The sequence below is a fragment of the Prevotella sp. genome, assembly GCF_036570325.1.
Lineage (GTDB): Bacteria > Bacteroidota > Bacteroidia > Bacteroidales > Bacteroidaceae > Prevotella.
In genome coordinates this window covers 1-42,157 of record NZ_DATCYK010000129.1, presented here as the reverse complement: position 1 = coordinate 42,157, position 42,157 = coordinate 1, and the positions used below count along the sequence as shown (strand labels likewise).

Annotated in this window: 28 protein-coding genes and 1 tRNA gene; 10 read left to right on the top strand and 19 right to left on the bottom strand. The window is 50.0% G+C overall.

All coding sequences use genetic code 11. The features are described 5' to 3' along the window. Nucleotides 1-119 precede the first annotated feature (119 nt). Genes VIR50_RS11740 through VIR50_RS11720 form a run of 5 tightly spaced genes read left to right on the top strand, consistent with a single transcriptional unit; the run spans nt 120 to nt 5,408 of the window. Nucleotides 120-1,172, top strand: a complete 1,053-nt coding sequence (locus VIR50_RS11740; protein WP_331935299.1) for a cyclically-permuted mutarotase family protein — start codon at nt 120-122, stop codon at nt 1,170-1,172. 31 nt (nt 1,173-1,203) lie between these two features. Further along, entirely contained in the window at nt 1,204-2,442 is a 1,239-nt protein-coding gene (locus VIR50_RS11735; RefSeq protein WP_331935298.1) for an MFS transporter, read from the top strand. A 34-nt stretch (nt 2,443-2,476) separates the two neighbouring features. Then, nucleotides 2,477-3,394: a dihydrodipicolinate synthase family protein gene (locus VIR50_RS11730; protein ID WP_331935297.1), complete on the top strand. Its 918-nt coding sequence runs from the start codon at nt 2,477-2,479 to the stop codon at nt 3,392-3,394. Between the two features lie 12 nt (nt 3,395-3,406). Then, complete coding sequence (locus tag VIR50_RS11725) at nt 3,407-4,594, top strand: AGE family epimerase/isomerase (protein ID WP_331935296.1); 1,188 nt, start codon at nt 3,407-3,409, stop codon at nt 4,592-4,594. A gap of 37 nt (nt 4,595-4,631) precedes the next feature. Continuing rightward, a complete protein-coding gene (locus tag VIR50_RS11720) occupies nt 4,632-5,408 on the top strand; it encodes a creatininase family protein (protein ID WP_331935295.1) in 777 nt (258 codons plus the stop codon). A gap of 566 nt (nt 5,409-5,974) precedes the next feature. Here VIR50_RS11720 and VIR50_RS11715 read toward each other — a convergent pair. The 10 genes from VIR50_RS11715 to VIR50_RS11670 all read right to left on the bottom strand — a co-directional run bounded on the left by VIR50_RS11715 (nt 5,975) and on the right by VIR50_RS11670 (nt 24,914). Beyond that, nucleotides 5,975-6,763 (bottom strand): hypothetical protein, encoded by a 789-nt coding sequence (locus VIR50_RS11715; RefSeq protein WP_331935294.1) that lies wholly within the window; start codon nt 6,761-6,763, stop codon nt 5,975-5,977. A gap of 35 nt (nt 6,764-6,798) precedes the next feature. Then, the gene (locus VIR50_RS11710; RefSeq protein ID WP_331935293.1) at nt 6,799-8,337 is read right to left on the bottom strand and encodes a RagB/SusD family nutrient uptake outer membrane protein; all 1,539 of its coding nucleotides are present in this window, start codon (nt 8,335-8,337) and stop codon (nt 6,799-6,801) included. A 23-nt stretch (nt 8,338-8,360) separates the two neighbouring features. After that, nucleotides 8,361-11,519 (bottom strand): SusC/RagA family TonB-linked outer membrane protein, encoded by a 3,159-nt coding sequence (locus VIR50_RS11705; RefSeq protein WP_331935292.1) that lies wholly within the window; start codon nt 11,517-11,519, stop codon nt 8,361-8,363. 653 nt (nt 11,520-12,172) lie between these two features. Beyond that, nucleotides 12,173-13,438: a DUF4302 domain-containing protein gene (locus VIR50_RS11700; RefSeq protein WP_331935291.1), complete on the bottom strand. Its 1,266-nt coding sequence runs from the start codon at nt 13,436-13,438 to the stop codon at nt 12,173-12,175. A 10-nt stretch (nt 13,439-13,448) separates the two neighbouring features. Further along, on the bottom strand, nt 13,449-14,378 hold the full coding sequence (locus VIR50_RS11695) for a zinc-binding metallopeptidase (protein WP_331935290.1): 930 nt from the start codon (nt 14,376-14,378) through the stop codon (nt 13,449-13,451). 17 nt (nt 14,379-14,395) lie between these two features. Next, nucleotides 14,396-15,949, bottom strand: a complete 1,554-nt coding sequence (locus tag VIR50_RS11690) for a RagB/SusD family nutrient uptake outer membrane protein (RefSeq protein WP_331935289.1) — start codon at nt 15,947-15,949, stop codon at nt 14,396-14,398. 24 nt (nt 15,950-15,973) lie between these two features. Further along, complete coding sequence (locus tag VIR50_RS11685) at nt 15,974-19,285, bottom strand: SusC/RagA family TonB-linked outer membrane protein (protein ID WP_331935288.1); 3,312 nt, start codon at nt 19,283-19,285, stop codon at nt 15,974-15,976. A 797-nt stretch (nt 19,286-20,082) separates the two neighbouring features. Further along, the gene (locus VIR50_RS11680) at nt 20,083-23,307 is read right to left on the bottom strand and encodes a S41 family peptidase (protein ID WP_331935300.1); all 3,225 of its coding nucleotides are present in this window, start codon (nt 23,305-23,307) and stop codon (nt 20,083-20,085) included. A gap of 45 nt (nt 23,308-23,352) precedes the next feature. After that, the gene (locus VIR50_RS11675) at nt 23,353-24,267 is read right to left on the bottom strand and encodes a helix-turn-helix transcriptional regulator (RefSeq protein ID WP_331935287.1); all 915 of its coding nucleotides are present in this window, start codon (nt 24,265-24,267) and stop codon (nt 23,353-23,355) included. Nucleotides 24,268-24,275: 8 nt separating this feature from the next. Beyond that, nucleotides 24,276-24,914: a ribonuclease HII gene (locus VIR50_RS11670; protein WP_331935286.1), complete on the bottom strand. Its 639-nt coding sequence runs from the start codon at nt 24,912-24,914 to the stop codon at nt 24,276-24,278. Between the two features lie 136 nt (nt 24,915-25,050). Here VIR50_RS11670 and VIR50_RS11665 point away from each other — a divergent pair, with 136 nt between their 5' ends. After that, complete coding sequence (locus tag VIR50_RS11665; protein WP_331935285.1) at nt 25,051-25,338, top strand: ATP-binding protein; 288 nt, start codon at nt 25,051-25,053, stop codon at nt 25,336-25,338. Here the strand turns inward: VIR50_RS11665 and VIR50_RS11660 are convergent. The 8 genes from VIR50_RS11660 to VIR50_RS11625 form a co-directional block, all read right to left on the bottom strand. Continuing rightward, nucleotides 25,335-26,573: an aminotransferase class V-fold PLP-dependent enzyme gene (locus VIR50_RS11660; RefSeq protein WP_331935284.1), complete on the bottom strand. Its 1,239-nt coding sequence runs from the start codon at nt 26,571-26,573 to the stop codon at nt 25,335-25,337. The two genes, VIR50_RS11665 and VIR50_RS11660, sit on opposite strands and share 4 nt — an antisense overlap. A gap of 21 nt (nt 26,574-26,594) precedes the next feature. Beyond that, nucleotides 26,595-27,938 (bottom strand): Fe-S cluster assembly protein SufD, encoded by a 1,344-nt coding sequence (gene sufD / locus VIR50_RS11655; protein WP_331935283.1) that lies wholly within the window; start codon nt 27,936-27,938, stop codon nt 26,595-26,597. A gap of 14 nt (nt 27,939-27,952) precedes the next feature. Continuing rightward, nucleotides 27,953-28,717 (bottom strand): Fe-S cluster assembly ATPase SufC, encoded by a 765-nt coding sequence (gene sufC / locus VIR50_RS11650; protein WP_331935282.1) that lies wholly within the window; start codon nt 28,715-28,717, stop codon nt 27,953-27,955. 13 nt (nt 28,718-28,730) lie between these two features. Continuing rightward, on the bottom strand, nt 28,731-30,179 hold the full coding sequence (sufB, locus tag VIR50_RS11645) for a Fe-S cluster assembly protein SufB (RefSeq protein WP_331935281.1): 1,449 nt from the start codon (nt 30,177-30,179) through the stop codon (nt 28,731-28,733). 229 nt (nt 30,180-30,408) lie between these two features. After that, the gene (gene infB / locus VIR50_RS11640; RefSeq protein WP_331935280.1) at nt 30,409-33,270 is read right to left on the bottom strand and encodes a translation initiation factor IF-2; all 2,862 of its coding nucleotides are present in this window, start codon (nt 33,268-33,270) and stop codon (nt 30,409-30,411) included. Between the two features lie 36 nt (nt 33,271-33,306). Next, on the bottom strand, nt 33,307-34,572 hold the full coding sequence (nusA, locus tag VIR50_RS11635) for a transcription termination factor NusA (RefSeq protein ID WP_331935279.1): 1,266 nt from the start codon (nt 34,570-34,572) through the stop codon (nt 33,307-33,309). 3 nt (nt 34,573-34,575) lie between these two features. Further along, a complete protein-coding gene (gene rimP / locus VIR50_RS11630; RefSeq protein ID WP_331935278.1) occupies nt 34,576-35,043 on the bottom strand; it encodes a ribosome assembly cofactor RimP in 468 nt (155 codons plus the stop codon). Nucleotides 35,044-35,462: 419 nt separating this feature from the next. Then, nucleotides 35,463-35,536: transfer RNA gene (locus tag VIR50_RS11625), tRNA-Asn, on the bottom strand. A 200-nt stretch (nt 35,537-35,736) separates the two neighbouring features. On the opposite strand from VIR50_RS11625, the gene VIR50_RS11620 reads away from it, so the two are divergent. The 4 genes from VIR50_RS11620 (at nt 35,737) to VIR50_RS11605 (ending at nt 41,544) form a co-directional block, all read left to right on the top strand. Continuing rightward, nucleotides 35,737-37,413, top strand: a complete 1,677-nt coding sequence (locus VIR50_RS11620; protein WP_331935277.1) for a S41 family peptidase — start codon at nt 35,737-35,739, stop codon at nt 37,411-37,413. A gap of 357 nt (nt 37,414-37,770) precedes the next feature. Continuing rightward, nucleotides 37,771-38,304: an RNA polymerase sigma factor gene (locus VIR50_RS11615; RefSeq protein WP_331935276.1), complete on the top strand. Its 534-nt coding sequence runs from the start codon at nt 37,771-37,773 to the stop codon at nt 38,302-38,304. Beyond that, complete coding sequence (locus VIR50_RS11610) at nt 38,297-38,953, top strand: DUF4974 domain-containing protein (RefSeq protein WP_331935275.1); 657 nt, start codon at nt 38,297-38,299, stop codon at nt 38,951-38,953. Before VIR50_RS11615 ends, VIR50_RS11610 begins: the two co-directional genes overlap by 8 nt. Nucleotides 38,954-38,961: 8 nt before the next feature. Next, the gene (locus tag VIR50_RS11605; RefSeq protein WP_331935274.1) at nt 38,962-41,544 is read left to right on the top strand and encodes an outer membrane beta-barrel protein; all 2,583 of its coding nucleotides are present in this window, start codon (nt 38,962-38,964) and stop codon (nt 41,542-41,544) included. A 1-nt stretch (nt 41,545) separates the two neighbouring features. Here the strand turns inward: VIR50_RS11605 and VIR50_RS11600 are convergent, their stop codons facing one another. Next, nucleotides 41,546-41,914 carry a winged helix-turn-helix transcriptional regulator gene (locus VIR50_RS11600; protein ID WP_331935273.1) on the bottom strand — a complete coding sequence of 123 codons (369 nt, stop codon included), beginning with the start codon at nt 41,912-41,914 and terminating at the stop codon, nt 41,546-41,548. Between the last annotated feature and the right edge of the window lie 243 nt (nt 41,915-42,157).

Here is a 42,157-nt window from a genome sequence, read left to right as displayed (position 1 = left end):
GGATGGCAACCTTTCAGCCGAGCCAACCTCGTAAACGGGGCCAACCTGCCCTGCAGCACCTTTAAACAACACATCAACTTATGAGGACTTTAACGAAAATAATACTTATATATATAATCATGAATGCTATTACGAATAGTTTAGAAGCCCATGCACAAGGCCCCGTGCTTACCTGCATGGAGCGAGTTTACGGCTTCCCGACCAACGAACCGGGTATCGACAAGGGTGTGTCCGCATGCTTTGCGGGCACTGCCAACGGCTTTCTGCTGATGGCGGGAGGCTGCAATTTCCCCGAAACTCCTGCTGCCGAAGGTGGTAAGAAGCGCTATTACAAAGGTATATACGCGGCTTCTTTGGCCGACAATACCGACTTACAATGGAAGCAGATAGGCTCCCTGCCCCACGAATGTGCCTACGGCGTCTCCATACAATTAGACAACGGACTGCTCTGTGTGGGCGGAAACAACCATGACAGCAGCCTTACTGACGCGTTCATCCTATCGGTCAACGACGGCAAGGCGGTCCTCCAACAACTTCCGTCCCTGCCTTTCGCCATGGATAACTTCACGGGTTGCCGCCGTGGAAACGAGATCATAGTGACCAATGGTAAAGATATTTGCACCCTGAACCTATGCCATCCCGAGGAAGGATGGTCACTCATACCCATCGCCGGCGGCACTGTATTGGGTCAACCGGTATGCGGCAGCGCCCAAGGCAGCTTCTACCTATGGGGTGGATGCACCGCCAAGAAGCCCGAACAGCCTACCACTTTACACATCGATGGCGACCGTTTTACCGACCTCACCGTAGGTTCCACGCCCGTAGAGTCGCCCTTCGACTATGATGGAAACGCCATTTACCTCGGTGGAGCCACAGCCATCAACCTCTCGGCCGATACCATCGTGGCCATCGGAGGTGTCAACAAGGACATTTTCCTCGACGCTGTGAACAACCCGAAGCCCGGCTATATGACCCATCCTATCGAATGGTATCGGTTTAATCCCTACATAAGCGTGTTTACCGAAGGCCGTTGGCACATCGCCGGAAAGAGCCAAGTAACGGCTCGGGCGGGCGCCGCGCTGGCTGTATTCGGCAACTATATATACATTATCGGGGGCGAATTGAAACCCGGCATACGCACCCCCGAGATTTATCGCATGACCATCAAATAACCCCATAACGACCAATCAGCAATTAAACCGTATGAAACTGAAAGAAAAAAACATATATCCTTGGATAGTAGTAGGCCTGCTTTGGGTCGTAGCTTTGCTCAATTATATGGACCGCCAAATGCTTTCCACCATGCAGGAAGCCATGAAGGCCGACATCAGCGAACTCAATCAGGCCGAGGCTTTCGGCGCTCTGATGGCCGTGTTCCTATGGGTTTACGGTATCGTTTCGCCCTTTGCCGGCGCCGTAGCCGACCGCATGAGCCGCAAATGGCTCGTGGTGGGCAGCTTGTTTGTGTGGTCTACCGTTACACTCTTGATGGGTTTCGCCACCAACTTCCATCAATTATACATCCTTCGCGGCATTATGGGTATCAGCGAGGCCCTCTATATACCCTCTGCCCTATCGCTTTTGGCCGATTGGCACCAAGATAAATCACGCTCATTGGCCATCGGTATCCACATGACGGGTATCTACGTGGGCCAAGCCATTGGTGGTTTTGGCGCCGTGGTGGCAGCCATGTTCTCATGGAACGAAACCTTCCACTGGTTCGGGGTTATCGGAATAGCCTATGCCCTCGTACTGGTGGTGCTGTTATATGAGAATCCCAAGCACGCCACAGCAGCCTCCTCGCCCACCGACGACCAAAAACGAGGTTCTATTTTCCAAGGTTTCGCGGCGATATTGGCCAACTGGGCCTTTTGGATTATACTGTTTTACTTCGCCGTACCCAGCCTTCCGGGATGGGCAATGAAGAACTGGTCGCCCACGCTTTTCGCCGAAAACCTGAGCATTCCCATGAGTAGCGCAGGCCCACTTTCGACCATTACCATCGCCGCTTCGTCATTTATCGGCGTCATCGTTGGCGGTTTGCTCTCCGACAAGTGGGTACGCATTAACTTGCGAGGCCGTATCTATACCAGCGCCATAGGCTTGGGACTCACCATTCCGTCACTCATCTTGCTGAGCTATGGCCACAGCATGACGGCCGTTGTGGGCGCCGGACTTCTTTTCGGCGTAGGTTACGGCATGTTCGACGCCAACAATATGCCCATACTTTGCCAGTTTATATCGCCTAAATACCGTGCCACGGCCTATGGTATCATGAATATGACCGGCGTATTTGCCGGCGCCGCCGTTACGCAAGTGTTTGGTAAATGGGCCGACGGAGGAAGTCTGGGCATGGGCTTCGCCCTCTTGGGTGGAATCGTAGCCGTGGCCTTGGTGCTCCAATTGGCCTTCCTGCGCCCCAAAACAGATAACATGGAATAAGAAACTTAACGAAAACTATAAAATAAAAACACTTATGGAAAAAATTATCGGACTTATTGACGCTCCGTTTACTCCCTTTTATGACAACGGAGAAATCAATCTCGAACCCATCGAGGCCTATGCCGCCATGCTGCAGAAGAATGGCCTCAAAGGCGTATTCATCAACGGATCATCGGGCGAAGGCTACATGCTTACCACCGAAGAGCGCAAGGCTTTGGCCGAGAAATGGGTCAGCGTGGCCCCCGAAGGCTTCAAAGTCATCGTCCATGTAGGTAGCTGCTGCCTCCACGACAGCGTGGAATTGGCCCGCCATGCCGAGCAAATCGGCGCTTGGGGCATAGGTGCCATGGCGCCACCGTTCCCCCGTATCGGCCGCATAGAGGAACTCGTGAAGTATTGCGAGCAAATAGCCGCAGCCGCACCGTCGCTTCCTTTCTACTATTATCATATCCCGGCGTTCAACGGAGCCTTCCTTCCGATGACCGAATTGCTTAAGGCCGTGGACGGCCGCATACCTAACTTTGCCGGTATAAAGTACACTTTCGAGAGCTTATATGAGTACAATCAGTGCCGACTTTACAAGAACGGCAAGTACGATATGCTCCATGGACAAGATGAAACCATCCTTCCGTCGCTGGCACAAGGCGGAGCCAAGGGCGGCATAGGTGGCACTACGAACTACAACGGTCGTGAACTGACGGCTATTATAGCAGCGTGGGAGCGTGGCGACTTGGAAGCCGCACGCGAACATCAGAACTTCGCGCAGGAAGTTATCAACGTTATCTGCCATTACCGTGGCAATATCGTGGGTGGAAAACGTATCATGAAGCTCATAGGTTTCGACCTCGGACCCAACCGTGTGCCCTTCCAAAACATGACCGATGAGGAAGAACAACGCATGAAAGCTGAGTTAGAAGCCATTGATTTCTTCAATCGTTGCAACCAATTCTAAACCTAACAGCACATGGACATTAAGCAATATCTTCACGACTGGGCCGCTTCTTACAAGAACGACCTTACCAATAACATTATGCCTTTCTGGTTACAGCATGGCTGGGACAGAGAGAATGGAGGCGTGTACACATGTCTTGACCGCGACGGATCGCTCATGGATACCACCAAATCAGTGTGGTTCCAAGGGCGCTTCGCCTTTGTGTGTGCCTTTGCCTATAACAATATAGAGCGCAATGAGCAATGGTTGGAGGCGGCGAAGTCTACCATCGACTTCTTCGAGAAGCACTGCTTCGACGCCGATGGGCACATGTATTTCTCCGTAACGGCCGACGGCCACCCCCTGAGAAAGCGCCGCTACGTATTCAGCGAAACCTTTGCCGCCATCGCCTTATCGGAATATGCCTTGGCCACGGGCGACATGAGCTACGCCAAACGGGCCATGCAAATATTCGAGGATACCCAGCGTTTCCTCGCCACACCGGGCTTCCTCGCTCCTAAGTTTGAGCCCGAGGTAGAGCTGCAAAGCCACTCTATCATCATGATTCTCATCAATGTGGGCAGCCGTTTGCGGGCTGTCATCGACGACCCGAAGCTCACCTGTCAGATCGATGACTCCATAGAGAAGCTCCGCAAGTACTTTATGCACCCCGAATTCAAGGCCCTTCTCGAAACCGTTGGCCCCAAAGGAGAGTTCATAGATACCAACATGGCCCGTGTCATCAACCCCGGCCACTGCATCGAAACGAGCTGGTTCCTCATGGAAGAGGCCCAAAACCGAGGATGGGACAAGCAGCTCCTCGAGACCGCCCTCACCATTTTCGACTGGTCATGGGACTGGGGTTGGGACAAGCAATATGGCGGAATCATTAACTTCCGCGACTGTCGCAACCTGCCATCGCAGGACTATTCGCAGGACATGAAGTTCTGGTGGCCGCAGTGCGAAACCATCATTGCCTCGCTCTATGCCTACTTGGGCACCGGCGACGTAGAATACCTATACCGTCATAGGCAGATAAGCGAGTGGACCTACACCCACTTCCCCGACGCTTGTCATGGCGAATGGTATGGCTATCTCCATCGTGACGGAACGGTGGCACAGCCCGCCAAAGGCAATATCTTCAAGGGTCCGTTCCATATTCCGCGCATGATGATAAAGTCGTACACCCTTTGCAACGACATTCTCAAGACTTTAGAATAAAGCCTTAACCCTAAAATCATAAAAAGAAAGCAGTAATATGAAACAAAGAGAACTCGACCTTTCCATAGCCACCTATGGCGCCGTGAAGGACCACCGCTACGATGTGGTCCTCCTGCCATGGGGAGCTACGGAGCCCCATAACCTGCATCTACCCTATCTTACCGACTGTATCTTGTCGCACGACATAGCCGTAGACGCGGCTCAAAAGGCCCTCGCGCTCCATAATACCCGCTGTATGGTCATGCCACCGGTAACGATGGGGTCGCAGAATCCGGGCCAACGTGAGCTCAATTTCTGCGTTCACGCCCGCTACGAAACCCAGCGTGCCATCCTCACCGACATCGTTTCGTCGCTCCATCACCAAGGATTTCGACGCCTTGTCATCATCAATGGCCACGGAGGAAACAACTTTAAGAACATGATTCGTGACCTCAGCGTAGACTATCCCGACTTTTTCATCGTTTGCGGAGAGTGGTTCAAGATGGCGCCGGCAGGCGATTTCTTCGATAATCCGGGCGATCATGCCGACGAGATAGAAACCTCTGCCATGATGTACTACCACCCCGAATGGGTCAATCTTGAGGAAGCGGGCCCCGGCATAGGCCATAATTTCACGATAAGCGCGCTGCGCCAAGGCCGTGTTTGGCTGCCCCGCCATTGGAATCTCGTATCGCCCGACGACACGGGCATAGGCAATCCGGCCCTCTCCACGGCCGAAAAGGGGCGCCGCTTTGCCGAGGCCGTCACCACGGCTTATGCCGAGTTCCTCCACCAACTGGCCCAAATCAATCGGCCGGAGGACCTATACGACTGATCTTTTTCATATAGATAAAACATGTATATATGATGTTTTCATGGTAACAGATAAAAAGAACGAAGATGAGGGAGCCTGCTGTGAAGCGGGCTCCCTTTTTAAATCTCGCCTCAAAAACTTAAATATTGTCAGCCAACATCAGACTAGTCAGACTAGTCGGACTAGTCGGACAGACTACAAAAACTAAAGTATCACTCAATAACCTCCGACCGGTCTTACCAGTCCGACTGGTCTTACCGGTCCTAAAAACCATCCCCCCGCCTTATCGCTGTCAGAAAACGGCTTTGCCAAAGCTGCCCTTTTACCGCACGAAAGCAGGCCTTTTAAGCGCTCAAAGCAGCCTTTTCATCGGCTCATAAGCCTGCTTTCATTATCTACTTATATACTCGTCACTTACAACCTTATAACCAACAACTCGTTAACTCGTCAACCAACAACTCGTCAACTCTAAACAAAAAAAGGAAGCCGGCTTCACAGCGGACTTCCCAAAATTAGAGAGAGAATTTGCGATTGGCCCCCGATGGGGCCAATCTATTAAATATTTCGTTTTATCGTCTCAGTCAGGTTTAAGGCAGAGTGATGACCTCATCTATCACGCCAAAGGAGTGACCGACACTTGCCAAGACATGTTCCAAGGAGAGGGTGAGGGTCTTTCCCTCGAGCGTTCCCTTACCGCTGACCGTCACGTCGCCATAAGTGCTGCTATAGTTCCAGCCGGCTTGCTTCTCCACAACAAAGGTGGTACCCGTTTTATCGGTAGCCTTCGCGATGATACTGAAGCCCTTGCCGAAGATGTCCTCAAACTTATAAACCTTCCATCCCTCGGAAGTAGCGGCCTCGTAGGCCTTCACCTTACCGATGGCACCATCGTTGAAGCCCGATTGATTGGTTACGGCGCCGAGGTCCTTCCAATCGAAATCGCAGGTAACCGATACGGTTACTTCCTTCACGGGCTTGCCTATGACAGTGTCGGCAGTGGCCACATCGGCGTCGCTCAATAAGAGTTTTACCGTGTAGGTCTTACCTTTCTCCATCCTGTCGGCCTTGAGTACGATAGAGGTCATCGACTTTCCGTCCTCATAAACGGCCGTGCCTTGGTTGGCGTCGGTAAACACTCTGTCGCTCATTTCCTTGAGCGTATAGTGTGCCGTGTAGGCTCCGGCAGCGCCAAAGCGGCTCAGTCCTACCACGATGTCGGTCGAAGCGGTGCTTACCGTTTGGCTGATGGCCTCCTGCATAAACGAGATGTTCGTGCCCGTAGGCTCATAAACGGTGCCTACATTATCCTTATCACACGACGTGAACAGCGCCATTGCCGCCATCATCACGCCCAATATGTAGTTATTTCTTTTCATTGTGATCGAATTTTAGTGCGTAAAATCAATGATGATTAGTCCATGGGATTTTGATCCTTCTCGGCATCCAATGCCTTGTTTCCATCAAATTCCGACTGCGGAATGGTCATAAGGAACAGATTACTGTCGGGGTTATCAATGCCCTTAACAATGCCTGCGCCGGGGTGGCCCTGCTCTGTTGTGCGGTAAACGCCCTGATGTAAGCGGCGCAAATCGTACAAGCGACCAAATTCTCCCCACAGTTCTATACGACGTTGGTTAACGATTTCCTCACGAAGTGAGCCCGTTGCAATCTTCGGATTGGTGGTTTCGGCCATTTTATTGCCCGTTTTGGTGCAGGTATAGTCGGCGTCACGGGTCTTCATATAGGCAATCAGCGTCGTTTGAGCGCCCTTATCGTCACCCAACATACACTGTGCCTCGGCCTTGATAAGGTGCATTTCCTCTATACGCATGAGCACATAGTCGCCTCCGAAAGTAGCAATGTTAGAGCATTTGAACTTCGTTTGCTGGTAACCATTGTCCTTATTCTCCTTCTCTTTTGGGTCCCACCATCCGCGACGGGCGTCATTTGCTCCCATCATAGCGTAGAGGTCCTTGTTGATTTGTATGCGAGCCGTGGCGCCATACTTACCCAACGCGGGGTCCATAAAGGTGTAGAAGCTGGCATATTGCTGCGTTTGATCGGGCACAATCTTGAGTCCCCACAGTACGTTTTTAGCCTCGGCGTTGTTCAAGCCACTGAAGTTGCTCACTCCGGTAACCTCAAGTCCCTCCTTGTTTGCCTCACTAATGGCGTTCTCGGCGTAGGTTTGAGCGTCTTTCCACTTCTCTTCGGCGAGGGCCACGCGGGCTGCCCAACCGTAAACTTCGGCCAATCCGAGGTGCGACTTGCTGTCACGGGTGGCCTTGGCCTTCTTCATTCGGTCTATGGCGGCAGCCAAGTCAGTGTCAATCTGCTTGTAAACCTCGGCGTTGGTAGCCCGGGGCTTACCCTTGGTTTCCTTTGTCGTAGGCTCCGTATAGATGGGTACGCAGGCCGCTTTATCGTTACCTACGAGGCGGGGAGCGTAGTATTGTGCCAAATAAAAGTAGCCCATGGCACGCAAAGCGTAAGCCTGACCAACGATATAGTTGCGTTCTGCCTCGTCACCTTGCATCGTTGCTTCCGACGCTATCAGGTAGTTTACGTTGGAAATGATGGTGTAAAAGTAGTTCCATGTACCGTAAGGACGACCTGCGTTGTGCGTATAGTCGCTCTTTACGTTGAACTGATAGTCGTACCAAAACCAGCCGCTACCCGACTTTTGTTGAATCATGTCCTCGCCCATGAGGTCGGCTACGTGGTTGAAAGACATGATACCGGTTTCCTCATGTTCCCATCCCGATGTATAACCGGTGGTATAGAGGAAGCGATAAACGCCGTTCAAAGAAGCTATAGCCTTAGAAGTGCTTGCCATCAAGGAGCCGGTATCCACCGAAGTAGTGGGCGAAGTTTCCAACAGGTCTTCGGAACAAGCGCTCATACCCAGCGCCAGTAAGCCTACAAAAGCGTATTTATATAATGATTTCATTGTCATATCCTTTCTTTAATTCGTTAGAAATTAACTTCCAAACCCAAAGTCCAAGTCTTGTTGGCAGCGTAAACATAGCTGGTACCACCGCTGAAATTATACTGCGGATCCATGCCGTCCATGTGTGTCCACAGCGCTACGTTGTCGGCAGAACAGAACACTCGCACGCCGTTAAGGCCGATGCGGCTGGTCAGGGTCTTAGGCAATGTATAGGTAAGGGTGATGTTCTTCACGCCGAAATAAGACGCGTTGACCAAGTAACGGTCGAGAATAATCGACTCGGGGTTGATCTGTGCGCGTGGTATATCGGTGAGATCGCCGGGCGCGCTCCATCTGCGGAGGCTGTTCTTATGTACCGCCTTGTCGAGATAAAGCAAGTTCATGGCGTTATAATACACATTATCGAGCACCTTACCGCCGATAGAATAGGTGGTAAGAATAGACAAATCAAAGTTCTTATAGGTAAGGTTGGTACCTATACTTCCGTAGAGATCGGGCATACGTGAGCCCATTTCGTAGCGGCTGTTCGTGGCCTTTGTACGGTTAGAAGTGATGTACTCCTTCGTTATGTTGCCATTTTCGTCCTTGTCGTAAGCCCAGAAGAGGGGTGCTCCGGTGGCCGGGTCAACGCCCGCGCTCTTGCTGATATAGAAGGTATAGATAGGCAATCCTTCCTTTATAATATAGCTACCGGTGAGCAATTCCTTAGATTCGTTGGTGAGCTTGGTCACCTTATTGCTGATGGTAGAGCCAATCCAAGTGATCGACCAGTTGAAATCCTTGGTGCGGATGGGCGTGCCCGTGAGTTCTATTTCCACACCGGTATTGCGCATGTTGCCCACGTTGGCGTCGTAACCACTAAATCCTGTGGAGACAGCCATGGGGTAAGAGAGCAGCATATCGGTGGTTTTACGATAGTAATACTCAACTGCGGCTTTCACACGGCCGTCGAAGAACGAGCCTTCGGCACCGATATTGAAGTTTCCATTCTTCTCCCATGTAATGCCGGCGTTCTCCAATGTGCTGAGCAAAGCACCCGTGGCGTTGGCATTGGGGTAAGAGGTTGACGACAAACCCTGCCACAAGTAGTAGCGCGGATCGCCCTCATCGTCGAGGATATTGTCGTTTCCTTGCTCTCCGTAGCTTGCTTTGACAGAGAGATTGTCTATCCATTTCACGTCTTTAAGGAAGTTCTCGTGCGACAATCTCCAGTTTCCACCCACTGACCAGAACGTTCCGGTGCGGTTATTGCGCTTGAAGCGTGAGGAAGAGTCGCGACGGAGAGAGGCCGAGAGATAGTACTTATCATCGTAATCGTAGTTGAAACGGCTCAGGTAAGAGTCGATACGATAGTCGTATGAGTAAGAGTCGCCATCCTTGAGGGTGGCACCCGGGCCCAGCTCCATCAAGCCACTCATCAGTCCGGAGCGGCGTGCCAAGAGGTATTTGTAGTTATATGCGTAGAACTCATGGCCCACAAGGAAGTCAAGACTGTGCTTACCGAAAGCACGGTTCCATGTAAGCAACTGGTTGAAGGTGTAGCTCTGGGTACGTCCCTCGTACTTGCTGAGCAATCCACCGGCCGTTGCCTGATTGCCATGTTCGTTGTTCATGTAGTCCGTATTGTTACGGTTGTTGTAGTCGAAACCGAAGTTCAAGGCAAACTTTACGCCCTTGAGCCATCCGAAACTGTCCTTGTCGCTACCAAAGACAAGGCCGCTACGCATGCCGGCAACGTCACGCAAGGCCTCGGTTTTGTCGAGCATAAGCATTCCCAGTGAGCTAAAATCGGCGAGAGAGCCCGGTCGTGCGTCGCCGTTAGCGTAGGGCTCACCCCAGTCATATTGAGCTACGCCATCCTTGTAGATGGTCTGTCCCTTGGCGTCTTTCTGATAAACGGGGAACAAGGGGTTGATAAATTGGGCGGTACTCCACACGTTTGAGGAGGTAGTTCCGGTGTAGTTGCTGAAGTTGGATATGGAATGACCCACGTTCAGGCCCACGTTGGCGCTGAACCAGTCGTTTACCTTTGACTCCACATTCACACGGGCGGTATAGCGTTGGAAGTTAGTTGTCTTCAAAGTACCGTCCTCATTGACGTAACCCAACGACATCATGTACTTCGTTCTGTCAGTTCCGCCATTGAGAGAAAGCTGATGTTCGTGGCGGAAAGCGTTCTTGTGCTCCACCGCGTCCATCCAGTTCTCGTCCCAAGCGGCCACGGCGTCGCTTCTCACTTGCTCGGTAGCGGGGTCGATAAGGGTATCCCAAGTATAGTTCTTAAAGGGGTTGTAGGTTTCGCCACCCAAGGTTTCGCCCAGCTTGGCACGGCCTTCGGCCTTGGCGTCTTCCCATGATTGGCCCTTGGAATAGGCTCCGTTGCGCAGCGCCTCATAGACATAGGCCACGTATTCTTTCTGATTGAGGTTCTGATAACGCTTCATGGCACGGTTCGACCAACCAAAGGTAGAGCGCCATGTCACTTGTGTCTTACCCTCGACACCACGCTTCGTGGTAATCATAACCACACCGTTGGCACCACGGGCACCATAAAGGGCACCGGCACTGGCGTCCTTCAATACGGTCATCGACTCGATGTCGGCAGGATTGATGTTACTCAAATTGCCGTCGAAAGGTATTCCGTCGACAACGATAAGCGGACTGTTAGAGGCGTTAATAGAGCCATAACCACGGATGTGGATGGAGGGTGACGAGCCCGGCTGGCCTGAACCCGAGGTCATCTGCACACCGCTGGCGTTACCCTCGAGGGCCTTTGTGGCCGAAGTTACGGGGCGCAGCTCAAGTTTTTTACTGTCGATGTTCTGGGCAGAACCCGTGAACGATGACTTCTTTGACGTACCGTAAGCCACAACCATTACTTCGTCGAGCACCTGATTGTCGGGTTCCAACACCACTTTCATGTTGCTCTTGGCTGTCAACACCACCGTTTTCATACCGATGTATGAGAACTGGAGGCGTGCACCGGCGGGAGCTGAAAGCGCAAAATGACCGTCGACATCAGTCACGGAGCCCGTGCTTGTGCCAACAATCTTGATGGCTGCGCCAATGATAGGGTCGCCATTCTCCGCGGATGTTACGGTACCACTAACTTGAGTTTGGGCCAATGCCATTCCTAAACTTAGGAATAAGCATGCCAGAAACATACTAAGTCTTTTTTCCATAAATCTCTCTCGTTAAATAATTAATATATAATGTTGATTCTATTCTCCCATGACGTGTATAAAAATACAACCACTATGTTACATCATTTTCACACAATCGTTTTGCAAAAATAACAAACCTAAATCAAATTTCCAATTATTTTATCATTTTTCTTTCAAATTAATACAAAATAAAAGCAAAAGAGTTAATTCGTGATTAATTAATTTATATTTATGCACTTTTAAGCTATAAAGTTGCAAAAGCAGCATTTTGGTCAGACCGGCGAGTGTTTTTGGTCGGACTAGTCGGACTGGTCAGACTGGTCAGACCGGTCAGACCGGTCGGAAGACCGCCTCAAAGCTGGCCTTTGAGGCGGTGAAAGGCCAGCTTTGAGCTGATAAAAGCAGCCCTTTGGCAAGGCCAAAAAGGGCTTTTGGCAAAACAAAAGTTGACGAGTTATCAGTTAACGAGTTAACAAGTTAATAGTAATAAAGCCGGCTATTCTGATAACTCGTCAACTTGCAACCAACAACTTGTCTACTCGTCAACTCGTTAACTTGTCTACTTATCCCTCCAAAGCACAATAGATAGCGGCCCGACATGTTGTGTCGGGCCGCTATCTATTTAGTTAGCAATGAGCCATCACCTAAGGATAGCCATGCCAATTAGCGCTTTAACCAAAAGGAGTGGGCTGTGGTCCCTTGTTGAAAACTATCTTCACGGTGGGATCAGCGACCGAAGTAAGGGTTATTTCAGTAGGCCGTTTGGGGTCGTTGGCTGTCACCTTGAAGGTTCCGGGATTACCCTTGGGAATGAAAGTATCGATTACGTAGTTCCAAAGCAGGTTCTCGTAGAAGTAGTCTCCATTGCCATTCGCGTCGCCCTTGACCTTTTCTTTAAACGTGATCGTCTCACCATCGACGATCTCATAGCCAATGCCTATCAAGCCCCAATACCTGCCCAATTGGAGCACGAGGCCGAAGTTACTGCCTACCTCGGGGTCGGTACCCAAGTAACAAGCGTTCACCGGGAAATTATTTTGGCCGTTGATGGCGGCTATTTGCTTCCACAATCTCATTTTACCAGCCGAGCTTTTCTCTACGTTTGGCGTCCACATACCACCTACAAACAGCTCGAGCAGCGGTGGGAAGAAGGGTGACAACTTCACCGTTTTATCGTTAGGATCAAGCCAATTTTCGTCCGCCGAGTAAGTAAAGCCCGTCACTAACTTGCCCTCAATGGTGACCGTGTCTTTCAGGTCGATACCCGTGGGCGTGTAGAGAACCGGATAACCCATGGTATTTCCTTCCTTATCGGTAACGCTCAGCACACGGTTGGCAAGCGTACAATCGAGCACTTCCTCGCCAAGGGTCAACTTAAAAAAGTCCGCGTCCATGGCTTCCATCGTCTTATTGACAGCCTCCAGATAGTCGGCCCACTTGGTTTCGGCCGGCATGGGGGTCATGACGATGCGACTGCCATGCTTCTTTCCCTCGAGCACCACGCTGTCGGCAGCGGCGCTAAGCACACGAAACTCGAAGTCGCCCTCGAAGCCTCGGCCCGCGATACCTACCTCGGCAATGGGATCAGAGAACATGTGCATGGCCTTGTTGTACTCATCAAAGCTCAACAAAGCACCCTGACTCTGAATAATTTGATAATGAGTGCCGTTGGCGGCGACGCCCTTGTCGTTGGCCACGTCTACCGTGTTGTCGGCCTTGAACTTGCAAAGCATGTTGTAACCACCGTATTGCTCATTGGCCACATACTGCATACGCCAGCCGTTGGGGGCCGCCACAAGTATGTCCTTATAGGACTTGAGGGCGTCGGCAACACGCTCCGAAGAAGACTTTTCAAAGATGTCGTCAACCTCGTTCTTGCACGACGAGAGGACCATCATCGCTGTCAGGAGCAACAGCAAGCTATATATCTTTTTCATAAATCTATCCTTATTTTAATGTTTTTAAATCGAGTGAGGCTGCCTCGGCTGAGCGACGGAGCACTATCTCACGCAGTTTGTCGATGTCAACGCCCCAACTGTTTTGGAAATAATTGCGAAGAATGTCGAGCTTCTGTAGGATAGCGTCGCGACCGTAGGTGTCCTCTCCGTCCACGCCGGCTTCCAAAATCTGTTGCCACATGGCGTCGGTGCTGGTGACATAGGTCGAATATATCTCGGCAAAGTCTTCATTATACTCGCTGCTGGCGTAGCCTGTGACGAAGCCTTGCTTGGCCGCATCGGGGTCGTCGAGGTTCACCCAACCCGTGGAAGTGAACTTACCGGCCGATACCTGACGGAATTCCGTGGAGTAATCTATCAACTGTGTGAGGATGTGACAGAACTCATGGTGCATTACATGGAAGTAACGTTTGTTGAGATCGATGGGCTCCTGCCACGTATTACGGTAGGGATTCTTGGTCTCAATGTAGATATTGTCGAGGTCGAGCGCGTTCACTTGGAACAGCGTTACTTGTATTCCACCCTCGGCCGTACCCAAAACCACGCTGCCTTGTGAGGGGTTGTACTCGCCCGAACCTATCATCTGGAACACCCGGAAGCAATGGCTCTTGAGAAACTTCTCGCCCATCAGCTCGTTGTAAGCGTCGAGCCAAACGTGCTTAATGAGGATGGCCAAGGCCTTGGAGTTGGTCAGGTCGGCCGGAATCACGTTGTAAGTGCGGTTCGACAGATTATCGTTGTAGCGATAATTAAACTCTATATTGTAAGGCTCGATGTAGTTTTTCATCAGCCAATTGTCAAACTCCGACCGCTGGGGCGCCTTGGTATCAAAGATAGAAGTGGAGCTTACGTCGTCATTTCCACAAGCGGTGGCCATTGACATTACCACAACGAGGAGCAATAATTTAATGTATTTCATATTGATTCCTTTCTTTTTTATTTGTTACGGGGGTTAGGCTGCAAACCGGCTGTCGTGACATCCTCCGGCAATTGGAGGGCACCGCGCAGGTCACCGGCCTTGAACTCCAACGTAGGTTCACCGTCGAGCATGTGGCATATCTCGAGACCATAACGCTTAACGTCTTGGAATCGCAGGCCCTGCATCCATGTCTCGATACGGCGCAGTTGCAGAATGGCGTGGATAAGGTTGGTCATCGTGCCCTTGGCTACCGTGAATCCTTGCGGATGGAGGGGCTTCTTAATGCCTCGGTCACTATCGCTCTTGAGCAATGCGGGTACCTCCGGCAATTCATCCATAAAGCTATTGATGATGGCTTCGGTCATTACGGGGCGTTTTCGAGTCTTTTTTGAGTCGAGGAAAGGACTTGCGTGTGAGTCGAGGAAATAGTTAATATCCCTCAACGCAGCGGCGAAATTACCCTTCAAAGCCTCAGCCTCGGCCCTTACGAGCAGGGTCTCGTCGGCTGTGAACACGGCGTCCACGATACGGAACCAACCCGTTCCGGCCACCTTATCCTTGTATTCTACCTGATAATCTATCTTGGGATAGCGTACCCACTCGTTGCTTCCGAATAGGCGTTGACCCTCATAGGTAATGCCCCAAGGCATATCTGCGCCGAAAGTTTCTGCATTCAAGATGACTGAATTATGGCCATAACGCTGCAGAGAAGGGTGCATCGACATCGCGCCATGTATGGAAACCGCCGTCATAAGCATAAGGTTGGCGTTCTCACCGGCATTGATGTAGCGGGCCTTAACGTCGTCGGCATTACTATACTCCATGTAAGTTCCCACTTTACGGAGCATGGCCGATGGGTCCTCTCCTATGGCCTCGGTAGCGTACTTGATAGCTTTGTCGTAGTTATGGTAGTACAAATTGAAGCGCGCGGCAAAGGCATAAGCGGCCCGACGATTGAAATGATACTTCGGAGTCTTAAGATGTGAGTCGGAAACGTTGGGCAACGCGGCCTCAATATCGGCGTTGATATTGGCATAAAGCTCCGAAAGCGTACCGCGCTCGTTGACAGATACGCCGCTCACTTTAGGATATGGCAAGCCCAAATAGGTCTTGGCCTTCGTAGAATCGTAAGCCATGCAGAAGGCATTTGACAGCCTGAACATTGAGAAAGCACGACAAAGAAGCGCTTCGGCCTCCAAATCTTTCGTGTCCTTATCGGTAACCTTCGGCAAATCGGTAAGCACTTGGTTGGCCACTCCTATGGCCGCATAGGTATCATTCCATATATCACGGGGGTCATCGCTCTCCAATGTGGTAACATCTTTCCAACGATATGCCATGTCTTGGTTCTGTTCGGCAGAATAGCCACGACCGTTATCCGTCACGTTATCGGAGCTCAATTCCATCAAAAAGTCAGGAGAAACGTCCGGATAAGCCTTAACCAACAGCAAAGCGGCCTTCTCATGGGTGTTCACCTCCGCACGATCATCGGGCAGTTTATCCAAATAATCGTTGCAGGAAGACAGCGCCAGCGCGCCAAAGGCTAACAGCAAAATATTTAATTTCTTCATATTGATATGTCTTCAATTAATGTTTTAAAGTCCTATTCTCAAAGTCATGGTAAACTGACGAGCCATTGGCACGGCCACACCACCGGTGTTGAAGAACTCGGGATCTTGTCCGTTGAGTTTCTTATCGGAGTAAATGAGGAAAAGGTTGGTGGCCTGCAACTTCAGGTTCATGTTGCTCAAAGAGAGCGCGCTCACCCATTTGCGGGGGAAATCATAGGCCAATGATATTTCCTTCATGCGGATAAAGTCGCCTTTGGCCACACGGTCGGTCGAGAGGTTATAGGCATTGTAAGCGTTGTCTATCTGTAAATCGTTCTGCAAGGTACGCAAGTCGGCGATGGCAGGAATGCTTGTCCGAAGCTCATCTCCCGACACTGACCAACGGTTCTTGAAGTCTTTGGGCATGGCGGTGAGGTCATTGTAGTGACCGTCGAAGGCCGGGTCAAGACGTACTTTGTTACCAAAGGCGTAAGTGGCGAATATGTTCAGGTGCCATCCTTTGTAGCTGAAGGTGTTGCCGAGTGAGCCGGTGACGGTGGGATCGGTAGGACCTTCGTAAATCAAATAATCGAGTGTACGCGATTGGAAGTTAATTTCGCTGGTAACGAGTTTGCCCGCTTCATTGATGCTCATGGGGATACCATCCTGATTCAAGCCCTTGAAGTCCATGGAATAGAGGGCACGATAGGGGTCGCCTTCACGTGTAAAGCCGGTTCCACTGATCATTCCGAAGATGTCCATACGGTTATCCAACTTAGTAACCTTGGTCTTCACGTGAGAGAAGATGAAGTCGGTGTTCCACTGGAAGTCTTTTGTCATGATGTTCTTACTTGAGATACCAAACTCCTCACCGGTAGATTTCATACTGGCGATATTGGCAAACTCCACAATCTGACCTTTGGTACCATTGGTCGTACGTGGGCCTATGAGGTCGTAGTTATTACGTGTGTACCAGTCGAAAGTCAGGTTAATACGGTTATCGAGGAAGCCTAAGTCCAAACCGAGGTTGAGCTCATGCTTCTTCTCATAGGTAAGGTCGGGGTTGGCAAAGTCACGGATGCGGAGCGCAGCCTCTTTGTCTGAGGCGAACGGACGCCAAATGTTGGTGCTCTCGATGATTACCTGCGAATTGGTCACGGCGGGCTTGTCACCGGTCAATGAGTAAGAAGCACGCAACGTAGCGTGGGTAAGCACGTTCTTGAAAGCGCTGTTGAACCACGGCTCCTCATGCGCGTTCCACGCTCCGGAGACGTTCCATGTAGGCAGCCAACGGGCACTGCGGGCCTTACCTAAGCGGTTGCTACCCTCGTAACGACCCGTAACGTTGGCCGAGTAACGGCCCTTCCATGAGTAGTTAGCGGTGCCGAAGAACGACACGTCACGGTTATACGTGTTGGAAAGGTTGTAATATTCGCCATTCTCTTCTACCAACTGCTTGAAGAAATGATAGTCATAAGAACCGAGCAAGCCCATGTCGTACTGCACGCCAACGGCGTTGTAGAACGTGCGGAAGCGGTCGGTGTTATTGATTTCCATACCTCCGTAGAAGTTCACGATGTGGTCTTCGTTGTACACATCGTTATAACTGGCGGTGGCACGGAAGTCCCAACTGTTCATCTTATACTTGGTCTCACGCTGGAAACCTCCCTTCTCAAGCACGGAGAACTTCTGCGAGTTGAGCTGATCGGGGTCTTGGTAGAGCCATGGGTTGGCGTCGCGGATGGTGGCGTCGCTCATTGAGCGGTAGGCCATAGCGAAGTTAGACTTGTCACGTATCTGATGATTCTGCACGGTGTTGGAGAACTTATAGGCGCCCAACACAGCCAGTTCAACCTTGGTAATGGGCTTATACTTCAGTTCGGCCTGCACTCTGAGATCGAGAACGTCGAAGTCCATGTAGTTGTTAGCCAGCTCATGATGAATGTTAAAGGGCGCGTAGTTCTTGGTATAGAACACGTTGGGGTCGAGCGCACGTGACGAGTTGATGGCATAGGAGTAAGGGTTGATGTCGAAATCGCGGGTTACTTCGCCCGAAACGGCGTCGCTCTTCTGGCTCGTTGTGCCCGGTGCACGCTGCTTGCGATAAGAAGTATTACCGATAAGGTTGAGCGTTACCTTCTTACTTATGTTGTAGTTGGCGTTGACGCTGTAGGTATAGCGCTGCACTTTGCTCTGCTCGCTCCATCCGGGGTCGTTCATGAAAGAGAACGAAGTGTAGTATTGGGCCTTCTCGGTACCGCTCTGCATACTGATAGAGTGGTTCATGGAAATAGCGTTGCTGAAGAGTTCGCCAAACCAGTCCGTATTTCTCATTTCGGCCTCACGCAGGTATGCGTTCATGGCCTCGGGCGTATTGGCCAATCCAAACTTGCCCGTGGCGGGGTTAAAGGTATTCATCAACTGATACATACGGCCATACACACCGCTGCCCGAGGCACGGAGGGTGCGTCCGAAGCTGATAAGACCGGCGCCATACATTTCTTTATAGATTCCCATTTGCTCTTGCGAGTTCATGATATTGAACTGGCTGTAGCTTGGTTTGAGGCGCATGGTAAATTCACCGGTGTAGCTGATGCGTGACGAACCGGCCTTTCCCTTCTTCGTCGTTACGACAATCACACCACCCATGGCCCGCGCTCCATAGATAGAGGTGGCCGAACCGTCCTTCAATATCTGGAAACTCTCGATGTCATCGGAGTTAAGTCCGGCGATGGCTGATGAGATAAGGGTTGACGCGTCGCCCGAGGAAAGCTCGTCGGCGCTCACTTCCGTCACGTCTTCCATGATGACTCCGTCGACCACCCACAGCGGTTTGGAGCTACCATAGATAGACGTCGCGCCACGAACACGAATCTTGGGCGCCGTACCAAAGGTACCGCTGACGTTCTGAACTGACACACCGGCCACACGACCTTCGAGCGCACGGCTCACGTCGGGCACACCGTCGAGCTTCGATTTGGCTGCGTCGAGCTTCGAGGCCGCACCTGAGAAGAGGCGCTTGTCCATCTTCTGCATACCCGTAACGACCACTTCGTTGAGCGTTTGGTTATCGGGACGCAACACGATACGCATTTTACCCGCCTTGGCAACGACCTCCTGCGTCTTCATACCAATGTATGAAACGACAAGGCGTGCATTGCTCTGAACTGAAAACTGGAATTCTCCGTCCATGTTCGTGATGGTTCCAACTGACGAACCTTTCACTTTGACAGAGGCTCCGATAACGGGTTCATTGTCTTCGGCTGAGACTACAACACCCGTGACTTGCATTTGGGCCATGGCCATTCCAAAACTTAGGAAGAGACAAGCCAAAAACAGCGACAGTCTTTTTTTCATAGGAAATTCTCTCTTGTAGTTAAATTTATAATATATAAAGTAAAATATCTTTCTCTCACTGAAGCTATCAAGCCATCGTCCGCCCACGCGGAGGTAAAGATTTTGACCTACAAAAACAGTTGAAGCAGCCAAACGATTAACTTTTTCTGATTTGTTTATACAGCCAAATATTGTATTTCGAGTTGCAAATGTAATGCTTTAAAACTAAATATCCAACAAAATATTAAAGAAAAATAAGAAATTATAGAAAATAAAGGCTAAAATATAACAAAACATAAGTTTACTTCTCATTTAGTCGTTATTTAAGCCTTAATGGGTCGAGGGGCGGGCATTATGCCGGCATTGTTAATCGTTAACCAAATGAAAACTTAGCAAACAAATCAATTTTTGTAAAAAATAAGGAGTGAATATTAACACTTTTTCAGGACGCCAATTAGAAAACAAGAAGGCCGAAACGGCCGACAACCCACCCTACATCAAATCAACAACCACCTCTCGACGACCCTTTCATCCTCCCAACTCCCCACCCCTACAACACAACAGTGGCCCTTTGACCCGCTCATCGCAATATACTTGCGGGGTCAAAGAGCCACTACCACGTCATAAAAAGCCCCCTTTCACAAGGTCAAAGCACTGCTTTCAGCGCGCCACAACGGGACTTTAATGGGCCTAATTAAATCTAAGCGAATGATTATCAAGTAAATACAAAACCATTGATAAAATCGCACAAGTCCATGCCAAAGCGCTTTTGGCTGCGAAAAACGCAAGGAAACGAGGGGTTCATGTAAAGATTTTTCCTACTTCATCATTTCCTCCACGGCCCGCTCGAGCTGGCGGTCGCGACCCGAAAGATAGTCCTCGGGCGTGTTATATACCTCGATGTCGGGGTGCAACGTGTTGTTCTCGCCATACATGCCCTGCATATCCATGCAGCCAACCTGCGGTATGCCGAAGACCATTTGGCTGTCGAGAAGCGTTTCCCACCAAACGGCGGTCATCGTACCGGCCACGGGGGCGCCGATAAGTTTGCCCAAACCCAAGGCTTTATACACGAAAGGGAACCCGTGACCGTTAGAATAATCGTCCTCGCAAATGAGCACACAACTGGGCTTTACCCACTTATTCCAAGGGTCCCAACCTATGAATCGGCCCCGGGGCATGAAGCTCTGATACTGCTTGCCGCCGAGAAGGGTACAAAGATCGTCGTGGAGCCAGCCACCGCCATTATGGCGCTCGTCCACGATAACGGCCTTCTTTTGGCGGTTGCTGTCGGACAGCAGTTCGCTGAAGACGGTGCGGAAGCTCTCCGAGTTCATCTCTTTCACATGCACATAAGCCAACTGACCACCCGACAACTTGTCGACCATGGCCCTATTGCGCTCCACCCATCGGCGGTAAAGAAGGTCATCCTGACGGCCCTTGGTGATGGGTCGGATGATGACGTCACGGTCCTTGCCCCCGCTCTTGAGGCTGATACGGACCGGTTTGCCGGCCTTTCCGTCGAGCATGTGGTTGTAGTCCCGACCGGCCAAAATCCTTTCGCCGTCGATAGCCGTGATGATGTCGCCACGCTTGACCTTCGTATCGCGCACGGCGAAGGGGCCCCGTCGGATGACCTCACTTATCTTCAGGCCGTCGCCGGTGTAGCTTTCGTCGAAGAAAAGGCCCAAGGCCGCCGTGCGAAGCGACGCTCCCGAGGGGTAGAAACGGGCGCCGGTATGCGACGCGTTGAGCTCGCCCAACAGCTCGGAGAGCATTTCGCCAAAGTCGTAACGGTTATTTATATAAGGTAGGAAGCGCTCGTAGGTTTGCTTGTAGCCGTCCCAATCTACGCCGTGGAGCTTGCTATCGTAGAACTTATCCTTTACTTGTTGCCACACGTGGTTGAACAAATAGGCCCGCTCGGCGTAGGGACGGTAATTAAACCGGGCCTCGAAGCCCACGGAGGAAACGGCTTTGGAGCCCACGTCAAACTTGTTAATGGTGCCGTTGAAGAGGTAAATGCTCTTGAAATCCTTATCGGCTATCAGTCCGCCACGGCCTATGTTCTTGGCCACAATCTCGGTTTTGCCCTCACGAAGACTGTGTTTCCACAAGTCGCCACGGCCCTCGAAGCTCGTGAGATAGTAGAAAGCGTCGCCCTCTTTGTTGAGAAGACAATCGCCCAAGTGCGAGGAGTTCACCGTAAGCCGCACAACGCGGTCGCGACAGTTGTCGAGGTCGAGCTGCAAAGGCTCGGTCTTTTCAGGCTTCACGGCGTTGGGGTTCTTTTTCTTTTCCTTGGCGTTCTTGGCCTCTTCCTTAGCTTTCTTCTCGCTCTCTTTCTTCTCCGCGTCGCTCGTTTCTTTCCATCGGGCATACTCTTCCTTGCTCATGCGGAAGCGCTCGTAGGCATCAAGGTCGAAGAACATGATGTAAGCGTCGGACTCGGCGCCCCATGAGCCGTGGCTGCGGTAGCCTGCCCGGTCGCTCTCAAACACCATGGCCTTGCCCCCGAGCACCCATTTGGCGTTGCCATCGTTGTAACCGCTGTTGGTAAGATTGCGAATTTCGCCCTTTCCATCGGCACTCACGAGGGCCACATCGCTGTTATTCCAGCCACCGGTACCGATATATGAGGCCAGTAACCATCGAGAATCGGGGCTCCAACTGAACCATTGGTCGCCGTCGCTGTAGCTAAACATGAACTTACCTTCCATGAGGGTACGCAGTTGATGGGTCTTTACGTCGACCGCCCGCAGCGTAGTTCGGTCCTCAAGGTAGGCCACGCTCTTGCCGTCGGGGCTGTAAACGGGTTGGAAACTGGTCTTATCAGACTTCACGAGCTGCTCTTCCACTATCTCAGAAGCATAGGTAAAGAGGTCGTCTTTCTTATTCTTGATGGTTGATTGGTAAATTTGCCAAAGGCCATTGCGCTCCGCCGCATAAACCAAACCGCGCCCGTCGGGGGCAAAATCCACGCTGCGCTCCTGCTCGGGCGTGTCGGTTATCTGGCGGGTGGTGGCATATTCCACGGACGTAACGTAAACATCGCCCCGCAAAACGAAAGCTATCTCCTTGCCGTTGGGCGAAAGGGCTATCTCCGTAGCGCCGCTGCGAAGGGTTTGCCGTTGCAGGTCGACATCGTTGCGGTCGGCCACAATACTCACCGAAACACGCTGGGGCTGCTGTCCCTCACGCAGGGTATAAAGCTCACCATCGTAGCCAAAACTCAAGATTCCATCGGTAGAACGGGTTAAAAAGCGCACGGGATTGCCCTTGAAATGGGTGAGCTGTTGCTTGGCCGTGCCCGAGAGATTATTTCGATACACGTTAAACGTGCCGTCTTCCTCGCTTAAATAATAATAGGTATCGCCCTCTCCCCACACCGGATTGCGATTTTCACCGATGAAATGGCTTAATTTCGTGTATTTACCAGCACGCTTCAGCCATATAGACCGGCAGATAGGCGAGGTATGATGCTTGCGCCATGGGTCTTCGTAACCTTTCAAGTCATGGTACAATATGTCACCCATCGGGCCGACACTAAGGCCCGGCATGGAGATTTCGGAGAAGACCGTGGGACGACATCCCTCACGAGTCTCGACTTGAAACACCCGACTGAACGTATTATCGGGGAAGATAATGCTCGTAGGTGACAGCATACCCGTGGCTTCAAAAAGCACATGGTCGTTGTCGAGGAAGGCCAACGGCGTTTCCTTTCCGCTGTCGGTGGTCAGTCGAAGGGGCGCTCCGCCCGTTTTATTGATAAGAAACACGTCGATACTTCCTTCACGGGCCGATGAAAAGGCGAGTTTTTCGCCATTCGGACTCCATACGGGATAGGAATCGTAGGCGGCGTTCGAGGTAAGCTGAAGGGCTTGACCACCGGTTACGGGCACCGTATAGAGGTCGCCTTTGTAGGAAAAAGCAATGGTCTTTCCGTCGGGTGAGATGGCCGAATGGCGCATCCAAAGCGGTCGCGATTGGGCCGCGGCACCCAAGGAAAGCAGACTGACAAGAACGGTAAGCCCCATACGCATGGATAGATGGAGCCTTGAGAGAAAACTGTTTTTGGTTGACATAAGCTATAGTGTTGATTGGTTTTTAGCCGGGAAATGGCCAAAGTTGGCCTCAATCTTACGACGTACATAGGCTTTCAGTCCGTCGTCGCCAAGAATTTCTATATCATCGTAAAGGCCGATGACAAATCGTCCTATGCCCACATAGCTGGCCAAATTGGCCTCAAAGAGCCATCGGGAATCGTCATAAGGGGTGAAATATTCCGATGAAATGGGGTATTCTTCGAGCATAAGGTTATGAGAGAGCTGTTTCATCAGCAGCTTCACGGGCAGCCGTTCGGTGCCACTGAACATAAACATATCGATGAAAACATCGGTATGAAGGTCGGTATAAATCCACGGAGTATCGTAAACGACTACCTCGCCGATACGGGCCAGCTTGAAAGTTTTACACATGTGGGTCTTCAACTCATAGCAACGAATATCCAAATTCTCATTGAGCAGTTGGTAAGGCTCCACCATTCTGTCGGTCACGGTATTGCTGTGGGGTGACGAGTAGTCCTTGAGGCATACCACCTTTTGCTGCTTGATAGCCTCCATCAGCGTGTGGAGAATCTCTATGTTGTGGGCTTGGAAGCGGGTATCGGTAAACTGTCGCAGGTGATAGAAGCGCTCCAACTTGCGCTTTACGGTCGAAACAATTGGATTTTTCTCATCGGCGCCATCGAGCAAGCGGTGTAAGAAGGTGGCCTCTACTTCACTAAAGTTGACCGAACGCGACAAAGCGAGGAAGAAAGGTGAGCCGGGATCGAGGCGATAACACTGGTTTTCATTGATGACAGTGAAGCCCATGTCACGGAATTTCTGCAAATAATTGTAGAGTTGGCGCCGCGTTGTGCCGATGTGGGCACAGAGATTCTCGGCCGTGTAGTCGAAACCATCGACCATCAAAAGGATGAGTTGGAGTTCTTTCGACATCATATCGCAGGCTATTCGTTAAAGTTCAATTCGAGTTCTCCGGTGCCCAAGAGGTTGTAACTACGCCGATGAAATGGGGAAATTCCGTGTATTCTGATAGCCTCTCGGTGTTTTCGGGTGGGGTATCCCTTATTGCTTTGCCAATCATAATAAGGGTATTCGAGGGCCAAGGCGTCCATATAATCATCACGGTAGGTCTTGGCCAAAATGCTGGCGGCGGCGATCGACTGGTATTTGGCGTCGCCTTTGACGATACAAGTATAAGGAAGTTGGCGACCGGCGTCGGGCAATCCCTCGCCAACAATGTAGGGGTCGAAACGATTACCGTCGATAATCAATGTCTCGGGACGCACGTGCAATTGGTCGATAGCCCGGTGCATGGCCAAGAAACTGGCATGAAGAATGTTGATTTTATCGATTTCATCGGGCGTAACCACGCCTACTGCCCACGCCAAAGCGTCGCGTTGGATTTCTTCTCGCAACGCATGTCGACGACGATCGGTTAGTTTTTTGCTGTCGTTAAGGGCGGGATTATCGTAATCGGGAGGCAAAATAACGGCAGCGGCGTACACACTTCCGGCCAAACAACCACGCCCGGCTTCGTCACATCCGGCCTCTACCACCTCTTTATAATAATGGGATAACAGCATAAAACAGACTTATATAGTTAACAAATGTTACCAATTAACAGATTTAACAGCCCAAAAGGGGCTTATGAAATATTACTTCCACGCATGCCGTTAATTTTGCAGACGTAAATCAAAACATAACCAAAAGAACAGCAACATGGAAAAGAACATTACTTTGCAATCGTCTTCTCATCTGTACTTACAGAGTTTCCAACGCATGGCCGGTCAGGTATTGCGCATCGCCAACAAGCCGATTCAACTGCTGAGCGCCTACTACAGTGCCGTGCTCGAGAAGCCGATAAGTCTTAAACAAACATGGCTGCTGCTCAATGCGCAAGCCGCTTTCGTAATGACAGCATTCCCGATGGAATCGCCCTTTTTAGCACGTATCGCCTGCTTGGCATGGTTCGTACACGCCCTTTTGGTGTGTCGGCGCAGTATTTAGAACATGGCAGCCACACGGTTGATGGCACTCACGAGGCCATCAACCTCCTCCCGAGTGTTATAAAGCGCAAAGCTGGCGCGTGATGTACCGAGAATGCCCAACCTATCCATGAGCGGTTGGGCACAATGGTGGCCCGTACGGATGGCAATACCCAAGCGGTCGAGCAGCGTTCCCATATCCATGTGGTGAATATCTCGCAACTGAAAGCTGATAACCGCGTCATGGTGTAAGGTTTGTACATCAGCGTCGGCAGGTACACCGTATATTTTCATACCGTCAATGGCCGACAATTGGCTGACGGCATAGCGTGTAAGGTCTTCCTCATGGGCACGGATGGCGTCCATTCCGATAGCCGACACGTAGTCAAGAGCCTTGGCCAAGCCGGTCGTAGCGATGTAATCGGGCGTTCCGGCCTCAAATTTCAGAGGCGGACGTTCGAATGTGCTCTGCTCAAAACTTACGTGCTCGATCATCTCTCCACCTCCTTGATAGGGCGGAAGGCGGTCGAGCCACTCCTCTTTTCCGTACAGTACGCCGATACCCGTAGGCCCATAAATCTTATGACCGCTGAAAACAAAGAAGTCGCAATCGAGCGCCTGCATGTCAACAGCGAAATGCGGGGTGCTCTGCGCACCATCGATGGCCACCGGAATGCCCTGAGCGTGGGCCAAACGGATGATTTCTTCCACCGGATTTATGGTGCCGAGAACGTTGCTGACATGGGAAACGCTGACCAATTTGGTCTTAGGTGAAAGCATGCGGGCAAAGGCTTCCATATCGAGCAGGCCATTGTCATCCATCGGAATGACACGCAAGACGATACCTTTGCGGGCTGCCTGCAACTGCCAAGGAACGATATTAGAATGGTGTTCGACCGTGGAGACAATCACTTCGTCGCCCTCACGCATGAACGCATCGCTAAAACAAGAGGCAAGGAGATTGATTCCCTCGGTGGTACCACGGGTAAAGACGATTTCGGTTGTGGACCGGGCATTGAGGAAACGACGTACCGTTTCGCGGGCACCTTCATGCAATTCGGTGGCTTGTTGGCTCAACCAATGCACACCTCGATGCACATTGGCATTGACATTGAGGTATTCCTCACGCATCGCATCGAGCACACACAACGGTTTTTGCGTAGTGGCGGCATTGTCAAGATAAACCAAAGGCTTGTTATAAACCGAACGAGAAAGTATCGGGAAGTCTTCTCTTATCTTAGTTATATCGTAACTCATTCTTTCTACAACTAAGCGTTTTTACTTACAAAGTTTACAACTGGCGCACTTATTGAGCTCGCCACGGAACCGCTTTTCGACCAAGTAATGCAGGCGATCGCGCAAAGGCTCGAGCTCCATTTGGTCGATTACCTCATTGACAAAGGCAAACTCAAGCAACAGCTTGGCCTCCTTCTCGCTGATACCGCGCTGCCGCATGTAGAACATAGCGGCGTCATTGAGCTGTCCTACCGTAGAACCATGGGCACACTTCACGTCATCGGCGTAGATTTCCAACATCGGTTGGGTGTACATACGGGCGGTATTGGAAGCTACAAGATTCTGATTGGTTTCCTGACTGATGGTCTTTTGCGCATCATGACGCACCAAAATACGGCCGGCAAAAGCACCGGTGGCGTCATCGTCGAGCACATATTTATAAAGCTGATTGCTGGTACAATGGGGTACTTGATGGTCGATGAGCGTATTGTTATCGACATGTTGCTGCTTATCGGCTATCACGCAACCATTGCAATAACACTCCGCGCCCTCGCCCTTAAACAGTAAATCCAACCGATTTCGGGTGACCCCATTGTGCAACGTGATCACATTGTGATTGACACGGCTGTTTGCTTGCTGCTCAATATACACGTTGCTAATGCGCACATTCTTGTAATGAGTCTCTTCCAAGCAATTAAGTTCAAGGTTGGCATTGTCACCTACGTAAGCCTCTATGACTTGTGTGGCCAAGAACTGATGGTCATCGGACGCATGATCACAGAATAAGAATTTGGCTTCTGCGCCCTGCTCAAGGATAATAAGCACACGACGATTGACCATTAAATCAACATCCGACCGAAGGATATTGATGACCTGAATGGTTCTATCTACCTTTACATTGCGTGGAACGTACACCAACAGTCCGTCTTGGGCCAACATCGTGTTCAAAGCCGTAATGGAGTCATCGTCTGTCTTTGCGATTTTCGCATAATATTTCTCGATGAAATCGGGCTTTTCCACGGCTACGTGGCTCAAAGAATCCACGATAACGCCTTCCGGAAAATGGGCCTGCGGAAGTGATTTTTTATAAAAACTGTCGTTGATAACAAAGTAAAGAGACGTACTAAGGTTAGGTACGTCACACTTAAAAGCATGATAGGGATTAACGGGAATCTCAAGACGATTCAAGTTCAAGCCATAATCGGGCTCGAACAATTTACCCATATCCGTGTATTTATAGCGCTCCACCTTGCGTGAGGGAAAGCCTTTGGCCTTAAAATCGTCAAACGCTTTGTCACGCACGGCATTGAGTACAGGCGCCGCATGCTGCTTAATCATGGCCTCGGCGGCTGTATATAAATCAATATATTGCTGTTCGCTATTCATCTGAATCCCTCCTTTTATTCGCCGAAAATGGCGTCAGCTTCTTCTTTTATCCAATCATATCCGTGCTGCTCGATTTCTCTTGCCAGCTCCGGACCGGCCGTCTTGACAATACGACCCTTATAAAGTACATGAACAAAATTAGGCTTTATCATGTCGAGCAACCGCTCGTAATGGGTAATAACGATGGCCGACGTGTCGGCAGTGTGCATTTTGTTGACACCATCCGCTACGATTCGCATGGCGTCAACATCAAGTCCTGAATCGGTTTCGTCAAGAATGCTGAGCTTCGGTTCAAGCATTGCCATCTGAAATATCTCATTGCGCTTTTTCTCACCGCCCGAGAATCCCTCGTTCACAGACCGATGGGAAAGTTTGCTGTCGAGGTCGACTAACTTGCGCTTTTCACGCATCAACTTTAAGAAATCGGCCGCATTCAACGGTTCCTTGCCCTCATATTCACGCTTGGAATTGATGGCTGCACGCATGAAATTGGTCATGGAAACGCCCGGAATCTCAACCGGATACTGGAAAGAAAGGAAAAGACCGGCACGAGCACGGTCCTCCGGCTTCATTTCCAATAGGTCTTGACCATTGAAAAGAGCCTCTCCCTCGGTAACAGTGTATAGCGGATTACCGGTGAGAACGGCACTCAAAGTGGATTTACCGGAGCCGTTAGGTCCCATTATCGCATGGATTTCGCCATCTTGAATCGTAAGGTTGACACCTTTTAATATCTCTTTGCCCGCAATCGTGGCATGTAAATTCTTAACTTCTAACATCGTTTTTCTATCTTTATCCTACTGTTCCTTCCAAGCTGACGCTCAATAATTTCTGTGCCTCAACCGCAAATTCCATAGGTAATTTATTTAATACTTCTTTCGCATAGCCATTTACGATCAGGCCAACAGCCTGCTCTGTGGGTATTCCTCGCTGATTACAATAGAACAGCTGGTCCTCACTGATTTTGGAGGTCGTGGCTTCGTGTTCTATCACGGCGCTGTTATTGTGAATATCCATATAAGGGAATGTATGGGCACCACAATCTGATCCCAACAACAAAGAGTCGCACGAGCTGTAATTACGGGCATTATCCGCATTGGCAGTAGCCCTTACCAAACCTCTATAGGAGTTCTGACTATGCCCCGCCGAGATACCTTTGGAGATAATGGTACTCTTGGTGTTCTTACCCATGTGAATCATCTTGGTTCCCGTATCGGCTTCCTGATAATGGTTGGTTACGGCTACACTATAGAATTCGGCTACCGAATTATCGCCTCGCAAGATACAAGAGGGATATTTCCAAGTGATGGCCGACCCCGTCTCTACCTGCGTCCAGCTCAACTTAGAGCCCACACCACGCAGATCACCGCGCTTCGTCACCAAGTTAAACACGCCTCCCTTACCGTTCTCATCGCCCGGATACCAGTTCTGAACGGTGGAATATTTCACCTCGGCACGGTCGTTCACGATGATTTCAACGATGGCTGCATGCAATTGGTTCTCGTCTCTCATGGGGGCAGTGCAGCCTTCCAAATAGCTTACATAGGCGTCGTCATCGGCGATGATGAGCGTTCGCTCGAACTGACCCGTATTTCTTGCGTTGATACGGAAATAAGAACTCAGCTCCATCGGGCAACGCACGCCCTTGGGAATATAAACGAATGAGCCATCACTAAACACCGCGCTGTTGAGCGCAGCAAAGAAGTTATCACGATAGGGCACCACCGTTCCCAAATATTGGCGTACCAATTCGGGGTGTTCTTTTACCGCTTCACCAATGCTACAGAATATAACGCCCTTCTCACGGAGCTTCTCCTTAAAGGTGGTTTTCACCGAAACGGAGTCCATAATCGCATCCACGGCAGTACCACTCAAAGCCAAACGTTCCTCCAAAGGAATGCCGAGCTTGTCAAAAGTCTTCTCCAGCTCAGGGTCAATCTCCTTGTTTACCGGCTTCTTAGCCATGGGATCGGCATAGTAAGAAATAGCTTGATAATCGATTTCGGGCAGATGTACGTGGGCCCATGAGGGCTGCCTCAAAGTCTTCCAATGCTTGAAAGCTTGAAGACGAAAGTCGAGCATCCAAGCGGGCTCACCTTTCTTTTGGGAGATAAGGCGCACAACATCCTCGTTGAGTCCCTTCTCTATTACTTCGGTATGTACGTCGGTAGTGAATCCGAACTCATATTTTTGCTCGGCAACCTGCTTTACATACGCGTTCTTCTCTTTTTTTTCTTCCATGAATTTATCCTTTACAGGAATATGACAAATATTGTGCCATCAGACCGGCGCCACCAAAGATGGTCACAAATGCGACCAACCTACCGATGAAACGCTTGTAATCACCAACGGTAGAAGTTCCCTTCCGGGACCTCTACCGTTGTTGATTGGTCTGTTATAGAAAGACTTAGGAGAAAAAGGACATACCTTTCCATGGCTATGACACGATTCTTCCGCCGCCTAAAACACATTAAAGTTTTTGTTCTACTTCTATTTCCGTGAAGGTTTCAATTACGTCACCGGCCTGAATATCGTTGAAGTTTACCAAGCTGATACCGCACTCAAGGCCGGTCACAACCTCCTTAGCGTCATCCTTATAGCGCTTCAACGCGTCAATATCGGCAGTACGTATCACGATACCATCACGAACCACACGGGCTTTATCCTTGCTATGAACCTTGCCTTCAGTAACCAAACCGCCGGCAACGGTACCGACTTTGCTAATCTTGAAGACTTGCTTAACCTCTATCTGACCGGTAATGATTTCCTTCTTCACCTTATCCAGCATGCCGACCATTGCGCTCTTCACGTCGTCGATGGCGTCATATATAATAGAATAGGTGTTGATTTCCACTCCTTCACGGTCGGCTAATCTACGCGCATCGGTAGAAGGACGCACTTGGAAGCCGACAATAACGGCGTCAGAGGCGCTGGCCAACATGACATCATTCTCACTTATCTGACCCACGGCCTTATTGATGACGTTAATCTGAACCTTCTCTGTAGAGAGCTTGATGAACGAATCAGACAATGCCTCGATAGATCCATCGGTGTCACCTTTGACAATGATGTTAAACTCATGGAACTCTCCACGGGCTATGCGGTGCGAAATATCGCCAAGGGTAAGACGCTTCTGCGTACGCAAACCTTGTTCACGCTGCAATTGCTCACGCTTATTGGCAATCTCACGAGCCTCCTGATCTGTATCGAGCACATGAAAAGCGTCGCCCGCAGTAGGCGCTCCGTTCAAACCGAGGATAATCGCCGGCTCGGCGGGAGCGGCTGACTCAATGCGCTGATTACGCTCATTGAACATCGCTTTGATACGTCCCCAGCTGGTACCGGCTATCACTACGTCGCCCACTTTCAGTGTTCCGTTGCTCACAAGCACCGTACTAACGAATCCGCGGCCCTTATCAAGACTCGACTCGATAATGTTTCCGGTGGCCTTACGGTTAGGATTGGCTTTCAAATCAAGCATATCGGCCTCAAGGAGCACTTTTTCCATCAGATCATCTACGCCAACACCTTTCTTGGCACTGATTTCCTGACACTGGAATTTGCCACCCCACTCTTCTACCAACAGATTCATGTTGGCCAAATCCTCACGTATCTTGTCAGGATTAGCGCCGGGTTTATCAATCTTATTGATAGCAAATACCATGGGTACACCTGCAGCTTGTGCATGTGCGATGGCCTCCTTGGTGGTAGGCATGACAGAGTCGTCGGCAGCAATGATGATGATGGCGATGTCGGTAACTTGTGCACCACGGGCACGCATGGCGGTAAAGGCCTCATGTCCCGGCGTATCAAGGAAAGTCACCTTGCGGCCATTCTTCAGCGTAACGCCATAAGCGCCGATATGCTGAGTGATACCTCCGGCCTCACCGGCTATCACGTTGGTATTACGGATATGGTCAAGCAACGAGGTCTTACCGTGGTCTACGTGACCCATTACGGTCACAATAGGCGCACGACCAACGAGATCGTTCTCGTCATCCTCCTCTTCGCTAACGGCTTCTTGTACCTCGGCGCTCACGTATTCGGTCTTGAAACCAAACTCATCGGCCACCATATTGATGGTCTCGGCGTCGAGTCGCTGGTTGATAGACACCATGATACCCACACTCATCAGCGTAGAGATAACCTGAGTAACACTAATATCCATCATCGTTGCCAACTCACTAACGGTCACAAACTCCGTAAGTTTCAGTATCTTACTATCCTTACGCTCAGCATAAGCCTCCTGCTGCAGTTTTTCTTGTACGGCTTCACGCTTTTCCTTACGATACTTGGCACCCTTCTTGTTTTGGTTGCTCTTGCTTGTCAGTCGAGCCAGCGTTTCTTTTACCTGCCGTGCTACAGCCTCATCATCCACCTCCAATGGTTTCTGACTGCGGTTATTGCGGCCTTTTTTCTTCTTGCCTTGGTTGTTCTTGTTATTATTCGCGTTGGCGTTATTGGCATTGTTGCCCGACTGTTGGTTAGCAGCAGCGTTTATATCTACACGCTCTTTGTTGATGCGGACACGCTTCTTACGCTCACCACCATGCTGCGAAGCCACTTTCTCCTCACGTTCACGACGCTTCTCTTCCTTTGATTTCTTCTTCGGACGAGTGCTTTGGTTGATTGAATCCAAGTCAATCTTACCCAACACGTTCACCTTCGGAGCATTCTGTGTCTCGCTCTTTAGCTGGAACACACCGTTATCGGCCTCCGCCTTTGGGGCTTCTTCCTGTGCGGTTTGCACGGGTGTTGCTTCCGCGGGCTTCACTTCAGGCTGCTTTTCAACCACGGGTGCTGCCGGCTTGGGCTCTTCTTGCTTCACCGGTTCAGCCTTGGGCTCAACTTTCTTCTCCACTATAGGCGCAGCCTTAGGCTCCTCTTTCTTAACGGGTGCCACGGGCTCGACCGGTTTAGGCTCCGACTTTGGACTAACGGCAGTAGTCGGTTTCTCGGAAACGGGAGCCTTCTCTACAGCAACAGACTTAGCAACCTCAGGCTTCTTCTTGCCCACTTGGTCAAGATCTATCTTGCCCAACGGCTTAAACTGCTGCTGGGTAGAAGAGCCCAACAAACTTTCTGCTCTGTTATCAGAAGTCTGTACGCTTTTCTTTTCCTTAGTTTTTTTCTGAAAGAGCTTCTCCGCTTGGTTGCGAACCTCGGCGTCCTGCTTGAATGCGTTGACCAATGCGTTGTATTGGTCATCGTTGAGTTTAAAGCTGGGTTCAGGCTTTACTTCGCCCAATTCGGTTCTCTTTTCAAGGAATTCAACTGCCGTTTGAAGTCCTATGTTTAATTCACGTAATGCTTTATTTAATCTGATGCTCATCTTTTATTATTTCCTTTTTACTCTTTTTTCTTATTTCTACTGTTCAAACTCAGCACGCAGCACTCTCAGCACGTTATCAACAGTTTCCTCCTCAAGGTCGGCTTTCTCCACGAGCATTTCACGGGGAGCGTTGAGCACAGCCTTCGCTGTATCCAAGCCAATGGCCTTTATGGCGTCAATAACCCACTGATCGATTTCGTCAGAGAACTCTTCCAAGTAGATATCCTCATCAGCTTCGCCCTCAGCTATCTCACGGAACACGTCGATAGTGTACTCTGTCAGCATGGAAGCCAGCTTGATATTCATACCACCGCGGCCGATAGCCAGACTTACTTCCTCGGGCTGGAGGAACACTTCAGCCTTATGGTTCTCCTCATCGATGTTGATACTGCTGATACGGGCAGGGCTCAACGCACGCTGAATGAACAGCTTGGTATTGGAAGTATAGTTGATTACGTCAATATTCTCATTGCAAAGCTCACGCACAATGCCATGAACACGGCTACCCTTCACACCCACACAAGCACCTACGGGGTCGATACGCTCATCAAAGGTCTCAACGGCCACCTTGGCACGTTCACCCGGCATGCGGGCAATTTTCTTGATAGTAATGAGTCCGTCGTTGATTTCGGGCACCTCTGCCTCCAGCAATCGCTCGAGGAACATAGGGCTGGTACGCGACAAGATAATCTTAGGATTGTTGTTCTCGTTATCCACCCGAAGAATCACGGCACGCAATGTCTCACCCTTGCGATACACGTCGGACGGTATCTGCTCCGACTTCGGCAGGATAAGCTCATTGTTCTCATCGTCCACAACCAGCACTTCACGTTTCCATATCTGGTAAACCTCACCCGAGATAACTTGTCCCACGCGATCCTTATACTTATTATATAAAGAGTCATGCTCCAGTTCAAGGATTTTGCTGGCCAAGGTTTGGCGCAGATTCAGAATGGCACGGCGGCCGAACTTGGCGAAATCCACACGCTCACTGACGTCCTCGCCCACCTCGTAGTCGGGCTCTATCTGTCGTGCATCTTTCAACGCAATCTGCTTATTCTCGTCTTCCACCTCGCCGTCGGCCACAACCACACGGTTACGATAGATTTCAAAGTCGCCTTTATCAGGGTTCACGATTACGTCGAAGTTCTCGTCGCTACCGAAGATTTTGGCAAGAACGTTGCGGAAACTCTCCTCCAACACGCTCACCAAAGTCGTCCGATCGATATTCTTCGTTTCCTTAAAGTCCTTGAAGGTATCAATCATGCTCACCTGTTCTTCTTCTTTTTTCTTTGCTGCCATAGCTTATTTGAAACTTATTATGTATTTAGTATATTTCACTTCGTCCATCCGGTAACGATGATCCACGTCCATCTTCTGCGGGCGTTTCTTACCTTCCACCATTACCTTCTCGTTCACTGTAACGACAAACTCGTTGCCCTCGACGCTTTTCAGCGTGCCTTTCAGCTTCCTGCCTTCGCCGTCGAGCACTTCCACTTCCTTGCCTATGCAATTCACATACTGCTGTGCCACCTTGAAAGGCTGACCCAATCCGGCCGAACCTACTTCAAGTTCATAGTCCTCTTCATCACGACTCAGATGGTCCTCAATGAAGCGACTCAGCTCCTCACAGTCATTAATCCACACCCCATCGGCATGGTCTATTTCCACTACAATTTTGTCATCGGCGCTGATTTCCACATCCACAAGGAAGTATTCCTTATCAGCCAACCACTCGTCTACAATCTTTTTAACGACGTTTTTGTCAATCATACATTAAATATATATGCCATTATAACGAAAATGAGGAGCTCTCTTGGAGCCCCTCATTCCACTGAACGCTGCAAATTTACGAATAAATTTCGTATCAGCAAAGTAATTCTTTATTTTTTATATATAATATGTGGAATAGTGGTAGTTGACAAGTATTCAGTTGACAAGTTGACAAGTTATCAGTTGACGAGTGAACGAGTTAATGGTTAAAGCTGACGAGTTATCGGTAAACAAGTTAACAAGTTTATGCCCAAACATACTCTTTAGCCTTATAAAGCATGGCTTATGAGCCTGCGAAAGTAGCTTTCCGACATGACAAAACACGGCCAACAAGCCGGCGAAACGCAGCCTATGAGTTACAGAAAGACAACCAAACCGAGGGAAAACAAAAAAGGATTACCGAAGTAATCCTTTGTTTGCGCTTCAAGATGGGCTTGAACCAACGACCCCCTGATTAACAGTCAGGTGCTCTAACCAACTGAGCTATTGAAGCAATTGCATCATTTCTGATTTGCGGTTGCAAAGGTATGACAAGTTTTTTATTAATCCAAATGTTTTCCGAAAAAAAATCATTAGAAGGCTAATTTTTTTTAATTACAAGCCTTTTTTGCCCCCTTTGACCCATAAAATAGAACTTAATATGCTATTTTTGCAATACTTAAACATTATAGAATGAACATAACAAACTGTATAATGAATATAAAAAAAAGTGTGATAGGCATGCTGTTGTTGCTCGGAGGGCCATCAGCGAGTTGGGCACAAACCGACCATCGCTTTGAAGTCATGCAGAATCTGGATGTCTTTAACTCCATTTACAAGCAACTGGATATGCTCTATGTCGACACCCTCGACCCTAAAATGACCATCGGAGCGGGTATCAATGCCATGTTGAAGTCGCTCGATCCCTACACGGAATACTATCCGGCAGAAAAGAAAAGCGACTTTAAGATGATGGTCACGGGCAAGTATGCGGGAATAGGATCGCTCATCCGGTACAATTTCGCACTCAAAAACGTGGTAATCGAAGAGCCTTATGCCAACATGCCGGCAGCCGAAGCGGGATTAAAGAAGGGTGATGTGATATTGGCAATCGACAATCTTTCAATGGAAGGAAAGGACAATGCCTATGTCAGCGACCATCTTCGGGGCGACGCCGGCTCCACCTTTATTATAAAGATACGACGTCCCAGCACGGGCAAAATAATGAAATTAAAGATCACCCGCAAATCCATTCAACTGCCATCGGTGCCTTATTACGGCATGCAAACCACTGACGGAATAGGCTACATTGGCCTTACCCAGTTTACCGAAGGCTGCGCGCAGCAAGTTCGCAGGGCCTTTATCGACCTGCGAAACCAAGGCATGAAGAAATTGGTTTTCGACCTGCGAGGCAACGGCGGTGGCTTGGAGCAGGAAGCGGTGAGCATTGTCAACATGTTTGTTCCCAAAGGAAAGCTCATCGTTTCCAACCGTGGCAGACTGCAACGGGTCAACAACGACTATAAGACCACCGTGGAACCACTCGATACCATCATGCCCATTGTGGTATTGGTCAACGGCGAATCGGCCAGCTCCAGCGAGATAACGAGTGGCAGTTTGCAAGATTTAGACAGAGCAGTGGTCATGGGTACCCGCACCTACGGCAAGGGATTGGTTCAGATGACCATGCCTATGCCCTACGGAGGAAGCCTGAAACTCACCACAAACAAGTACTACATACCCAGTGGACGTTGCATTCAAGCCACCAACTATAAGCATAGCAACGGTGGATATACGGAGCATGTACCCGATTCTTTGACCAAAATATTCTATACGGCAGGCGGAAGAATCGTACGCGACGGCGGCGGTATCACGCCCGACGTGGAGATAAAGCCCGACACCTTGTCGAATATAGCTGTCAGCCTGCTCAACTCCAATCCTTACATGACCCGCGACTCAAACGAGGTTATGCTCAATTTCGTCATCGACTACGTAGCCAAGCACCCCACGATAGCGCCGGCAAAAGACTTTGAGCTGAGCGAAGCCGATTACGCTAACTTTGTGGATAGGGTCGTAAAAAGCGGCTACAGCTATGCCCGTGATTCAGAAAAATACGTGAAGAATCTTGAAAAGCTGGCCCAATTTGAGGGCTACTACGAAGACGCCAAGCCCGAGTTCGAGGCGTTGAAGAAGAAGTTAAGCCCCAGCATAGTCAAGGACTTGGCCCGCAACAAGGAAGAGCTGAAAGATATATTGGCCAAAGAAATCATCCCTTCCTACTATTTCCAAGCCGGTACCGTGGCCTATAGCTTGAAGGATGACAAGGAGTTTAACGAAGCCGTGAAGCTCTTGAACGATCCCGCTCGTTACCACAAGATACTGCATCCTTAACCCATTATCAGCCTGACTGCCAATAACCTTTCTATTGGCGGTATAAAAACAAGTGCTGATTAACGACCGGTATCAATCAAAAGGAATGCCGACGACCAACCGACTTCTTGCTTACTTTATGGCAAGAAAATCGTTGGACGTCGGCATTTTTCATGAGATAAAACTACCACTTATTCTCTATTATTTAAAAAAAGTAAGATAAAGGGGTTGAAAAAACAACCTTTCGCCCGTTCTTTGTGTAAAATCATCCGTTTAAAAGGACTTCTTTATCAACCTCTAAACGAAGAAAATAACAACAGAGAATTTAAGAAAGGAATGGTAAAAACTTGATAAGCCGCTGAAAGAAAACATAGAAGAATGAAAACAGATATACGAAAAAACGTCCGGATAGAGCGCTTGTTTCGCACTTATTATCGCCCGATGTTTCGCTTGGCGATGGCTTTGCTACACGACGAAGCAGAAGCCAAAGACGCCACAAGCGACATTTTCGCCAAACTGTTAGACGGGCGTGCGGTACTTCCCGACAATCTCCTGACACAACCCGAAGCAAAAACAAAAGCATGGCTGTTGGCCAACACCCGTAACCATTGCCTCGATATAATCAGCCACAAGCAAGTAAAAGAGCGGGTAAAGCGACTTTTACCCCTTGACACCGCCCCCGACCTGTCACCACCCTATTTGACAGAAACCTATTTTGAAGCCGTGAATCTGTTTGCCGAAACACAGTTCACGCCACAAACACGCACGATATTCTCTCTCCGCTTTCATGACGATTATTCTTGTAAAGCCATCGCTCAACACTTAACCATCAGTGAAGCGGCTGTCTACAAACATTTGGCGAAAGCCCTGAAAAAACTAAAAGAACATTTTAACACCCTACAAAATGAATAACGAAAAGCTAATCAACCAATTGCTCGAAGCCATCGAGCACCCCGAACACTATACCGAAGAGCAACTTCAAAACCTTTTGAAGAGTGAGGAGGCTCGGCAGTATTATCAATTGATAGCCGACGTATCGTCAGCCCATTCGTATGAAAAAAATAAGGGGAAGCTCACCGATGACATGCTCGACTCCGAATGGCAAAAACTCCAAAAGCCACAGCCCAGTCGCTCTCATCGGCGGTATCGGGTGGCCGCCGCGGTGTCGGCCATCCTCTTAATGTCGGGAATAGCCTTGGCAGCCATCCACTTTGTGAGAGTCAACCATCGACAATCGGTCGGCGAGACTTCCATTACCACCATGCCACAGCCTGACGGTAAACCACAGAAAACACCATCATCCACCGACGCCACGGCTCCCCTACTACCTATAAAGGACAAGTCACCCCGCCAGTTCGACAACGTTCCATTGGGCGAAATCGTGACCGAAATGGGCTTATTCTACGGTGTTCGCACGACATTCCACAGCGAGGAGGCGGCCGGTTTACGGCTACGCTATCTGTGGGACAGGAGTCAACCCGTGGAGATTGCCGTTGAAACACTTAATAAATTTGATAAAGTCGACGTAACCTTTACCGACAGCGTTATTGTCATCCAATAAGAAACATAATGAAAAAACGTATTTTCATTCTCGTGCTGTTGGTGCTTTCGGGCTTGCAAGGCATGGCACAACACCTATCACGAAACTATCATCGCACGCCGCTTGCCCAAGTATTGACCGATATTGACAATGCCGATAGCCACTACATTATCAACTTCATCTATGACGAATTGGAGGATTTCACCGTCACGACAGCCTTTCAAAACCGCACGATTCCCAACGCCGTGCGTGAGGTGGTGGGCTTTTATCCTATGCTCATCACCATGCAGGACAGCCTGATATTCGTGGAATGCACGCAGAAAACACCCCAAAAAGTCATCGGAAGGGTCACTGACTCGCAGGGAAAGCCCATCGCTTTTGCCAACGTGGCACTGCTCAATCCTGCCGACTCTTCCTTTATCAACGGAGGAGTGACCAACGATGGAGGCGATTTTGTCATTCCTTGCCGACGCCGGCGGGTGCTTGTGCGCATATCCTATGTGGGCTACGAAACAGTATGGCGCACCATTGAAGGGGGACAATTGGGCACCATCCGAATGAAAACCGATAGCTACACACTGCGCGACGTACAAGTAAAGGCTGTCCGAAAAGTGATAAAAAACAGTATCGACCGCTTGCAGTATTTAGTCAGCAACGACCCTTACGCCTCGGGCATGAACGCTTGGGAAGTGATGAACCGTGTGCCCTTGCTTCATGCGGAGGGCGAAACGGTGTCGATTATCGGCAAGAGTGCCACCCATTTTATGCTCAACGGACATACCATGGATATGGGAGAAGCCGCCGTGAAAGCCAAGTTGCGCAGCCTAAAAGCCGAGGACATAGAGCGTATAGAGGTCATAACGATACCACCGGCCAAGTATAAGGCCGAGGCCAACGGTGGTTATGTGAACATCGTGACACGCAGAAACGAGAGCCGGGGATGGAGCGGCAGCCTGACCATAGAGCCACAGCTTCAGTATCGTGCACGGCTCATGCCCGAGGCAACGGTTAACTATGTATCGCCGAAATTTGAAATGTCAACGACCGTACGTGGCGATGTGGGCCACGTCATCAATAAGCAATTCAGTGTCTATAGCTTCGATGATGGGCGTCAACGTACGTCAGATAGGGTGAATAAGCTGTTTTGGCCCACGGCCGATGTGAGCACCATCATGAAGTATATGCCCACGAATCGGTGGGAAATAGGAGTGATGGGCAGCCTTCACATGGACCGGTTGAGAGGTGACCAAACGGATATAACAATAGATCAGGACACCGTTCGCAGCACGTCACATAACCCCGAGGCATGGAATTACAACATGAGTGCCACGCTCTATGCTGACTATCGGATTGACTCCTTGGGCAAAATGATGAGCCTCAACTACAATATTTTCAACAGCGATGACCCCGCTCGTAGCGAGAATAAGTCGGTGACAGCGGGTAAGATAGAGCGATTGCGAACATCGAGCACGGGCCGCTATCGCATTCATGCGCTGAAATTGGATTTCACCTTGCCTTTCAAAAACCTCTATACCGAGGCCGGTGTGGCCTTGACAAGCATAACCAATCAAACCGGAATCAGCGTGGAGAACTTCCTAAACGGTACTTGGCTACACAATACCAATGAAAGTAATGACTTCAACTACCATGAACAAGGACTGGCAGCCTACGTCTCCGGACGGAAGAAAGTGGGCAAACACGTTGAGACACAGGCAGGATTACGCTATGAATACACCCTGACCAAGGGAGAGCAGCTTACCCTTCGACAAACCGACCGCAACCATTACGGCCGCTTCTTTCCCTCGTTTCATCTGGGTTGGGAGCCACGGGAAGGCCATCGGATAGGCTTTGCTATCAATTGGGGAATAGGCCGTCCCAACTTCAACGACCTGAATCCGTGGCGGTTATACACCACCGTCCACAACTACGTAACGGGTAACCCACACCTCACGGCAGCCTATAGTCGCAATTCGGAAATCAATTACAATAACGGCCGGGGGCTCTACTTGGTGCTTTATAACGACCATGGTACCGATGAAGTGGGCAACAACATTGTCTTCAATGCCGACGGGTCGCAAGTGGGCAGTCCCATCAATGGCGTGAGCCATGACAAGAGTGGGCTCTACATCACCTATCGCCGCAACTTCCTTTCATGGCTCAATGCCGAGGCAGAGGGCGAAATCTACTATCACGACGCCAAGGCCGAGGGCAGTTCCACCATCGCTCCCATGCACGGATGGGGTAGCCGTTTGGGGTCAGCCATGTCGTTTCTGCTCAATCGAAAGAAAACGCTCATGGCGTCGGTCAACTTTTATCAGGACTTTAGCGCTTACATGCAAACCCAACGTATCGAGCCTTTGAGTCGTCTCTATTTCTCCCTACGTTATTCGTGTGTGGGCGACCGATTGAAGTTGAGCTTGTCGGGCGGCGACCCGTTTGGCTGGAACGTAACCCGCGTAACGGGCCGTTACCGAGGCTTCAGCATGCGAAATCGTTTCGACGTACACGCTCGTTACATCAGTCTTAGGGCCACTTGGAGCTTCGGAGGACGGCATGCCAAACAGATTTATCACGATAATAAGGACCGAGAGTCGCAGCGTGCGCCTAAATAAGCTACTTTAGCAGGTAGGCCTTGCGGGCCTCCACTATATCGCCCATATTGTCGAGGGCCCATCCTATCAGGTTATCGACAAAGGGCAAGAGGCTCTTTCCACGCTCCGTCAGCTCATATTCCACCCGTGGGGGCACCTCCGGATAAGCCTTGCGGAGCAACAACCCGTCAGCCTCCAGCGTCTTTAAAGTGGTCGTAAGCATTTTTTGGGAAATGTCAGGGATGGAGCGTTGCAGCTCTTTGAACCTGACCACACGATGTTGCTCCAGCGTGAAAAGCACCAAAAGCGACCACTTATCACCTATCCTACTCAAAACATTACGAATCGGACAGTCAGGATAAAGGCTGTCTCTTACATCTGTTCGCGTCATAATCCTTTATGAATAACATTAGGCTACAAAAGTAACCATTGAATAAACATGGGCCTAACGTCTTGCGTTAAACTTTGTAAAAGGTCGCTTGTCTCGACACTTTAGCCATCCATTACTTACGTTCAGGTAACCAGTCCACCTTTGCGTGCCTACTTGTGAGCGACTGAGAATAGCCCTATCTTTGCACTCGTAAACAATAACAGTTATCTATAAAAGTACAAAGACAATGAAAACAATTGAATT

Bases quoted from the DNA above. Each gene is read 5' to 3' on its own strand.
- VIR50_RS11740 (WP_331935299.1), top strand. From the start codon at position 120: ATGAATGCTATTACGAATAGTTTAGAAGCCCATGCACAAGGCCCCGTG.
- VIR50_RS11735 (WP_331935298.1), top strand. From the start codon at position 1,204: ATGAAACTGAAAGAAAAAAACATATATCCTTGGATAGTAGTAGGCCTG.
- VIR50_RS11730 (WP_331935297.1), top strand. From the start codon at position 2,477: ATGGAAAAAATTATCGGACTTATTGACGCTCCGTTTACTCCCTTTTAT.
- VIR50_RS11725 (WP_331935296.1), top strand. From the start codon at position 3,407: ATGGACATTAAGCAATATCTTCACGACTGGGCCGCTTCTTACAAGAAC.
- VIR50_RS11720 (WP_331935295.1), top strand. From the start codon at position 4,632: ATGAAACAAAGAGAACTCGACCTTTCCATAGCCACCTATGGCGCCGTG.
- VIR50_RS11715 (WP_331935294.1), bottom strand. From the start codon at position 6,763: ATGAAAAGAAATAACTACATATTGGGCGTGATGATGGCGGCAATGGCG.
- VIR50_RS11710 (WP_331935293.1), bottom strand. From the start codon at position 8,337: ATGAAATCATTATATAAATACGCTTTTGTAGGCTTACTGGCGCTGGGT.
- VIR50_RS11705 (WP_331935292.1), bottom strand. From the start codon at position 11,519: ATGGAAAAAAGACTTAGTATGTTTCTGGCATGCTTATTCCTAAGTTTA.
- VIR50_RS11700 (WP_331935291.1), bottom strand. From the start codon at position 13,438: ATGAAAAAGATATATAGCTTGCTGTTGCTCCTGACAGCGATGATGGTC.
- VIR50_RS11695 (WP_331935290.1), bottom strand. From the start codon at position 14,378: ATGAAATACATTAAATTATTGCTCCTCGTTGTGGTAATGTCAATGGCC.
- VIR50_RS11690 (WP_331935289.1), bottom strand. From the start codon at position 15,949: ATGAAGAAATTAAATATTTTGCTGTTAGCCTTTGGCGCGCTGGCGCTG.
- VIR50_RS11685 (WP_331935288.1), bottom strand. From the start codon at position 19,285: ATGAAAAAAAGACTGTCGCTGTTTTTGGCTTGTCTCTTCCTAAGTTTT.
- VIR50_RS11680 (WP_331935300.1), bottom strand. From the start codon at position 23,307: ATGCGTATGGGGCTTACCGTTCTTGTCAGTCTGCTTTCCTTGGGTGCC.
- VIR50_RS11675 (WP_331935287.1), bottom strand. From the start codon at position 24,267: ATGATGTCGAAAGAACTCCAACTCATCCTTTTGATGGTCGATGGTTTC.
- VIR50_RS11670 (WP_331935286.1), bottom strand. From the start codon at position 24,914: ATGCTGTTATCCCATTATTATAAAGAGGTGGTAGAGGCCGGATGTGAC.
- VIR50_RS11665 (WP_331935285.1), top strand. From the start codon at position 25,051: ATGGAAAAGAACATTACTTTGCAATCGTCTTCTCATCTGTACTTACAG.
- VIR50_RS11660 (WP_331935284.1), bottom strand. From the start codon at position 26,573: ATGAGTTACGATATAACTAAGATAAGAGAAGACTTCCCGATACTTTCT.
- sufD (WP_331935283.1), bottom strand. From the start codon at position 27,938: ATGAATAGCGAACAGCAATATATTGATTTATATACAGCCGCCGAGGCC.
- sufC (WP_331935282.1), bottom strand. From the start codon at position 28,717: ATGTTAGAAGTTAAGAATTTACATGCCACGATTGCGGGCAAAGAGATA.
- sufB (WP_331935281.1), bottom strand. From the start codon at position 30,179: ATGGAAGAAAAAAAAGAGAAGAACGCGTATGTAAAGCAGGTTGCCGAG.
- infB (WP_331935280.1), bottom strand. From the start codon at position 33,270: ATGAGCATCAGATTAAATAAAGCATTACGTGAATTAAACATAGGACTT.
- nusA (WP_331935279.1), bottom strand. From the start codon at position 34,572: ATGGCAGCAAAGAAAAAAGAAGAAGAACAGGTGAGCATGATTGATACC.
- rimP (WP_331935278.1), bottom strand. From the start codon at position 35,043: ATGATTGACAAAAACGTCGTTAAAAAGATTGTAGACGAGTGGTTGGCT.
- VIR50_RS11620 (WP_331935277.1), top strand. From the start codon at position 35,737: ATGAATATAAAAAAAAGTGTGATAGGCATGCTGTTGTTGCTCGGAGGG.
- VIR50_RS11615 (WP_331935276.1), top strand. From the start codon at position 37,771: ATGAAAACAGATATACGAAAAAACGTCCGGATAGAGCGCTTGTTTCGC.
- VIR50_RS11610 (WP_331935275.1), top strand. From the start codon at position 38,297: ATGAATAACGAAAAGCTAATCAACCAATTGCTCGAAGCCATCGAGCAC.
- VIR50_RS11605 (WP_331935274.1), top strand. From the start codon at position 38,962: ATGAAAAAACGTATTTTCATTCTCGTGCTGTTGGTGCTTTCGGGCTTG.
- VIR50_RS11600 (WP_331935273.1), bottom strand. From the start codon at position 41,914: ATGACGCGAACAGATGTAAGAGACAGCCTTTATCCTGACTGTCCGATT.